Genomic DNA, 57,167 nt, shown 5'->3' on the forward strand with positions numbered 1-57,167 from the left:
AGCGCGTCGGTCAAGGAGTCGTGGGAGGGCATCCGGATCTTCGACATCAGTGACAAGAAGAATCCGAAGTACGTCAAGGCGGTGGAGACCAACTGCGGTTCCCACACCCTGACCCTCGTCCCGGGCAAGGGTCGCGACCGGCGCAACGTCTATCTCTACGCCTCCTCCTACAACCCGTCGGCGAGCTTCCCCGACTGCCAGCCGCCGCACGACAAGATCTCGATCGTCAAGGTGCCGCTGCGCGACCCGGCGGCGGCGGCGGTCGTCGCCACCCCCGTGGTCTTCCCCGACGGAGGCAACGAGACCCAGCCGGGCCTGCTGCTGCCGACCAGCGGCTGCCATGACATCACCGTCTACCCGGAGAAGGACGTCGCCGCCGGGGCCTGCATGGGCGACGGCGTGCTGTTCGACATCTCCGACCGGGCGAACCCGGTGGTCACGGCCCGCGTCACCGACCCGAACTTCGCGTTCTGGCACTCGGCGACGTTCAACAACACCGGCACCAAGGTCGTCTTCACCGACGAGCTCGGCGGCGGCGGCGGGGCCACCTGCAACGAGGCCACCGGACCGAACCGGGGCGCCGACGCCATCTTCGACATCAGGAACGGCCGGCTCGACTTCAGGAGCTACTTCAAGATCTCGCGGTACCAGGCCGACACCGAGAACTGCGTCGCGCACAACGGCTCGCTGATCCCGGTCAAGGGCAAGGACATCATGGTCCAGGCGTGGTACCAGGGCGGTGTCTCGATCCTGGACTTCACCGACTCCGCCGCCCCGCGGGAGATCGGCTTCTTCGAGCGCGGTCCCGAGCCGAACGGCGGCGGGGGCGGCATCTGGTCGGCCTACTACTACAACGGCTACATCTACGGCAGCGACTTCCACCACGGACTCGACGTCCTCAAGGTCAGCGACCGGCGTACGGACCCGGCCAGGAGCGTCCGCCTGGACCGGCTGAACGTGCAGACCCAGGCCTCCTACCGGCAGGGACACGGCCACTGATCACCGGTGGCGCACGGCCACTGATCACCGGCGGCCGCTGATCACCGGCGGAAGGGGCGGCGGGAGTCTCCCGCCGCCCCTTCCCACGTCCGTATGGTGTGCGCCCCGGGCTCAGGCGGGCGGGACGAAGCCGCCGGGGGTGGGACCGGGAGACCGGGGCGCGGGCGGCGCCATGGGGCCGGGTGCCCGCTGGGGCTGCGGCTGATGGGGAGCCTGCTGGTAGGGCTGGGGCGCGGGCGCCTGCCAGTGGGGCTGGTGCGGCCCTGGCGCCTGCGGGCCGGGCTGCGGCTGGTAGGGCCCCGGCCCCTGGGCCTGCGGCTGGTAGGGGTGGGGCCCCTGCCGCTGGGCCTGGGACGGCTGCTGGGCGGGATGCCGCCGGGCGTCCGCCTGGCGGGCCAACCGTATCTGGTCACGGCGGCGGCGCTCGGCCAGGACCGCGGTCAGGTAGGCGAACGGCGGCACGCCCGGTGGCGGGGGCGGCGAGACGAAGGCCGACATCTCGGCGGTGATGCGCGCGCCCATCTCGTGCTGGACCACCGGGGACAGGTCGTGCCAGCGCAGGAGGTACTGTCTGGCGGTGGCGGCGACCCCCTCGGGCAGCCGCGACAGCTCCAGCGTCGCCGCCCACGCGGCGAGCTGCGGCGGCATCTCCAGCAGCGGGCCGTACTGCCGGGGGCCGCGCTCGGAGATCACGATGGTGCCCGCGAAGATGTCGCCGAGCCGCTTGCCCTTCTCCGAGATCAGCGAGCTGATCAGCGCGGGCGCGCCGCTGAGCGTCCAGAACTCCAGCACTCCGGCCAGGCCCCGGAACAGGGCCTGCCGGAACCGCTCGGGGCTGCCGTCGTCGCTGACCACCCGGAGCCCGAGGGCGAGCTTGCCGAGGCTGCGGCCGCGCGAGAGCGTCTCGAAGATCACCGGATAGCCGACGAGCACGAGCACGGTGAGCGCGATGTAGATCATCGTCACCAGCGCCTCGTCGGCGGTGAAGACCAGCGCGCCGACCACGAAGGACGCGCCGAACAGCGTTACGAGCTGGACCGCCATGTCGATGAGCAGCGCCGCGGCCCTGCTCGGAATCTGGGCGGTCCGGACCTCGACGACAACGGCCTCGCCGGTTACGACATCGGACACAGTCAGCACCTTACCCGTGACGGGACGGGCCGGCCGCGGCCGGCCCGCGAACATGAAACGGCGCTCCTTTTCGGCGAGAACCGCCTTTTCATCGAGAGCCGCCACCGGGCCCGCACCGGCACCCCGCCCCGCGTCACGGCGGCCTTCCGGAACCCGGCCGTCGGAGCCCTGTGAAAAGCAGGCCACGCCAATATCCCCCGCGCCCGGCGCGAATGCCTCCACAACCGTCACGGTCCCTGATCAGCAGGCGCAGATTACCTGGTCGTGGGGTTATGTGATTGTGTGCCCCGGGTATCACCAGCGAAGGTCAGGTCACCCCCGGAATTTCCCGTAAGCGGCAGACCGTCCAAAGGATTGACCATGGAAGAGCTGATGCAGCGCCGGACCGAAGTGCTGACACGGGTGCAGGAGATCCGGAGGTCCGAGGACAGGCTGCAGGAGGAGGCGACAGACCTTGAGCGGGAACTGGCCGGCCTCCACCCGACCCTCGCGAGCAAGTGGCTGACCTGGGAGACCTACTCCAGCGGGGCGACTTTTGTCGGATATCTCTACAACATGGGCTTCAATCAGTACGTTTCGGTGGACAGCAGTGGCACATGGCTCTACGCGGCGGCTCCCACGACCGCTGAAGCGCTGCGCTGGAACTTCTGGCAGTCCTCCACCGGCGGCCTTGTGATGACCGCGACGGTGGGGCCGTCCACCCGCTTTTTCAACTGGAGGCCCGTGACGGGCGCCTGCAAACTGTATGACATCTACGACACGATGAACGCGACTCAATGGAAGCGGAGTGGAGCCTTCGACGGCGACCAGTTTCAGATCCTGAATCCGAGCAACAAGGAGAACATCGGATGCTGGTCCACCCAAAACAACGAGTTGTACAACAGAAGAAACGTCGTCCACCAGGACTTCGGATTCCTGTACTTCGATGTAAAACAATTCTCTGCGGATGACCATCTGATCTACAGCGCGTACATGAAGGAGGCCGACGGCCTCGGCCCGGCGTGATCTCTCCCGGTCGAGGCCGGCGCGGTCGCGGCGGAGGGTGCCGGACGCCGGGGTCCGTCCGCCGGCCGGCCTGCGGGCCGCGCCGGACGCGGCCGGTGATGTGTGACGCAGGTCACAGATTCTCCGGTTTACATCCATGTAATCGATTACATAATCTGATGTAATCGATTACATGGAGGGCTGATGGCACGTATCAAGGATGTGGCCGCGCATGCGGGCGTCTCCGTCGCCACGGTCTCCCGGGTTCTGAACGACAACCCGTCGGTGACGGAGGAGACCCGGACCCGGGTCTACGCCGCCATGAGGGAGCTCAACTACGTCCCCAACGCGGTGGCGCGCTCGCTGCGCACCGAGGCGACCAAGACCCTCGGCCTGATCATCGGCGACATCGTCAACCCGTTCTTCGCCGAGCTGGCCAGGGCGGTCGAGGACGCGGCGCGGGCGGCCGGCTACACCGTGATCATCGGCAACGCCGACGAGCGCGCCGAGGAGCAGGACCACTACGTGCGCACGCTCCTGGAGCAGCGGGTCGACGGCCTGCTGATCTGCCCCACCGCCGAGGTCACGCCGCTGGTGCAGGAGATCGCGCGGTCCGGAGGGCCGCTGGTCTTCCTGGACCGCACGCTTCCCGGCGTGCACGTGCCGTCGGTCCGGGTCGACGGGACCGACGCGATCAGGGCGCTGGTCGCCCACCTGCGCGAGCTCGGGCACCGGCGGATCGGCTTCATCTCCGGCCCCGCCAGGCTGTCCACCGGCCGGGAACGGACGGACGCCTTCCTGGTGGCGATGGCCGAGCACGGCCTGGAGATCCGCCCGGAATACATCGAGGCGGGGGACTTCCGCTCGGGCAGCGGCCGCGCGCTCACCGCCAGGCTGCTCGACCTCCCCGAGCCGCCCGAGGTGATCTTCGCGGGCGACAACCTGATGACCCTGGGCGCGCTGGACGAGATACGGGCGCGCGGCCTGCGCATTCCCGAGGACGTGGCGCTGGCGTCGTTCGACGACGTCTCGTGGTTCCCGCACGTCACCCCTCCGGTGACCGCGATCAGCCAGCCCGCCGCCGAACTCGGGAAGCGGGGCGTGCGGGTGATCCTCGACCGTCTCGGCGGGCGGCCGGCCGAGTCGGTGGCCCTGCCCGCCGTCCTGGTGGTCCGCCAATCATGTGGGGAAGGAAGGAACGTCTCGTGAACGACGAGATCCTCCGGGTCGAAGGTCTGCGCAAGGGGTTCCCGGGTGTGGTCGCGCTGGACGGGGTCGACTTCAGCCTCCGCTCCGGCGAGGTCCACGTCCTGCTCGGGGAGAACGGCGCGGGCAAGAGCACGCTGATCAAGATGCTCTCCGGGGCCTACCACCCCGACGGAGGGCGGATCCTCGTCGACGGGGAGCCGGTCGAGATCCGCACCGCGGGCGACGCGCAGCGGCTCGGCATCGCCACCATCTACCAGGAGTTCAACCTGGTCCCCCAGCTCACCGTCGGGGAGAACCTCGCTCTCGGGCGCCCGCCCCGCCGCTTCGGCTTCGTCGACACCAAGCGGATGCACGAGCAGGCGCGGGAGCTGCTGCAGCGGGTCGGCGTCGAGGTCGACCCGCGCACGCCGGTGGCACGGCTGGGCATCGCGCGCATGCAGATGGTCGAGATCGCCAAGGCGCTGGGCCTGAACGCCCGCGTGCTCATCATGGACGAGCCGACCGCGGTGCTCACGACCACCGAGGTCGAGCGGCTGTTCGGCATCGTCCGGCAGCTGCGCGAGCAGGGGGTGGCGATCGTGTTCATCACCCATCACCTTGAGGAGATCCCGCAGATCGGCGACCGGGTCACCGTGCTGCGTGACGGCCGCTCGGTGGCCGAGGTCCCGGCGACCACCTCGGAGGACGAGCTGGTCAGGCTCATGGTCGGCCGCCCGATCGACCAGCAGTACCCCCGGGAGCCGGCGCCGCCGGGCGGTCCCCTGCTGCAGGTGCGGGGGCTCCGCAGGGAAGGAGAGTTCGCCGACGTCTCCTTCGAGGTGCGCGCCGGGGAGGTCGTGGGCCTGGCGGGGCTGGTCGGCGCGGGCCGTACCGAGGTCGCGCGGTCGATCTTCGGCGCGGACGCCTACGACTCCGGCGAGGTCCTGGTGAACGGCCGCCCGCTGGCCCGCGGCGACGTGCACGCCGCCATGGAGGCCGGCCTCGGCCTGGTCCCGGAGGACCGCAAGGGCCAGGGACTGGTGCTCGGCGCCGACGTGGGGGAGAACCTCGGCCTGGTCACGCTGCGGCGGGCCAGCCGCGGCGGCTTCGTCGACAGGACGGGGCAGCGCAGGGCGGCCGCCGAGGTGGCCCAGCAGCTCGGCGTGCGGATGAGCGGCCTCGGCCAGGAGGTCCGCACGCTGTCGGGCGGCAACCAGCAGAAGATCGTCATCGGGAAGTGGCTGCTCGCCAAGGCGAGCGTGCTCATCCTCGACGAGCCCACGCGGGGTGTGGACGTGGGGGCCAAGGTCGAGATCTATCAACTGATCAATTCGCTCACCGCCTCCGGGCACGCGGTGCTCATGATCTCCAGCGATCTCCCCGAGATCCTGGGCATGAGCGACCGGGTGCTGGTGATGGCCCGCGGCCGGCTCGTCGGGGAGCTCGCCGCCGGTGAGGCTACACAGGACTCGGTGATGGCCCTGGCCGTCGCCGAGGTGGAGGATGCTCGTGTCCACTAACGTGCTGCAGCGCAAGCCCCCGGGCCGCAAACCGCCGGCCACCGCCTGGCTGGGCGAGAACGGCGCGCTGGTCGCACTGGTCGTGCTCGCGGTCGCGCTCTCGCTGCTGTCGGGCGACTTCCTGACCGTGACCAACCTGCTCAACGTCGGCGTGCAGGCGGCGGTCACCGCGATCCTCGCCTTCGGCGCCACCTTCGTCATCATCACCGGCGGCATCGACCTGTCGGTCGGCTCCGTCGCCGCCCTCTCGGCGATCGTGCTGGCCTGGACCGCGACCGACACGGGCCTGCCGTGGCCGCTGGCCACTGTGATCGCCCTCGCTGTCGGCCTCGGGTGCGGGCTGGTCAACGCCGCGCTGATCGCCTACGGCAAGCTGCCGCCGTTCATCGCCACGCTGGCCATGCTCGGCATCGCCCGCGGCCTGGCCCTGGTGATCTCCCAGGGCAGCCCGATCGCGATGCCGGAGGCGGTCTCCCACCTGGGCGACACCATCGGCGACTACCTGCCGGTCCCGGTCGTCGTCATGGTGGTCATGGGCGTCATCACGGCCGTGATCCTGAACCGGACCTACACCGGGCGCGCGATGTACGCCATCGGCGGCAACGAGGAGGCCGCCCGGCTGTCCGGCATCAACGTCAACCGGCGCAAGCTCATCACCTACGCCCTGTCCGGGCTCTTCGCCGCGGTCGCGGGCATCGTCCTGGCCAGCCGGCTGGCCTCGGCCCAGCCCCAGGCGGCCGCCGGCTACGAGCTGGACGCCATCGCCGCCGTCGTCATCGGCGGGGCGAGCCTGTCCGGCGGCAAGGGCCGGGCCTTCGGCACCTTCGTCGGCGCGCTCATCCTCGCGGTGCTGCGCAACGGCCTCAACCTGCTCTCCGTCTCCGCCTTCTGGCAGCAGGTCGTGATCGGAGTGGTGATCGCGCTCGCGGTCCTGCTCGACACCCTGCGTCGCCGTGGAACCAACTGAACCCATCGGGGGAACACCATGAAACGCACCATCACTCTCGTCGCGGCCGGCGCCGCGCTCGCCCTGGGGCTGACGGCCTGTGGCTCGGGCTCGTCCTCCTCCTCTTCCGGCTCCGGGGGATCCGGGGCGGCCGGAGGGGACGTCAAGCTCGGCATGTCGGTCTCCACCCTGAACAACCCCTACTTCGTCCAGCTCCGCAAGGGCGCCGAGGACGAGGCCAAGAAGCAGGGGGTCGCGCTGACCGTCACCGACGCCCAGAACGACGCCTCGCAGCAGGTCAACCAGATCCAGAACTTCGCCAGCCAGAACATGAAGGCGATCATCATCAACCCGGTCGACTCCGACGCCGCCGGGCCCGCGGTGAAGGCCGCCGAACGCTCCAAGATCCCGGTGATCGCCGTCGACCGCGTGGTCAACGGCGCCACCGTGGCCCAGACCGTGGCCTCCGACAACGTCGCCGGCGGCAAGCTGGCGGCCCAGGAGCTGGCCAAGCAGATGGGGGAGAAGGGCAAGGTCGCCGTCCTTCAGGGAGTGCCCGGCACCTCCGCCTCCCGTGACCGCGGCCAGGGCTTCACCGAGGGGATCAAGGCGTACCCGGGCATCCAGGTGGTCGCCCAGCAGCCCGCCGACTTCGACCGGACCAAGGGCCTGGACGTCATGACCAACCTGCTGCAGTCCAACCCCGGCATCACCGGGGTGTTCGCCGAGAACGACGAGATGGCCCTGGGCGCGATCAAGGCGCTGGGCGCCAAGGCGGGCGGCGAGATCAAGATCGTTGGCTTCGACGGCACCCCGGACGGCCTCAAGGCCATCGAGGCGGGCACGATGAGCGCCAGCATCGCCCAGCAGCCGCAGCTCCTCGGCCAGCAGGCCGTGCAGGGCGCGATCAAGGCGGCGAAGGGAGAGAAGGTCGAGGCCACGGTGGCCGTGCCGGTCAAGGCCGTGACCAAGGACAACGTCGCAGAGTTCGCGGGCTCGTGATGACCGCCCGCGGTGACGACGCCGGGCCGGCGCCCGAGGGCGCCGGCGGGCGGCGCGGGGAGGAGCCGGCGCCGCCGTTCGAAATGATCGTCGTGGGGTCGGTCAACGCCGACCTGGTGATCCGGGTCGATCGGCGTCCCATGCCGGGCGAGACCGTGATCGGCTCCGATCTCGCCACCTATCCCGGGGGGAAGGGCGCCAACCAGGCCGTCGCCGCGGCCCGGCTCGGCGCCCGTGTGGCCCTGCTCGGCAGGGTCGGCTCCGACGGCAACGGCGAGTTCCTGCGCAAGGCGCTCTCCGGTGACGGCGTGGACCTGGACCGTCTCACCGACACCCCGGGACCGAGCGGCGTCGCGGTGATCACCGTCGGGGCGGACGGGGACAACAGCATCATCGTGTCGCCGGGGGTCAACGCGCGGCTGAGCGAGGACGACATCGCCGCGGCGGCCGACCTGCTGGCCTCGGCGCGGGTCGTCTCCCTGCAGCTGGAGAGTCCCCTCGCCACGGTGGTGGCCGCCGCCCGGACGGCGGCCCGGGTGGTCTTCAACCTGTCGCCGCCCGCCGCCGTCCCCGACGAGCTGCTGGCGGTCTGCGACCCGCTCGTCGTCAACGAACACGAGGCCGCGCTCCTGCTCGGCGGGCCCGGCGAGCCCGAACAGCAGGCGCGGGCCCTGCTCGCGCTCGGCCCCCGCTCGGCGGTCCTCACGCTGGGGGCCGACGGCGCGGTCGTCGCGGAGCCGGGCACGGTCACCGCGGTGCCGAGCCCCCGGGTGGAGGCCGTCGACACCACGGGTGCCGGTGACGCGTTCACCGGGGCGCTGGCCTGGCGCCTGGCCCGGGGCGACGGCCTGGCCGACGCCACCGCCTTCGCGGTCCGGGTGGGCGCCGCCTCGGTGCGCGCGCCCGGCGCGCAGAGTTCCTATCCGTATCCGGAGGATCTGGAGGGCCTGTGAAACGCACGGGGATCCTCAACTCCGCCCTGTCCGGCGCGCTCGCCCGCCTCGGTCACACCGACGAACTGCTCGTCTGCGACAGCGGGATGCCGCTGCCGCCCGGTGTCGAGGTGGTCGACCTCGCCTTCCTGCCGGGCATCCCGGCCTTCGCCGACGTGCTCGACGGGATCCTCGCCGAGCTCGTCGTGGAGGGGGCCACCGCCGCCCGGGAGGTCCGTACGGCCAACGCCGGATGCGACGCCCTGCTCAGCACCCGCCTGCCGGACCTGACCTATGTCCCGCACGAGGAGCTCAAGCGGCTGGCCCGCGCCAGCCGGCTGGTCGTGCGCACCGGCGAGGCGCGGCCGTACGCCAACGTGCTGCTGCGGTGCGGGGTCGCCTTCTAGGTCCTCGGCCGCCGCGTCCCGTCCCCCGCCTCCCGCGGCGTGGGACGGGGCGGCGCCGATCCCGCGCGGAGCCGCCGGACGGCGGACCCGGCCGCCGTCCGAGGGGCGGGACCGCGGACGCGCCCGCGCGTGGAGCCGCCGGGAGGCGGGCCCGTCCGCCGTCTCGGAGGCGGGACTGTGGATACGCTTTCCGGGTGGACATCGACGCCTTTGTCAGCGCGCACCGCCCGGTCTGGGACCGCCTGGAGGATCTCATCCGGCGCCGCAGGTCGCTGAACGGCGCCGAGATCGACGAGCTGGTGGACCTCTACCAGCGGGTCGCCACGCATCTGTCCATCGTGCGCTCGGGGTCGGCCGACCCGATCCTGGTGGGCCGCCTGTCGGCGCTGGTCGCCCGGGCCCGCTCGGCGGTCACCGGAGCGCACACCCCCGCCTGGCGGGAGTTCGTCCGCTTCTTCACGGTCTCCTTCCCGGTGGTCGCCTACCGGGCCCGCTGGTGGTGGCTCGGCACGACCGCCGCGTTCGTCCTGGTCAGCGCGGTCGTCGCCGTCTGGGTGGCGGGCGATCCCAGCGTCCAGGCCGCGATCGCCACGCCCGAGGAGATCACCCGGCTCGTCGAACACGACTTCGCCGACTACTACTCCGAGCACCCCGCGGCCTCCTTCGCCGGGCAGGTCTGGGTCAACAACGCCTGGGTCTCGATACAGGTCATCATCATGGCCATCCTGCTCGGCCTGCCGATCCCCTACATCCTGTGGCAGAACGCGCTCAACGTGGCCGTCTCCGCCGGGCTGATGGCCTCGCGCGACAAGCTGGACATCTTCTTCGGCCTGATCACCCCGCACGGCCTGCTGGAGCTGACCGCGGTGTTCCTCGCCGCGGCCGTCGGCATGCGCCTGGGCTGGACCGTCGTCGACCCCGGCCCCCGCAAGCGCGGCGAGGCCCTCGCCGAGCAGGGCAGGGCCGTCATGAGCGTGGCCCTCGGCCTGGTCGTGGTGCTGCTCGTCTCCGGGCTCATCGAGGGGCTGGTCACCCCCTCCGGCCTGCCCACCTGGGCGCGCATCGGCATCGGAGTGGTCGCCGAGGCGGCCTTCCTCGCCTACGTGATCTATTTCGGCCGCCGGGCCCTGGCCGCCCAGGAGACCGGCGACCTGGAGCGGGCCCCCGACCTCGCGCCGAGCGCCGGCTGAGGCCGCGCCGCCCGGCGGTCACAGCCGGCCCGCCGCCTTCAGCGCCAGGTAGGCGTCGGCCAGGGCGGGCGCGATCTGCTCCGGCGTGGCGTCCACGACCTCCACGCCCTGGCGGCGGAGCCGGGCGGTGATCCTGCGCCGGTCGGCGTTCTGGTGCTCGGCCGCCGCCGCGTCGTAGACCAGCTCGGGCGTGCCGCGCCCGGCGGCCATGGCGGCCACCTGCGGGTCGGAGACGGCGGCCAGGAGCACCAGGTGCCGCGAGGAGAGCTGGGGGAGCATCGGCAGGAGCCCCTCCTCCAGCGACGCCGAGTTCAGGTCGGTCAGCACGACGACCAGGCAGCGCCGCTTGGCCCGGGCCAGGACGGCCGCGACCATGCCGGCCGAGTCGGCCTCGACGAGCTCGGCCTCAAGCGGTGCCATGGAGTTGACCAGCGACGACAGCAGGTCGGTACGGCCGGCGCCGGACACCCAGGCGCGCACCGCGCGGTCGTAGGCCAGGAAGTCGACCCGGTCGCCGGCGCGGGCGGCCAGCGCGGCCAGCAGCAGCGCCGCGTCCATCGACCAGTCCAGCCGGGGCCAGCCCGGCACGGTCGCCGCCGCGCCGTACCGGCCGCCGGACCCGTCCCGCGGGCCCGCCGGCGGGACGGGGGCCGTGCCCACCCGGCCGGCCGAGGTGCGCCCGGTGTCCAGGACGATCAGGACCCGCCGGTCGCGCTCGGGCCGCCAGGTGCGGACCACCACGTCGTTGCGGCGGGCGGTGGCCCGCCAGTCGATCGAGCGGACGTCGTCGCCGACCACGTACTCGCGGAGCGAGTCGAACTCGGTGCCCTGCCCCCTGACCATCGACGGGTGCTGGCCCTCCAGCTCCCTGAGCCTGGACAGCTTGGCGGGCAGGTGCTTGCGGCTGAGGAACGGCGGCAGCACCCGCACCGACCAGGGCACCCGGTGGGAGCCCTGGCGGCCCGCGATGCCCAGCGGCCCCAGCGTGCGCACCGTGACCGTGACCGCCTCGCGGTCGCCCCGGCGGGTGGGGGTGAGCGTCATGGTGAGGCGGCGGCGCTCACCGGGGGGGACGTCCAGCGGCAGGTGCCGCGGGCCGGCCCCGGCCGAGGGGGGCCAGGCGTCCCTGAGCACCCCCCGGGCCCGGCGGGGGCCGGGGTTCTCCACGACCAGCTCGACCGTGGCGGACTCGCCGAGCCGTACCAGCCGGTCGCCCGAGCGGGTGAACCGCAGCGGACGCACGCCCGCGGCCAGCAGCAGGTCGACCACGACCAGCGCCAGCAGGAGCAGCGCCACCCCGGCCACGGCCGCTCCCGGCCGGGGGGCGAACAGCACGACCAGCGTGCCCAGCAGAGCCAGCAGGGCGGCCCGTCCCGTCAGTGCCATCGGCTCAGCGGGGGACGGGGACGGAGGCGAGGATGGCGTCGATCAGGCCGTCGGCGGTCGCGCCCTCCAGCTCGGCCTCGGGACGGAGCTGGATCCGGTGCCGCATCGACGGCCTGGCGAGCGCCTTGACGTCGTCCGGGGTCACGTAGGAGCGGCCGGACAGCCAAGCCCAGGCCCGGGCCCCGGCCAGCAGCGCGGTGGCGCCACGCGGCGAGACGCCGAGCTGCAGCGACGGCGACTGGCGGGTGGCCCTGGCGATGTCGACGATGTAGCCGAGCACCTCGGGGCCGGCGTGGACCCGGCTGACCGCCACGCGGCCGGCGTCCAGGTCGGCGATGGTGGCCACGGCCTTGACGTGGGACAGGTCGCGCGGGTCGAAGCCCAGCGCGTGCCGCTCCAGCACCGCGATCTCCTGCTCGCGGGGCGGCAGCGGGACGGTCAGCTTGAGCAGGAACCGGTCGAGCTGCGCCTCGGGGAGCTGGTAGGTGCCCTCGTACTCGACGGGGTTCTGGGTGGCGGCCACGATGAACGGCTCGGGCAGCCCGCGCGGCTTGCCGTCCACGCTGACCTGCCGCTCCTCCATCGCCTCCAGCAGCGCCGCCTGCGTCTTGGGGGGCGTGCGGTTGATCTCGTCGGCGAGCAGCAGATTGGTGAAGACCGGTCCCTGCCGGAACTCGAACTCCGACGTCTTCGCGTCGTAGATCAAGGAGCCGGTGACGTCACCCGGCATCAGGTCGGGAGTGAACTGCACCCGCTTGAAGTCCAGCGAGAGCGCCGCCGCCAAGGTCCTGACCAGCAGGGTCTTGGCCACGCCCGGCACGCCTTCGAGCAGCACGTGCCCCCGGCACAGGAGCGCGATCACCAGCCCGGTGACCACGGCGTCCTGGCCGACGACGGCCTTGGAGACCTCGGCGCGCAGGCTCCCCAGCGCGTCTCGGGCGGCGTCCGCGCCGGGCGTCTCCGCCGGGCCGCCGTGCTCCGGTGGCGTGGTCACCGAGCCTCCTCTGCCGGCTCCGGCCGCACGGCGGCGCCGTGCCTGAGGGCCCGCTCGCTAAACTCGCTCACGACTCTTTGACCTGCCTCTCCAACATGTCCAGATATGCGGCCAGGGCTACCAGCCCGGCCTCGTCAGCCGGCGGCGGGCCGTACAGGGCGGCACCCACGTGGAAGCCCGCCTGCCCGGTCCGTCCGGCGATCGCCTCGACCTTCGCCTCCGGCCCGGCCGCGGAGGGCAGGCCGAGCCGGGGGGTGACCCGGTCGACGAAACTCGTGCGCAGGGCGGTGGCGGCCCTGTCGCGGGCCCGCCTGGCCCGGTAGAGCCTGGCCCGCCCCTCCACCGTCTCGGCCGCCCTGACCACGACGGGCAGCCGCTCGGCCACCACCGGGCCGAGCCGGCGGCCCCGCCAGAGTGCCAGCAGGACGACCACGACGCCCACCTGCACCACGGCCCATCTGACCCCCTCGGGGATCATGCCGTAGAAGCCCTGCTCGCCCGCGGTGCCCGCGGCGGCCTCGGGGGCCACCAGCCAGATCAGGGCGGGCCTGGCCCCGGCGAGGTTCAGGGCCAGGGCGGCGTTGCCGTCCTCGGCCAGCCGCAGGTTGGTCATGAACGCCCCGTCGCCCACGACCGTGACCGTCCTGCCCGCGCCGGCGTGGCTGACCAGGGTGGACGCGCCGCGGGCCGGGTAACAGCCGGTCGCCCCCGCCGGGACGGTGAAGGCGGTGCCGCCCATGTGGGCGCTGCCCGCCCGGGTCGCGGCCGGCAGGTCGCACCGGGGCTCGCGGGAGCGCGTCCGCACGTTCTCGGTGGGGCCCATGCCCGGGGTGAGCAGTTCCTGGTGCGGCTGCGCGCCGACCACGAGCAGGTCGGCGCGGATCGCGCCGAGCCGCTCGGCCTCTTCCTCGGTGAGGAAGGAGGTGTCGCTGAGCAGCAGCGTGTGGTCGCCGGGGCCGGCGGCCTCCACCTCGGCGACCGAGGTGACCCGGGTGACCCGCACGCCGTGGGCCCGCAGCAGCTGGGCCAGCCCCTTGCCGCCGGACAGCGAGGTGTCGGCGGGGTCGAGCGGCCGGCCCGCGCCGGAGCCGCTGAGCAGCACGCCGATGACGGCGCCGGCGACCACGATCAGCGCGACCAGCAGGAAGCCCCGGCCACTGCGCCACAGGCCCGCGGCGGTCGGGGAGGTGGACGTCGACCCGGTCCCCGGGGCGGCGGCGAGGCTCATGAGGGCACCGCCTCCGCGGCGGCGGCCACGGCGACGGTGACGGTGGCGACGGCTGCGGCGACGGAGACCGCGGCCGTGCCGGCTGCGGCGGTGGCGAGGCTCATGGGGTCACCGCCTCCGCGGCGGCGCCGAGCGTCGGCCGGGCCGTGCGCAGGCGCTCGTCGAGGTCGCGCAGGACCCCGTAGGACTCGGCCGTGCCCGGCACCTCGCCGTAGGTCACGTCGTCGAAGACCCGGGCCGCGGCGGCCAGGTCGGAGGCGAAGGCGGGCAGCGCGCGGCCCGCCTCGGCGGCCAGCTCGCCCGCGGTGCGGCCGGGTGTCGAGTCGACGATGAAGCGGTCCTCCAGATCCCGGGCGACGGCCCTGAGCCGTTCGCGGACGGCCTCGGACCACCGGCCCTCGGCGGCCAGCCGTTCGGCGTCGTCGCGGTGCTCGGCGGCGGTGCGGCGGCGGTCCCCGAAGATCCCCTCCTGGCGCGCGGCGCCGCCTCCGGCGGTCCTGCGCGCGATCACGACGACCGCCACGACGGCGGCGATCACGAGCACGACCAGGACGATCCGCGCGGCCACGCTGCCGACGGCGCCCACGGACTCCTGGTCCAGCAGGTCGCCCAGGAACTGGTCCACGGCCCGCGTGACGCGGTCGACCGGCGACTCCCTGGCGTATTCGGGCTTGAGCAGCTCCTGGACCGCCTCGCGCCGGGCCTGGTCCCGGTCGATGTCGACCGGGGACGTCAGGAGCGTCAGGTGGCTCAGGAACTGTGCCACGGGGCTCCCCGGCCGGCTCCGGCGGGCGTGACGGACGGGTCCCACAGGTCGTCGGCGGAGGCGTGCACCCAGCCCTGGCGCTGCTGCTCGATCGCCGCGGTCTGCAGCACCAGGTCGAACGCCTCGGCGCGCATCCGCCGGTCGGCGTAGAGCAGGCCGTTGACGCCGGCCTGGAACGGGTAAGTGATCATCGCGCTGACGGTGCCGCCGACGGAGATCAGGACCGCCGCGCCGATCAGCGAACCGGTGGAGCCCGCGCCGAACATGCCGACGAAGGTCCCCGCGAGGGTGAAGGGGAAGGAGAGCGCCAGGGCGACCACGCCCGCGATGATCTGGGTCAGCAGCAGGATGCCGAGCGTCCGCCAGAAGCCGCCGCTGACCAGCCGCCACGACCTGCGCAGGGACTCGACGACGCCGCGCCGCTCCAGCACCGCCACCGACGCCGCGAGCGCCAGGCGGGTGGTGATGAACAGCGAGTAGGCGACGAAGCCCAGCACCACCAGCGCGCCCACCAGGAACAGCGCCGCGAGGTCGGCGCCCGCCGCGCCGAGCCCGGTGATGATCGCGATGACCAGGGCCAGCGGGAGCAGCAGGAGCACCATGCCGACGATCACCAGCCCGAACAGCGTGGGCACCCGGCCGCGGGTCAGCTTCCAGGCCTCGCCCACCGTCATCTTGCCGCCGAAGACCGCCCGGCCCAGGATCCGGGTCAGCACGCCGGTGAGCAGGGTGACCGCGATGAACTGGACCGCGTAGGAGATCAGGGTCCCGCCGTACTGGGAGAGGAAGCCCACCTCCTGGTTCTCCAGCACGGAGGGGTTGTCGAAGGCCGCGCCCGCCTGGCCCAGCAGCAGCGCCTGGCCGATCGCCACCGGGATCGCCCCGAGCGCGGCGGCGATCGCCGACAGGCCCAGGACGGCGCCGGGGTTGGAGCGGATCAGCTTGATCGCGCCGTCGAGGATGTCACCGAGGCCGAGCGGGCGCAGCGGGATGATCCCCGGCCGCATCGCGGGGGGCGTGTGGTGGCCGTGGGGCGGCGGGCCGTACGGGCCCTGCTGGTACGGGCCCGGCTGGTACGGCGGGCCCGGCGGGCCGTAGGGGGGCTGCGGCTGCTGCGGCGCCGTCGCGCCCGGTGCCGAGCCGGGCGCGGTCCACGGCGACCCCGGGGCGTTGCCGTACGGCGGAGGTTGGTTGGACGCCCAGCCGGGTGGCGTGTCGGGAGTGGAGCCGTGACCGTCTGACATATCCCAATCCTGACATGTGGACACACCGATTGTGGTGCTCGGGAGATCTCGACGATGTTTCTCGCCCCGGAGATCGGCGGAGATGCCGGAGGGATGGCCGAGACACGGTCGTTTACCGCAGACTGGGGACGTGACCACCTCCGCTTGGCGTCCGCAGTCGCCAGGGCCGGAGGTGGCCGCACGGGGGCACCACTACGCGCTTCACGTTGTGTGCGCCTAAAATTCGGCATTTGGAAGGCTGATCGTCGCCCGGTGTCATCCAGTGGCCGGGCAAGGGTAATCTTCGACGACCGTGCCGTTTACCCCGAAAACTCCCAAACTGCGTAAAACGAATGAGGGGCCATGAAAGGACGCGTGCTGGTCGTCGACGACGACGCCGCTCTCGCCGAGATGCTCGGCATCGTGCTGCGCGGGGAGGGCTTCGAACCTTCCTTCGTCTCCGACGGTGACAAGGCGCTTGACGCGTTCCGCGACACCCGGCCGGATCTGGTCCTGCTCGACCTGATGCTGCCCGGCGCCGACGGCATCGACGTCTGCCGTCGCATCCGCGCCGAGTCCGGTGTGCCGATCGTCATGCTGACGGCCAAGAGCGACACCATCGACGTGGTGCTCGGCCTGGAGTCGGGGGCCGACGACTACATCGTCAAGCCGTTCAAGCCCAAGGAGCTGGTGGCCCGGGTCCGCGCGCGGCTGCGCCGGACCGACGAGCCGACGCCGGAGATCCTCCAGATCGGTGACATCACCATCGACGTCGCCGGCCACTCGGTCAAGCGCGACGAGGAGACCATCAACCTCACCCCGCTGGAGTTCGACCTGCTGGTCGCGCTGGCCCGCAAGCCGCGCCAGGTCTTCACCCGCGAGGTCCTGCTGGAGCAGGTCTGGGGATACCGGCACGCCGCCGACACCCGCCTGGTCAACGTGCACGTCCAGCGGCTCCGTGCCAAGATCGAGAAGGACCCCGAGCACCCCGAGATCGTGGTGACGGTCCGCGGGGTCGGTTACAAGGCCGGCCCGGCCTGACCTGCGCGGATCCCCCGGGACCCCCGACATGCCTTCCTCCCCGAAGAAGCGCCGCCGCACCCTGCGCCAGGTGGTGCGGGGCGTCCGCCGGCGGGCCCGCCGCGCCGCGGGGGGCGTGCGCCGGGTCTGGCGCCGCTCCCTGCAGCTCCGCGTCGTCACCAGCACGATGGTCATCTCCATCGCGGTGGTCGCCGTGCTGGGGGTCTTCCTCATGCAGCAGATCATCGCGACGACGCTGGAGGCCCGGGAACGGGCGGCCAAGAGCGAGGCGCAGGCCGACCGGATCGCGGTGCTCAGCTATCTGAACCAGCCGCTCGGCGACGACTCCAAGCCGTCCGCCGACTCGGGCGACCTGCTCCATCGGGGCGGTGACAGCCCGCTCGGCCAGGCGGTGGAGGCCCTCGCCGGGCGCGCCGGGTCCGCCGGGTCCGCCACCCGCTACTCGGTGATCATCCGCAACGACAACCGGCCCGGGGAGTTCTACGGCACCACGAACATCGACGCGAGCAGCGTCCCGTCCGGGCTGCGCGACGAGGTGTTCAAGAAGGAGGCCGGCCAGAACAGCATCCACTACGGGAACCTGTACTACGAGGGCACGCGCGAGCCGACGCGGGGCCTGGTGATCGGCACCCGCCTCGACACCTCCGGCACCATGCTGGACAGCGGATACGAGATCTACCATCTGATCCCGCTGGACAAGGAGGAGGAGACCCTCAACTCGGTCCTGCGGATGCTCGTCGTCGTCGGGGTCGCCCTGGTGCTGCTGCTGGCCGCCGTCGCCTCGCTGGTCACCCGCCAGGTGGTCACTCCGGTACGGCTGACGCGGCAGGCCGCCGAGCGGCTGGCCGCCGGGCGCCTGGACGAGCGGCTGAAGGTCCGCGGCGAGGACGACCTGGCCCGCCTGGCCACCTCCTTCAACGAGATGGCCGCCAACCTGGCGTTGAAGATCCACCAGTTGGAGGAGCTCTCCCACGTCCAGCGGCAGTTCGTCTCCGACGTCTCGCACGAGCTGCGCACCCCGCTGACCACCGTGCGGATGGCCGCCGACCTGCTCTACGACGCCCGTGAGGATTTCGACCCGATGGCCGCCCGCTCGGCCGAGCTGATGCAGAACCAGCTCAACCGGTTCGAGTCGATGCTCGCCGACCTGCTGGAGATCAGCCGCTACGACGCGGGCGCGGCCGAGCTGGACGTCGACCCGGTCGACGTCAGGGACGTGGTGCTGCGCGCGGTCGCCGACTCCGAGGCGCTGGCCGAGCGCCACTCCACCCGGTTCGACCTGCGCCTGCCGAGCGAGCCCTGCATGGCCGAGATGGACAGCCGCCGGGTCGAGCGCATCCTGCGCAACCTGCTGTTCAACGCCATCGAGCACGGCGAGGGCCGCGACATCATCGTCTCGGTCGGCGCCGACCGGGACGCGGTGGCGGTGGCCGTACGGGACCACGGGGTGGGGCTCAAGCCCGGCGAGGAGAACATGGTCTTCGACCGGTTCTGGCGGGCCGACCCCTCGCGCGCGCGGACGATCGGGGGCACCGGCCTGGGCCTGGCGATCTCCCGCGAGGACGCGATGCTGCACGGCGGCTGGCTGCAGGCGTGGGGGGCGCAGGGTGAGGGGTCGCAGTTCCGGCTCTCGCTGCCCCGGGTGGCCGGGGCGCCGCTGCGGGGATCGCCGCTGTCGCTGGTCCCACCCGAGGTGGAGATGCGGCGGACGTGGCGGGGACACATGACCCCGGTGCTGTCACCGGCGGTCGCCGATGGGGGAGACGATGCAGGTTAGGACAGGACGGCGAGTGGGGGCGGCCGGCCTGGTCATGATGCTGACCTGCGCGAGTACGGCCTGCTCGGTCATCCCCACCGGGGGCAGGTCCGTCGCGGTCGACAACGTGCGCAACGGCAACCCGCTGGGTGACCCGTACGCGCGGGTGATCGCCATGCCGCCGAGCGCCGACTGGTCGCCCGAGGAGGTCGTCACCGGGTTCAGGTCCGCGATGGCGAGCGTCGACGACCCGGGACGTGACGTCGCGCGCAAATACCTCACCCAGGATTTCGCCAAGGAGTGGAACCCGCAGAGCGGGGTGACGGTCTACAAGCAGGACGACAAGCAGGACGAATACGAGAAGCCGCCGCCCGCGCAGGAGGGCGACAAGGAGACCCGGGTCACGCTCAAGGGCACCGTGACGGCGATGATCGACCAGGACGGCCGTTACTGGCCGAGGAGCAGGAGCCTGAACGAGCCCTTCACCCTGGTGAAGGGGCCGGAGGGGTGGCGGATCAGCGCGGCGCCCGACGGGCTGCTGCTGTCGGAGGCCGACGTCGACCGCGCCTACCTCAGGGTCGACCTCTACTTCCTGGACTCGTCGTGGAACGGCCTGGTGGTCGACCAGGTCCGGGTCCCCATCGACCCGACCTCCAACTTCGCCAAGTCGGCGGTCGAGCGGCTGCTCAAGGGGCCCAGCAGCCTGCTGCGCAAGGCGGTGAACTCCGCCTTCCGGCCGGGCACCGAGCTCATCGGCGTCACCACGGAGGACAACCGCGTCGTCATCAACCTGACCAAGCCGGTCGACTCCGACCGGATCGGCCCGATGTCGGCCCAGCTCGCCGGGACGCTCGCCGAGCTGACCAAGGGCGGCTGGGGCTTCGAGGTCAAGGTGGACGGCAGGCCGTACTACTCCTCCGACGCCCCGCTGACGATCGACGCCCAGGAGCACTCGGACTTCGACCCCTGGACGGTCCCCCGCGACGTCCACCCCTACTACCTGGCCGGCGGCGCCCTGCGGATCCTGGGCAAGGACAACGTCGGCCAGCCGGTGCAGGGCCGGGCGGGGGAGAAGAACGACACGCGCACCAGTCCGGCGATCAGCGGGCACAAGCAGGTGGCGGCCCTGTCGGCGGACGGCAAGAAGATCTCTGTCGCGCCGCTCGTCGCGGGCGGCGAGTGGCAGGACTGGGTCACCGGCGACTCCCTCACGCCGCCCTCCTGGGACCGCTACAGCACCCTGTGGACGGTCGACCGGCCCGACGACCACACCTCGGTGGTGATGCGGCACGACGGCAGGCAGCACTACCGGGTCGCGGCACCCGATCTGGACACGGTCTACGTCAAGTCGCTCAAGGTCGCCCGGGACGGGGTGCACGTCGCGGTGGTGATCAAGAACGGCCTGGAGGAGCAGGTGTCGATCGGCACGGTCGTCGGCCGGGAGGGCAGCACCAGGATCACCGACCTGCAGCCCGTGGTGAACGGCGGCGACAGCCAGACGATCGACGACATCGCCTGGAAGGACGGCAAGACCCTCTACGTGCTGACCGGCAAGTCCGACCTGCTGGAGGCGTCGGCCACCGCGGAGCCCAAGACCCTGGCCTCCGACTCCCGGATCGAGAGCATCACCGCCCTGGACGGCTCCCTGCTGGCCGGGGCCGAGGACGACAACGGCAACCGGCAGGTCCTCTACTGGAACCGCAACTCGGCCAAGTGGGAACCCATGGTCAAGGACGAGACCGGATCCATCGCCTTCACCGAGAAGGACGGCCCCTCCTCCCCGGCCTACCCCCTGGGCTGAGCCGCCCGCCCGCGGGCCGCCGGGGCGAGCGGGTTGTCGGTCTCCCGGGGTGAGCGGGTTGTCGGTGGTTCCCTGGGTGAGCGGTCTGTCGGGGGCGGCTGAGGTGAGCGGTCTACCGGGCTCCTCAGCCTCCTCGGGACGAGCGGGTTGTCGGTCTTCCCGGGGTGAGCGGCCTGTTGGCGTCCTCGGGGCCCTCGGGTCCTCGGGACGAGCGGGTTGTCGGTGGCGGCTGGCACCGTGGGTCCGTGCCGACAGCCCTGCTGGACCTGCTCCTGCCGTCCCGCTGCGCCGGATGCGACGCGCCCGGCGCCCTCCTCTGCCCCCGCTGCGCGGCGCGGCTGCACGGGGAGCCCGCGTGCCGGATGCCCGCCCCGTCCCCGCCGGGCCTGCCCGAGTGCTGGTCGGCGACCGAATACACGGGTGCCACGCGGCGGGCGATCCTCGCCTACAAGGAACGCGGTCGCACGGCTCTGGCCCACCCCCTCGCCGGCGCCCTGGCGCTGACGGCCGCCGCCGCGGCCGGCGAGGGGCCGCTCACCCTCGTCCCGGTGCCGAGCGCCCGCCCGGCCCTCCGGCGGCGCGGGCACGATCCGGTGGCCCGGCTGGCCTCGCTGGCCGCCGGATATCTCCGCGCCGCCGGATGGCCGGCATCCGTGGCGGGGGTCCTCGCCCAGCGCCGCCGGGTGGCCGACCAGGCGGGGCTGAGCTCGCTCCAGCGGGCCGAGAATCTCGCTCTGGCATTCGTGGTTACGGGCGGCCGGAAAGGGCCCCAGCCGGGCTCCTGGGACGGTGGAGGACCGGTTGTGCTGGTGGACGACGTCGTCACCACCGGCGCGACGATCGCCGAAGCGGCCAGAGCGCTGCGTGAGGCGGGCGTGGCGGTCCCGCTCGCCGTCACGGTCGCCGCGACACGCCGGAGACGGCAGAGCAGTCTCCGTGACGGAGGGTAAAGAGCGGGCGGGTGAAGGGTCTCACCGAAGCGCCACACCTCCCTGTCTCGACAAGGATTCGCGGCTGCTCAATCGGTGCGAGAAGCACTTGTATATAGGGATATCGAGCGTCCGGGGCGGCCGCCTCACCGGCCGACCGCCCGATGGACGATCACGCAAAGTGATCACTTGGCCGATGTCCAAGCTGACATTCGGTCTGGATGCGGATAGCGTCTGAGCCATGGCACCCGCTCGGGTCCGTGGTTGCGCCGGACCGACCCCCGCAAAGGGGCCGGCTCGGTTAGCCGATGCCAGCCGCAGGCCAAACGGTCCACGTAAGACGACTCTTTGTCGATCGATCACGGTGCGGCTTAGAGGTAAGTCCTGCCTTCCCGAGGAGCCAGATGTTCCTCGCCAGAAGAGAAGGGCATGTAGTGGCAAAGAGCTGCGAAACCCTCAGCAGGCGGATGTGGGGACGAAGACCAGGTCGGCCGAGCGGGTGCCGCAGCAGTACCACCGTCGAGGTTCGAAGGGGGTCCGTGCATGGACATCATCGTCAAGGGTCGGCACACCGGAGTGAGTGACCGATTCCGCGACCACGTGACTACCAAGCTGGCCAGGATCGAGCGTCTGGACCACAAGCTCATAAGCGTCGATGTGGAGGTGACCAAGGAGAGCAATCCCCGGATCACCGGACAGCGCGAGCGGGTCGAGCTCACCATCCACTCCCGCGGTCCCGCCGTCCGGGCCGAGGCCACGGCCGACGACCGCTTCGCCGCACTCGACATAGCACTCGGGAAGCTTGAGGGAAGACTCCGGCGCCTCGCTGACCGACGCAAGATCCACCACGGCAACCACTGCCCCCCCTCCCTGGCCGAACTGGCCGCCACCGCCCTCGCGGAGACCCTGGAGGCCATACCCTCGCGGCCGAGTGAGGAGCCCGAGCCGGAGGTCGAGGCCGGCCCCGCCGCCGACCTCTCCGACGACAGGGCCATCGTCCCGATCCACATGGAGGGTGACGGGCCGCTGGTGGTCCGGGAGAAGACCCACCGGGCCGACCCGATGACCATCGACCAGGCACTGCTTGAGATGGAGCTGGTGGGGCACGACTTCTACCTGTTCCGTGACAAGGAGAGCGGCCTGCCCAGCGTCGTATACCTGCGACAGGGCTACAACTACGGCGTGCTGCGGCTCGTCGAACCCTGACGGACGCGTTCGAAGATCCTCTCCGCCCAACCCGAGGACCCCGGAACCCGTGTAATCATGGCGGTCCAACGGCTCTGGCCCCCCGAGGAGGAGGCGTGACGGAACCCGACGAGACGGCCCGCTCTACCAGGAGTGGTGACCCGATCCGTGTGCTGATCGTCGATGATCACGCGCTGATCCGGCGCAGCCTGGAAATGGCCCTGGCCGCCGAGGCGGACATCGAGGTGGTGGGCGAGGCGAGCGACGGCCAGGAGGCGGTCGAGCTCGCCGACCGCCTCACCCCGGATGTCATGCTCATGGACGTCCGGATGCCCCGCCGGAGCGGCATCGAGGCCGCTCGCGAGATCAAGGCCTCGGTGCCGAGCACGCGGATCATAATGCTGACGGTGAGCGACGAGGAGGAGGACCTCTTCGAGGCGATCAAGGCGGGTGCCACCGGCTACCTGCTGAAGAACGTGCAGCTCGACGAGGTCCCCGAGGCCGTGCGCGGCGTCCACGAGGGGCAGTCGCTGATCAATCCGGCGATGGCCGCCAAGCTCATCACCGAGTTCGCGAACATGAGCCGCAAGGAGGCCGAGCGGCCGCCCCAGCTCCCCGTCCCCCGTCTGACCGAACGGGAGATGGAGGTGCTCCGCCTGGTGGCCAAGGGCATGAACAACCGCGAGATCGCCAAGCAGCTGTTCATCTCCGAGAACACCGTCAAGAACCACGTCCGCAACATCCTGGACAAGCTCCAGCTCCATTCCCGGATGGAGGCGGTGGTCTACGCGGTCCGCGAGCGGATGCTCGAGATCACCTGACGCGCCGGATGCGGCGCCCCGGCGAGGGGCGCCGCGCCCGCGGACCCGGCGGCCGCGGAGCCAGCGTCTGCGGAGCTACGGCCCTGCGGACCGGCCGGCTCGCGGACCCGCAGGGCCGTGGCTCCGCAGGTCCACGGAGCCCTAGGGCCGTAGCCCCGCGATCTCGCGGATCAGCGGATCAGCGCGTGCTGGAGAGGCGCCGACAGGTGCGCGTCGACGCGGTCGACACGGACGTCGTCGCAGCCGACCCAGCTCGCGGCCTCCCACAGCGCCCCGGCCAGCGCCTCGGCGCCCTTGCGCTGGTTGACCCCGGGTTCGAGGCTGACCTGGCGCCCGACCAGAGTCGAGCCCTCGCGGGCGGGGTCGACCCGGCCGATCAGCCGGCCTCCGGCCAGCACGGGCATCGTGAAATAGCCATGGACGCGCTTCTCCTTGGGGACGTATGCCTCAAGGCGGTGGTTGAAGCCGAAAACGCGTGCGGTCCGGGCGCGGTCCCAGACGAGGGAGTCGAACGGCGACAGCAGGGTCGTGCGGTGGCGGCCCCGTGGCTCGGTCTCCAGTGCGGCGGGGTCGGCCCACGCGTCCGCCGAGCGGTCGGGCCAGCCGGAGACCCGGACCGGGACGAGGCCCGCGCCGCCGTCGCGCAGCGCGCCGTCCAGGAGGGCGGCCGCGGCGGGCCTGAGGCGGAGGAAGTCGACCAGGTCGGCCCGCGTGGCCACGCCGAGGGCGCGGCCGGCGATCCCGGTGAGGCGGGTGACGCACTCGGCGTCGGTGAGGTCCTCGGCCAGGAGGTGCTCGGGGACCGCGCGTTCGGCCAGGTCGTAGACACGACGCCAGCCGACGCGCCGGGTGCAGACGACCGTGCCGGTGTCGAGCAGCCACTCGATGGCGATCTTCGAGTCGGACCAGTCCCACCACGGCCCGCCGTTCTTGGCCCCGCCGATGTCGGCGGTGGTGATGGGGCCGCTCTCGCGCACCTTCTCAAGCACCTTGTCGACGCTGTCGGGCAGCTCGTGCCAGCGGTATTTCCTGTCGCGGAAATACCGGCGCCGGAAGGCGTAGAGGGGCCAGTCGTCGATCGGCAGGACACAGGCGGCGTGGCACCAGTATTCGAAGGCCTGGGCCGGGTCGTCCCAGTAGGCGCGCTCGACCTTCTGCCTGCCGACGGCGCCGAGGCGGGCATAGGCGACGAGCTCGTGGGAGCGGGCCAGGACGGAGATCGTGTCGAGCTGGACGGCTCCCAGCCGTCGCAGGGTGGCGGGGGCACCGCCACGTCGGGCGTCGGAGCCGAGGAGGTCCTGGGCGCGGAGGATGATCCGGCGTGCCTCGTCGGCGGAGAGCGTGACCGTCTCGGCTGAGGGCGTGACCGTCATGGTCGGCCCCCGGAGGAGCCGGGAAGGGGGCGGAACGTCAGCATGACGCCGAGGTTAGCGCTAAACACCGACAAAGTAGCTACGCCGGTGTTATTCGGGGGGCGCGGGCCCGCTGTTACGGAGTCGGGGGCCAGCGCTACGGAGTCGGGGGCCGGCGCGCGCGCCGCGCCCATCCGGCCGGCGGCCGCCCGCGGATCGGAGCGAGGGGCGAAGGGCGAAGGGCGAAGGGCAAAAGGGGTGGTTCCGTCGGCGGCGGAGCCCGGCGCGACCGCGGTCACGGCCGGCCGGGGCGGCGTCTTTCCAGGTCCCCCGGGTCCCCCCGGGGCGCGACGCGCCCGTAGGATGCGTCTTCGCCCTACGTATGCGCAAACGGGCATACCCTTTAGGCTGGCTACTACTCCCAATGAAAAGGGCGCGGGGAACTCCCCGGACGCGAAGAGCGTCTTTCAGGGTGGCTGTGTCTGGTGGTAGAACCGCCTACGATGGCAGCGGAGAACCGTGTCTCGTCCTCATCCGGGCCGGTCCGGCCACGGAAGACCTGCGAGGAGCTTTACCTAAAGTGCCAGCCTTTCTCGATAAGATTCTTCGCGCAGGCGAAGGCAAGCTTCTGCGTAAGCTCAAGCGGATCGCCGAACAGGTCAACTCCATTGAGGACGACTTCAAGAGCCTGACCGACGCCGAACTCCGCGCACTGACCGCTGACTACAAGCAGCGTCATGCCGACGGCGAGTCGCTCGACGACCTGCTTCCCGAAGCCTTCGCCACCGTCCGTGAGGCCTCCCGCCGTGTGCTGGGCAAGCGCCTCTTCGACGTGCAGATCATGGGCGGGGCCAACCTGCACATGGGCAACATCTCCGAGATGCGCACCGGTGAGGGCAAGACCCTCACCTGCGCGCTCCCCGCCTACCTCAACGCCATCTCCGGCAAGGGCGTCCACGTCATCACGACCAACGACTACCTCGCCAAGCGCGACGCCGAGGAGACGGGCCGCATCCACCGTTTCCTCGGTCTCGAGGTCGGCGTGATCCTGGCGAACATGCCGCCCGAGGAGCGTCGCAAGCAGTACAACGCCGACATCACCTACGGCACGAACAACGAGTTCGGCTTCGACTACCTGCGCGACAACATGGCCTGGTCGCTGGAGGAGTGCGTCCAGCGCGGCCACAACTTCGGGCTCGTCGACGAGGTCGACTCGATCCTCATCGACGAGGCCAGGACGCCGCTGATCATCTCCGGCCCCGGCGAGCAGTCCGGCAAGTGGTACGCCGAGTTCGCCAAGATCGTCCCCCGGCTCCGCAGGGGCACCGAGGGCAAGGACGGCGAGGAGAACACCGGAGACTACGCCGTCGACGAGAAGAAGCGCACCGTCGGCATCTTCGAGTCCGGCGTGGAGAAGGTCGAGGACTGGCTCGGCATCGACAACCTCTACAAGCCCGAGCACACCCACCTGGTCGGCTTCCTCAACAACGCGTTGAAGGCCAAGGAGCTCTACAAGAAGGACAAGGACTACATCGTCACCGACGGCGAGGTCCTGATCGTCGACGAGTTCACCGGTCGAGTCCTGCACGGCCGCCGCTACAACGAGGGCATGCACCAGGCCATCGAGGCGAAGGAGGGGGTGAAGATCAAGGACGAGAACCAGACTCTCGCCACGATCACCCTCCAGAACTACTTCCGCCTCTACACCACCCTCTCCGGCATGACCGGCACCGCGGCCACCGAGGCCAACGAGTTCCACCAGACCTACAAGCTCGGCGTCGTCCCGATCCCGACGAACCGGCCGATGATCCGCAAGGACCAGGCCGACGTGGTCTACAAGACCGAGGACGCCAAGTTCCTGGCCTGTGTCGAGGACATCAAGGAGCGCTACGACAGGGGCCAGCCGGTCCTGGTCGGCACCACGAGCGTGGCCAAGTCCGAGCGGCTGGCCAAGGAGCTCAAGCGCAAGGGCATCAAGCACGAGGTCCTCAACGCCAAGAACCACGCGCGTGAGGCGGCGATCATCGCCGAGGCCGGCCGCAAGCACGCCGTCACCGTCGCCACCAACATGGCCGGTCGAGGCACCGACATCATGCTCGGCGGAAACCCCGACTTCCGCGCCGACGTGGAGCTGCGCAACCGCGGCCTGGACCCGGTCGAGACTCCCGACGAGTACGACAAGGCGTGGGGCGAGGCGCTGGAGAAGGCCAAGGACGCCGTGAGGGCCGAGCACGACGAGGTCACCGAGCTCGGCGGCCTCTACGTCCTGGGCACCGAGCGGCACGAGTCGCGGCGCATCGACAACCAGCTCCGCGGCCGCTCCGGCCGTCAGGGCGACCCGGGCGAGTCGCGCTTCTACCTCTCGCTCGAGGACGACCTCATGCGCCTGTTCAACTCGGCCAGGGTCGAGATGATCATGACGCGGCTGAACATCCCGGACGACGTCCCGATCGAGTCGGGCATCGTCTCCAAGGCCATCGCCTCCGCCCAGCACCAGGTCGAGCAGCAGAACTTCGAGATCCGCAAGAACGTTCTGAAGTACGACGAGGTCATGAACCGGCAGCGCAAGGTGATCTACGCCGAGCGCCGCCGGGTGCTGGAGGGCGCGGACCTGCACGAGCAGATCCGCGGCTTCATCAACGACGTCGTCGACGAATACGTCGCCGGTGCCACCGCCGAGGGCTTCGCCGAGGAGTGGGACCTCGACAAGCTCTGGAAGGCGCTCGGCCAGCTCTACCCGACCACCCTCACCATCGACGGCCTCGTCGAGGAGGGCGGCGGGCGCGAGGAGCTCACCGCGGAGTTCCTCAACGAGAAGATCAAGGCCGACGCCATGGCCGCCTACGACCGCCGCGAGCAGGAGCTCGGCCCGGAGACCATGCGGGAGCTGGAGCGCCGGGTCATCCTGTCGGTCCTCGACCGCAAGTGGCGCGAGCACCTCTACGAGATGGACTACCTCCAGGAGGGCATCGGCCTGCGCGCGATGGCGCAGCGCGACCCCCTGATCGAATACCAGCGCGAGGGCTTCGACATGTTCTCCCAGATGCTGGAGGGCATCAAGGAGGAGTCGGTCGGCTATCTGTTCAACCTCGAGGTCGAGGTGCAGACCAACCCGATCGTCGAGGAGCACGACCACGCGCACGAGGACGAGGCGATCACGGAGACCCGCTCCATCATCGCCCGCGGTCTGCGCGGCCCGCAGCGCCCCTCCGAGCTGGAATACACCGCGCCCGGTGAGGCCGGCGAGATCGAGCACACCCGGGTCAGCACCAAGGCCGAGCGCGACGCCTACGGCAACGTCGAGCGCAACGCCCCGTGCCCCTGCGGCTCCGGCAAGAAGTACAAGCGCTGCCACGGCGACCCCAGGAACGTCGAGGTCTGAGCGCTGACCGAGCGCTGACCGGAGGGCCCGCACGCCGCGTGCGGGCCCTCCGGCTTTCCTGCCGTCCGCCGGACGCGCCGTCACCGGCCGCCGGCGCCCTGCCGGACAAGCGGTCACCAGCCAGGCGGGGATCACCAGCCGCGCGGGATCACCGCCCGCATGCGGTCACCGGCCGTGCCGGTCACCGGCCGCGTGCGGGCCACCGCCGTACGGCGTGCGGTCAGCGGTCAGGGGGTCGTCTCGACGTCGGTGCACAGCCACTGCACACCCCGACGCTCCAGCCGCAGGGCCAGCACGCGCGGCCGGTCCCCGCAGTGCACCAGGACGCACATCTCCACGACCCCGTCCTTGGGCTGGGACACGTGCGCCGTGCCGACCAGCGGCGGCCGCGCGCAATTGATGATCTTCCCGCTCCTGACCAGCTCGGCGTGGGCGCGGCCGGTCATGTGCGGGGAGACGCTCGACGGCGGCCGCCTGCCGGACAGGACCTCGGCGACGGCCTGGCCGAGGGCGCGCAGCCGCCGCTCGTCGGGGACCGCGCCCGGCGGCCCCCAGATCAACGGGCTCCGGGCGGGAGGCTCGACCGGCTCGGGCCCGTAGGCGAGGGCGAGTGCCCCCTGGACGTACGGCGGGGCGGCCGGGAGGTCTCCTGACGGCCGCTCGTCGTCGTAGGGCGGCTCGGCGGAGGGGGACGGCGCGACCCGGGGGAGGGGGACCGGCCGTGAAGTACGGGACATGGCAACTCCGGTTTTCGTCGGCTGAACTGACACATCTAGGAGTTTCCGGTCCCCTGTCCAGATACATCGGCCGCCAACTTCCCCGTGATCCCCGCTGTTTCGTCCGGGTTAGGCGGAGAAGGTGACCCCAAGCTGGAGCGGTCCCCGACCGGGGAGGGCGGGTTCCGGAATGGGCCGTGATCTCCGAGGGGCGGCCGAAACGCCGCTCAGGGGACGGGAGGCCCGGCGGCGCCAGGCGGGGCATCGGCGTCCTCCGGCTCGCGGCCGGGGGTGGCCAGGTTCAGCCTCCTGATCAGGACGGTGAACAGCAGGTAGTAGACGACGGCGTAGATCAGGCCGAAGACGATGATCAGGCCGACCCGGTGGGTGTTGGACTTGCCCGCGTTGAGAAGCATGTCGATGGCGCCCCCGGAGAAGGTGAACCCGAGCCGGGCGCCCAGCTCGGCCATCAGGGCCATCGACAGCCCGGTGAGGAGGGCGTGCACCACGAACAGCACGGGCGCCACGAAGATGAAGGCGAACTCCAGCGGCTCGGTGATGCCGGTCACGAACGAGGTGAGACCGGCCGACAGCATGATGCCGCCGACGGTCGCGCGCTTGCCGTGCGGAGCCGCCTGCCACATCGCGATGGCGGCGCCCAGCAGGCCGAACATCATCACCGGGAAGAAGCCGGTCATGAAGATCCCGGCGCCGTCCTGGCCGGCGAAGTAGCAGTTCAGGTCGCCGGAGGCGTTCCTGGTCGCGCCCTCGACCCCGGCCTGGCACTCGGGGAGGGTGAACCAGACGATCGTGTTCAGGAAGTGGTGCAGGCCGATCGGGATGAGCAGGCGGTTGGCCACGCCGTAGACGCCCGCGCCCGCGGTGCCGTGGGCGGCCAGCCAGTCGCCCACGAGGGCCAGCCAGTCGCCGACCGGCCGCCAGAGCAGACCGAAGATCACACCGAGGAGCAGCGCGGCGACGGCGGTGACGATCGGGACGGACCGCCGCCCGCCGAAGAAGGCGAGCCAGGAGGGGAGCTTGACCCGGTAGTAGCGCTGCCAGAGCAGGGCGGCGGTGATGCCGATGACGATCCCGCCCAGGACGCCGGTGGGGTTCTGCACGCCGAGGTTGAGCATGGGCAGGGGGCGCCCGTCGGGGCCCACGACGTTCAGCGCGATCTTCTTGTAGACCTCGGAGGCCGGGGCGGCGGTGAAGAACAGGGTCCTGCTGACCCGGTCGAAGACCAGATAGCCGACCACCGCGGCGAGCGCGGTGGAGCCGTCGGCCTTGCGGGCGAACCCGATCGCGACGCCGACCGCGAACAGCAGCGGCAGGTTGTCGAACAGGGCGCCGCCGGCGGCGGCGAAGACGCCGGCCACCTGGTCGAGGAAGGCGTTGTCGGTCCGGCCGAGCAGGTCCTCCTGGCCGAACCTGAGCAGCAGGCCGGCGGCGGGCAGCACCGCGATCGGCATCATCAGCGAGCGCCCGATGCGCTGAAGTATCGCGAAGACCGACGACCACATCGACGGGCCGCGTTCTACGGCTGCCGTGCCCATCCCGAACCCCCTGCGTGCCGCGTCCTGCAGGGGGATGGTTGGTATCTACCACCCGCCGTCGTGAATACACAACGGGAGCGCCGGGGCCGGTCGCCGCACCGGTCCGGAGGCCGGGCGGGGTCAGGCCCGGCCGGTGGCCGCCGCGGCGGACTCGCCGGAGTCGACGTCGGGCTCGGGCTCGCGGCCCGGGGTCATGATGTTCAGCTTCCTGATCAGGAAGCTGAACACGGCGTAGTAGATCGCCGCGTACACGAGGCCCATCACGATGAGGATCGGGACGCCCTGGGCGTTGGGGGCGGTGCCGTACAGGACGAGGTCGATCAGGCCGGAGGAGAAGCTGAAGGCGAGCTTGGCGCCCAGGGCGGAGGCGATCGCCAGGGAGATGCCGGTCAGGACGATGTGCACCACGAACAGGACCGGGGCGACGAAGATGAAGGCGAACTCGATCGGCTCGGTGATCCCGGTGAGGAACGCGGTGAGCGCGGCGGAGATCATGATCGAGCCGACCGCGGCGCGGCGGTGCTTCGGCGCGGCCCGCCAGATGGCGACGGCCGCGGCGGGCAGGCCGAACATGAGGATCGGGTAGAGGCCCGCCTCGAAGCCGCCGTAGCCCGGGGCGCCGTTGTTGAAGCAGACCAGGTCGCCGGCGAGCTGCTTGCCGTCGACCACGCACTCCGGCACCTGGGTCCAGACCACGTTGTTGACGATGTGGTGCAGGCCCAGTGGGAGCAGCGCGCGGTTGACCATGCCGTAGACCCCGGCGCCGACCGTGCTGTTCTCGGCCAGCCAGGTGCCGAAGGCGCGCAGCCAGGTGCCGATGATCGGCCAGACGGCGCCGAACAGGACGCCCAGGACCAGCCCGGCGAAGGCGGTGATGATCGGCACCAGGCGGCGTCCGCCGAAGAAGGCCAGCCAGGTGGGCAGCTTGGTGCGGTAGTAGCGCTGCCACAGCAGCGCGGAGACGAGGCCCATGACGATGCCGCCGAGCACCCGGGTGGGGTTCTGCGCGCCGAGGTTGAGCACCACCTCCGGGACGCCCGGGTTGGCGGGGTCGAACAGCCGGCTGGAGATGGAGGCTCTGAGCCTGTCGTCGAAGAGGTTGAAGAACATGGTCATGCTGACGGCGTGGAAGACCAGGTAGCCGACGAGCGCGGCCAGCGCGGTGGAGCCGTCGGCCTTGCGGGCGAACCCGATGGCGACGCCGATCGCGAACAGGATGGGCAGGTTGTCGAAGAGCGCGCCGCCCGCGGTTTCGAGGACGTGGGCGACGTCGTCGAGGAAGGGGTTGTCGGTACGGCCGACGAGGTCGTCCTTCCCGAGCCGGAGGAGCAGGCCCGCGGCCGGCAGGACCGCGATCGGCAGCATGAGGGAGCGTCCCAGCCGCTGGAGCACGCTCATCACGGCGGATCCGGCCGGGGACGGGGCGGGGAGACCCGCGTCCGCTGAGGTGGAACTCATCGGACTTTCCTCCAGGGGGTGGGGAGGGGAGGAGGGGGAGGGAGTCAGGAGCGACGGGCCGGTATCTCCAGGACCGTGCGGAGCTGGTAGCGGTCGGCGCGGTAGGTGGAGACCCCGAGTTCGGCGCAGACGCCTCCGGCGAAGGAGCGCCGCTGGAGCAGCAGGACGGCCCCGCCGCGCGGCAGCTTCAGCAGATCGGCGTCTCCGGGGTCGGCTATGCCGCCGTCGATGGTGAGCTCGCCCGCGTCGAGCACCAGGCCGTAGCGGGTCTCGAGCAGAGCGTAGAGGGAGCGGCCCGTCAGGTCGTGGGTGTCGAGGTCGGGCGCGAGGGAGACCGGGATGTGGGCCCGCTCGATGCACATGGGCTCGTCGGCGGCGGTGCGCAGCCGTTCGATGAAGTGCACCTCGTCCCCGGGCTGGATGCCGAGCTCCCGGGCGAGGTGCGCGCTGGCCCTGACCACCCTGCGGTCCAGGTCGCGGGAGCCGGGCTCCATGCCCCTGGCGCGCATCTCGTCGCTGAAGGAGGTCAGCCGGAGGGCCATCTCGATCTTGGGGCGGGCCACGAAGGTGCCCTTGCCCGCGACGCGCTGCAGCCTGCCCTCGGAGACCAGGTGGTCGACGGCCTGCCGTACGGTCATGCGCGACAGCCCGAAGCGCTGGCAGAGCTCGCGCTCGGACGGGATCGCCATGCCGATCGCCAGCTCGTTGTTCTCGATGAGGTCGAGCAGGATCTCCCGGAGCTGGAAATACTTCGGCACCGGGCTGTCGGGATCGATCTGAGCCATGAGATCCTCCCCTCTCGATCTGAGATGTAGTGATGAGTTATGGTACGTACTGGTCTAGTCCGGACTAGACCACAGGCCGGAAAAGGGTGTCAATGTACGGACCGGCGACGGATCGATAACGGCCCGATCTCGCCAGTCCGAACCGAAGGATGAGCGCTAGATGACGACCAAGATGCGCAGCGAGATCGCCGAGCAGCCTGCTGCGTTGCGAGCCACGCTGGACGCCCTCCTCCCCAGGGTCGGGGAGGTGGAGCAGCTCGCCGGGCAGACCCGTCAGCTGTTGTTCATCGCCCGTGGCACCTCCGACAATGCCGCAGTCTACGGCCGTTATCTGGCTGAAGCGCACACGGGCCGGCTGTCCACGCTCGCCGCCCCCTCCATCGCCACCACCTACAAGCGCAAGCTGGACCTCGACGGCGTCCTGGCCGTCGCGCTCTCCCAGTCGGGCCGGACCGAGGAGATCGTCGAGACCCTCGCCTGGGCCAAGGACTGCGGCGCCAAGACCGTGGCCATCACCAACGGCGGCGAGCAGAGCCCCCTCGCCCAGGCCGCCGACCTCGCGCTGTGCACGCTCGCGGGCGAGGAGAAGGCCGTCCCGGCCACCAAGACCTACACCACCCAGCTCGCCGCGCTGGCCGTGCTCGGCCTCGGCCTGGGCGCCGACGTCGACCCCGCCGACCTGCAGCGGGTGCCGGACGCGGTGGAGAAGCTGATCGCCGAGCCGGGCGACCTGGAGGCGATCGTCGAGGGCCTGGCCGACAAGCCGGGCGTCGTGGTCTCCGGCCGTGGCCTGGCCTTCTCCACCGCCCTTGAGCTGGCGCTCAAACTCAAGGAGGCGTGCTACCTGCACGCCATGGGCCTGTCCTACGCCGACCTGCTGCACGGCCCGATCGCCGTGGTCGACGAGGACACCCCGGCCATCCTGGTCGCGGCCGGCGAGGGTCCGACCCTGGCCGGGACCGTGGCGCTCGCCGAGCGGGTCACCGGCGCCGGGGCCTCGGCCTTCACCGTCGGCGGCGGCACGGCCCTCTCCTCGGTGGCCACCGCCGCGCTGAACGGTCCCGACCTCCCCGAGTGGGTCGCCCCGCTCGGCCTCATCGTCCCCGGCCAGCTCCTGACCGAGGCTCTCGCGCGCCGGCTGGGCATCGACCCCGACGCCCCCCGCGGTCTCAACAAGGTGACCCAGACCGACTGATCCTTCGGCGTCGTTTAGCCTGGTCAAAGACCGATGAGGACTGGAGGGCGACATGGCGGCCAACGCCGACGCGATCATCGCGGGGCTCGGTGGTGCGGACAACATCATCGAGATCGAACCGTGCATCACCCGGCTCCGCACCGAGGTGCGTGACGCCTCCAGAGTCGATCAGGCCGCCCTCAAGGCGGCCGGAGCGCACGGCGTGATGGCCGCGGGCAACATCGTCCAGGTGGTGGTGGGCCCGGAGGCGGACACGATCGCCAGCGACATCGAGGACATCATCGGCTGATGAGGGCCGGGCCGTCCCCGCCCTCGCGGCGGGGCCCAGTGCTCGGCCCCCGAGCGGCAAGCTCGACGGCGCCGCGCTCCCGGCCCCCGACTACGCCGCCCTCAGCTCCGGCCGTGCCCCGCGCGACGCTCGCGAGGAACTGCTGTGCGCGCTGTACGCCGAGGTGCTGGGTCTGGGGTCGGTCTCCGTCGACGACGACTTCTTCGCCCTCGGCGGCGACAGCATCATCGCCATCCAACTGCTCATCCGCGCCCGCAGGGCCGGGGTGCAGCTCACCTCCCGGGACGTCTTCCGGCACCGCACGGTCGCCGCGCTGGCCCGGGTCGCGGTGGACCGCGCCGACCCCCGGGACGCCGGGGACGCCCCCCGGGACGCCGCGGACGGCCTCCCGCTCGTCCGGCTCACGGCGGACGAGCTCGCCGAGGTCCAGGGCGAACACCCGGTCGCCGTCGAGGACCTGCTGCCGCTCAGCCCGCTCCAGGAGGGCTTCTTCTTCCACTCCCTCGTGGACGGCTCGGACGGCGACGCCTACGTCGTCCAGCAGGTCGTCGAGCTGGCCGGCCCGGTCGACGGCGAGGCCCTGCGCCGCGCCGCCCAGCGGCTGCTGGACCGGCACGCCCCGCTGCGCGCCTGCTTCCGCCGGCGCCCGGACGGCCGGCCGGTGCAGATCGTCGCCGGGCGGCTGGAACTGCCCTGGCGCGAGGTGGACCTGTCCGGGCGGGACGGCGAGGCGCAGCGCCCGCTCGTCGACGCCGTCACGGCCGACGAGCGCGCCCGCCGCTTCGACCTGGCCCGGCCGCCGCTCGTGCGCTGCGCGCTGGTACGGCTCGGGCACGACCGCGGCCTCCTGGTGCTGACGTTCCACCACATCGTGGCGGACGGCTGGTCGCTGCCGGTGCTGCACCGCGAGCTGATGGCCTCCTATGGGACCGTCCCCGCCGCGCTGCCCGAGCCGGCCCCCTACCGCGAGTACCTGCGCCGCCTGTCGGCGGCCGACCGCGACGCCGCCCGCGCGGCCTGGCGGACCGCGCTCGCCGGGCTCGACGGGCCGACCCGCCTGGTCGACGTCCCAGCGGGCGGCGCACCGCTGCGGACCGGGCAGATCCGCGTCGAGCTGCCCGAGCGGGTCACCGCCCGGCTCGCGGCCCGCGCGAGGGAGTACGGGGTGACCCTCGGCACGATCGTCCAGAGCGCCTGGGGCCTGCTCCTCGGGCGGCTGACCGGCCGCCAGGACGTGGTCTTCGGCACCACGGTCTCAGGCCGTGACGCCGAGGTCGACGGCATCGAGTCCATGGTCGGCCTGTTCATCAACACCCTGCCGACCCGTTTCCGGTGGCAGCCCGCCGACACCCTCGCCGAGCTGGTGGACCGGCTCCAGCACGAGCAGGCCGGTCTCCTGGACCACCAGCACCTCGGTCTCGCCGAACTCCAGCGCATCGCCGGGCTCGCCGGGGGCGGCGAGCTGTTCGACACCCTCGTCGTCTTCGAGAACTACCCGGCCGGCACCGGCCTGGCCGACCCCTCGGGCACGGTACGGATCACCGGCCACGAGTTCCACGACGCCGTCCACTACCCGCTCGCCCTGATCGTCAAGCCGGGCCGCCGGCTCGACCTGCGCCTGAAGCACCACACCCAGCGGCTGGACGGCGAGCGCGTCCAGCGGATCGCCGACCGGCTGGTCCGGATCCTCCGGGCCCTGGCCGCCGACCCCGGGCAGCGCGCCGCCCGCGTCGACCTGCTGTCCGGCGAGGAGCTGGGGCGGGCGCAGCAGGAGGGGGAGGATCGGGACGTCCCCGCGACCACCCTGGCCGCCGCCTTCGAGGCCCGGGCGGCGCGCGCCCCGCGGGCCACGGCGGTCGTCCATGAGGGGGAGAGCCTCACCTACGAGGAGCTGGACACCCGCGCCGAGGCGCTGGCCCGCCGCCTGCGGGCCCGCGGCGCGGGCCCGGAACGGATCGTCGCGGTCGCCGTGCCGCGCTCGGCGGAGCTGATGGTCGCCCTGCTCGGCGTGCTGAAGTCCGGCGCCGCCTACCTGCCGCTCGACCTGGACTACCCGGCCGACCGCGTGGCGTACATGCTCGCCGACTCCGGCGCGAGGACGGTCGTGACGACCGCCGCCGCGGCCTCGCGGCTGCCCCGGACCGGCGGGCCGGCCCTGCTCGTCCTCGACACCCCGGACACCCCAGACGTGCCGGACACCCCGAACACGCTCGACACCCTGCTCGTCCTTGACACCCCGGACGCCCCGGACACCCCGGAGGGCGGCGGCCGGCGCGCGGACCCCGCCCCGGCGGCCGCGGGGCCGGACGATCCGGCCTACCTGATCTACACCTCCGGGTCCACCGGACGCCCCAAGGGGGTCGTCGTCACTCACCGCGCCATCGTCAACCGGCTGGCGTGGATGCAGGGCGAGTACGGGCTGCGCGCCGACGACCGGGTGCTGCAGAAGACGCCCGCCGGCTTCGACGTGAGCGTCTGGGAGTTCTTCTGGGCGCTGTGCGAGGGCGCCGCCGTGGTGCTCGCCAGGCCCGACGGCCACCGCGACCCGTCGTACCTGGCCGGGCTCATCGGCCGGGAGCGCGTCACGACGATGCATTTCGTGCCGTCGATGCTGGAGGCATTCCTGCGGGCCGACGAGGTCACCGCCGACCCGTCCTGGGCCGTCTCGCTGCGCCGCGTCTTCAGCAGCGGCGAGGCGCTGCCCGGCGCCGCCGCCGCACGCTGGCGGGCGCTCACCGCGGTGCCGCTGCACAACCTGTACGGGCCCACCGAGGCCGCCGTCGACGTCACCCACCACGCCTGCGACGGCTCCGCGGACACCACCGTGCCCATCGGCCGCCCGGTGTGGAACACCGGGCTGCGGGTGCTGGACTCCTGCCTGCGCCCGGTGCCGGCCGGCGTGCCCGGCGAGCTGTACCTGACCGGCGTACAGCTTGCCCGGGGCTACCACGCCAGGCCCGGACTGACCGCCGAGCGGTTCGTGGCCGACCCGTACGGCCCGGCGGGCGGCCGCATGTACCGCACCGGCGACCTGGTGCGCCGCCGCGAGGACGGCACCGTCGAATACCTGGGCCGCACCGACCGGCAGGTCAAGCTGCGCGGCAACCGCATCGAACCCGGCGAGATCGAGGCCGCCCTGACCGGCCTGCCCGCCGTCGCCCAGGCGGCGGTGGCCGTCCACGGGACGGCGCTCGTCGCCTACGTCGTCCCCGCCGGCGACGGGCGGCGCCCCCTCGACCCGGCCGCGCTGCGGGCCGCTCTCGCCGCGGCGCTGCCCGCGCCCATGGTCCCCGACGCGTACGTGGAGCTCGACGCCCTGCCGCTGACCCCCAGCGGCAAGCTCGACCGTGACGCGCTCCCCGCCCCCCGGACGGCGCGGGCCGAGGCCCGCGCCCCGCGCGACGGGCGCGAGCGCGCCCTCACCGAGATCTTCGCCGCGGTGCTCAGGCTCGACGCGATCGGAGTCGACGACGACTTCTTCATGCTCGGCGGCGACAGCATCACCTCGATCGGCGTCTCCAGCCGCGCCCGCCGGGCGGGCCTGGACCTGAGCCCCCGCGACGTCTTCGAGCACCGCACCCCCGCCGGGCTGGCCGCCGCGGCGGCGGCCGCCACGCCGGTCGCCGCCGCGGCCCGTGACCTGAGCTCCGCCTTCGAGCTGACCGAGGAGGAGACCGAGCGCGTCCGCCGCCTCGGCGGCGGCGCCGTGGAGGACATCTGGCCGCTGGCACCCCTCCAGGAGGGCCTGTTCTTCCACTCCACCTACGACGACGGCGCCTTGGACGTCTACACCGTCCACGAGTCCTTCGACTTCGCCGCCCGTGTCGACGCCGACCGCCTGCGCGCCGCGGCCAGGGCGCTGCTGGCCCGCAACCCCAGCCTGCGCGCCGGTTTCACCAGCGACGGCCTGCGCCGGCCGGTGCAGTTCATCGTCGCCGACCCCGAGATACCGCTCGAAGAGGTCGACCTGTCCGGGCTGCCCGCCGCCGGGCAGGACGCGCGGCTGCGCGAGCTGATGGAGGCCGAGCGGACCCGCAGGTTCGACCTGGCCCGGCCGCTGCTCTTCCGGATGCTGCTGATCCGTCTCGGCGCGGACCGCGGCGACCGGCTCGTCGTCGGCCGGCACCTGCTGCTGTGGGACGGCTGGTCCGCCTGGCTCTTCCTCGACCAGCTCTTCGCACTGTACGAGAGCGGCGGCGACGCGCGCGGGCTGCCGCGTCCCGGCTCCTACCGCGACTACCTGACCTGGCTGGAGGCACAGGACACCGGGATCGCGACCCGCGCCTGGCGCGCCGCCCTCGACGGGCTGGAGGAGCCCACCCTGCTCGCCGCCGCGGACCAGGGCCGGCAACCGGTCATCCCGGAGAGCCTGGAGACCGTCCTCCCCGCCGAGCTGGGGCAGCGGCTGCGCGAGAGCGCCCGCCGGCACGCCCTGACCCTCAACACGGTGCTCAACACCGCCTGGGGCCTGGTGCTGGCCGGCGCCACCGGCCGCACCGACGTCGTCTTCGGCACGACGGTCGCGGGCCGGCCGAGCGAGGTGCCGGACGTCGAGAACGTCATCGGCATGTTCCTCAACACCGTCCCCGCCCGCATCGCCTTCGACCCGGCCGAGCCGGTGCTGGACCTGCTGCGGCGGGTCCAGGGCGAGCGCCTGGCCCTGATGCCGTACGAGTATCTCGGCCTGGGCGTCCTGCAGGCCGAGACCGGCCACCGGCAGCTGTTCGACACCCTCTTCGTGCTGCGCAACAGCGACACCGAGGAGCGGCTGGCGGAGCTGTCGGAGCGGCACGGCGCCACCGCCGTGGCCAACGTCGACGCCACCCACTACCCGGTCAACCTCATCGTCACGCCGGGGGAGCGGATCCGGATCACCCTCGCCCACCGGCCCGACGTCATCGACCGCCCGCGGGCCCAGGCCCTGCTGGAGCGCTTCGCCCTGCTGCTGGAACGGCTGACGCGCGACCTGGCGGCGCCCGTCGGCGGCATCGACCCGCTGCTGCCCGCCGAGCGCGCCGCCCTGGAACGGGAGTGGGCCGCCGGCCGGGTGCCCGCCCCGCGGGAGACCATCGCCGACCTGCTCGCCGCCCAGGCCGCCCGCACCCCCGGCGCGACCGCGCTCGTCTTCGGCGACCGCAGCCTCACCTACGCCGAGCTGGACGCCCGCATCAACCGCATGGCGCGGCTGCTGCTCGCGCGGGGCGCGGCGCCGGAGCAGGTCGTCGCGCTCGGCCTGCCGCGCTCCATCGACATGGTCGTCGCGCTCTTCGCCGTGCTGCGCACCGGCGCCGCCTACCTGCCGCTGGAACTGGACCACCCCGACGACCGGCTCGCGATGATGCTCGCCGACGCCCGGCCGGTGGCGCTGCTGTCCACCGCCGCCGTCGCCGCCCGGCTGGCGGGCGGCGTCCCGGACGTCCCGCGCGTCGTGCTCGACGACCCGGCGGTGGCCGGGGAGCTGGCCGGGCTCCCCGGCGGTCCGGTCACCGAGGCCGACCGCCCCCGCTTCAGCCTGGAGCACCCGGCGTACGTCATCTACACCTCCGGATCCACCGGACGGCCCAAGGGGGTCGTCACGCCGTACCGCGGCCTGACCAACATGCAGCTCAACCACCAGAAGGAGATCTTCGCGCCGGCCGTCGCCTCGGCCGGCGGGCGCCGGCTGCGCATCGCGCACACGGTCTCCTTCGCCTTCGACATGTCGTGGGAGGAGCTGCTCTGGCTGGTCGAGGGGCATGAGGTGCACATCTGCGACGAGGAGCTGCGGCGCGACGCCGTGGCCCTGGTCGCCTACTGCGAGGGCCACCGCATCGACGTCGTCAACGTCACCCCCACCTACGCCCACCTGCTGATCGAGGAAGGGCTGCTGGAGGGCCACCGCCCGCCGCTGGTGCTGCTCGGCGGCGAAGCGGTGTCGGAGGCGGTCTGGAACCGGCTCCGCGACACCGAGGGCACCTACGGCTACAACCTCTACGGCCCCACCGAGTACACCATCAACACCCTCGGCGGCGGCACGGACGACAGCCCCACCCCCACCGTCGGCCGCCCCATCCGCGGCACCCGGGCCCACATCCTGGACGCCTGGCTGCGCCCCGTCCCCGACGGCGTCCCCGGCGAGCTGTACATCGCCGGCGTCGGCCTGGCCCGCGGCTACCTCGGCCGGCCGGGCCTGACCGCCGAACGGTTCGTCGCCGACCCGTACGGCGGGCCGGGCGAGTGCATGTACCGCACCGGCGACCTGGTGCGCCGCCGCGCCGACGGCAACATGGACTTCCTGGGCCGCACCGACGACCAGGTCAAGATCCGCGGCTACCGGGTGGAGCTGGGCGAGATCGAGACCGCCCTGGCCCAGCACCCCCGGGTCGCCCAGGCCGCCGTCATCGCCCGCGACGACCCCGCCGCCCCCGGCACCCAGCGCCTCATCGGCTACCTCGTCCCCGCCGGGCCCACCGGGCAGGAGCGGGAGTCGGCCGAGCGGGAGCGGATCGGCGAGTGGCGGGAGATCTACACCGACGAGTACGAGCAGATCGGCACCGCCGTCTTCACCGAGGACTTCGCCGGATGGGACAGCAGCTACGACGGGCGGCCCATCCCGGTCGAGCACATGCGCGAGTGGCGCGAGCAGACCGTCGCCCGCATCCGGGAGCTGCGCCCGCGCCGGATCCTGGAGATCGGCGTCGGCTCCGGTCTGCTGCTGTCACGCCTGGCCCCCGAGGCGGAGGCGTACTGGGCGACGGACTTCGCCGCCCCCGTGATCCGCAAGCTCGGCGAGGACCTGCGGCGCGACCCCGGGCTGGCCGCCAGGGTCGAGCTGCGCTGCCAGCCCGCCCACGTGACCGAAGGACTGCCCACCGGCTACTTCGACACGATCGTCGTCAACTCCGTCGTCCAGTACTTCCCGAGCGTCGACCACCTGACGGAGGTCATCCGGGGCGCCATACGGCTGCTGACGCCGGACGGCGCCCTGTTCGTCGGCGACGTGCGGAACCTGAGAACGGCCCGCGCCTTCCACACCGCCGTCCAGCTCACCCGCGCCGGGCGGGACGCCGACCCCGAGCAGGTCCGCCGGGCCGTCGAGCGCGGCCTCGCGCTGGAGAAGGAACTCCTCGTCGACCCCGACTACTTCACCACCCTGGGTCTCGGCGTCGACCTGCGCACCAAGCGCGGCACCCACCACAACGAGCTGTCCCGTCACCGCTACGACGTCGTCCTCCACCAGGGCGAGGCCGACCTCCGGCTCGGCGACGAGCCGGTGCTGGAGTGGACCGGCGACCTCGCCCGCCACCTGCGCGAGCGGCGGCCGGAGCGGCTGCGGGTGACCGGGATCCCCGACGCCCGCGCCGCCAGCGAGCCCGGCGCCGCGGTGACCGGGGGAGTGGAGCCCGAGTCGCTGCACGCGCTCGGGGCCGAGGAGGGCTACCGGCTCCTCACCACCTGGTCGCGCGAGCCGGGCCGCTACGAGGCCGTCTTCGTGCGGGAGGAGTTCCGGATCACCGCGGGCCTGTACCGGCCGGGCGGCGGCACGCCCCCGTACGCCGGCACCCCGACGGCGGCACGCGAGGCCGACGGCCTGGTGCGCCTGCTACGCGAGGACCTGCGGCGGAGGCTGCCCGACTACATGGTGCCGGCCGCCTTCGTCACCCTCGACCGGCTGCCCATGAACGACAACGGCAAGCTCGACGTACGGGCGCTGCCCGACGCCGGAGCGGCGGTGGCGCCGACCGGCGGACGCGGTCCGCGGACCCCCCGGGAGGAGGTGCTCTGCAGGCTCTTCGCCGAGGTCCTCGGCCTGCCCCAGGCCGGCGCCGAGGACGACTTCTTCGACCTCGGCGGCCACTCGCTGCTCGCCACCCGGCTCATCAGCCGGGCCCGCACGGAGCTGGGCGCCGAACTGGCCATCCGCGACCTGTTCGAAGCCCCGACGCCCGCGCTGCTGGCCGGGCGCGCGGACGCCGGCCGCCCGGCCCGCCCGGCCGTCGGACCGGCGGACCGGCGCCCCGAGCGCGTCCCGCTCTCCCCGGCGCAGCGGCGGCTGTGGCTGGCCGAGCGGCTCAGCGGCGGCGACGCCTACCACTTCCCGCTGGTCTTCCGGCTGCGCGGCGCGCTGGAGACCGGCCCGCTCCACCAGGCGCTGCGCGACGTGGCGGGCCGTCACGAGGCGCTGCGCACCGTCCTGGCCGAGCACGAGGGCGAGCCGTACCAGATGGTCCTGCCCGCCGCCGAGGCCGAGCCGCGCCTCACCGTCGAGGACTGCCCGCGGGAGGAGCTGGACACGCGGATCGGCGCCGCGGTCGCCCGGCCGTTCGACCTGGGCGCCGAGCTCCCGCTCCGGGCCGAGGTGTTCCGGGTGGCCCCGGACGACCACGTGGTGGCGATCGTGCTGCACCACGTCACCACCGACGAGTGGTCCGACCGGCCGTTCCTCGCCGACCTCGGCACCGCCTACCGGGCCCGCCGCGAGGGCCGGGCGCCGCAATGGGCGCCGCTGCCGGTGCAGTACGCCGACTACACCCTCTGGCAGCGGCGGCTCCTCGGCGAGCCCGCCGACCCCGGCAGTGAGGGCGCGCGGCAGCTCGCCTTCTGGACCGGGACGCTGTCCGGCCTGCCGGAGGAGATCCCGCTGCCGCTCGACCGGCCCCGTCCCGCCGAGCCGACCGGCCGCGGCGGCACGGTGCACGCGGAGCTGCCCGCCGGCACCGTCCGCGCGCTGCGCGCCATGTGCGCCGAGACGGGCACCAGCATGTTCATGCTGCTGCAGGCCGGGGTCGCCGCCCTGCTGCACCGGATGGGGGCGGGCACCGACATCCCGCTGGGCGCGCCGATCGCCGGGCGCACCGACAGCGCCCTGGACGACCTGGTCGGCTTCTTCGTCAACACCCTGGTGCTCCGCGCCGACCTGTCCGGCGACCCGACGTTCACCGAGCTGCTGACCCGGGTCAAGAACGCCGATCTGGCCGCCTTCGAGCACCAGGACCTGCCCTTCGAGCGGGTGGTGGAGGCGCTCAACCCGCCGCGCGTGCCGGGCCGCAACCCGCTGTTCCAGGTCATGCTGGGCTACCACTACCGCCCCGACGGCGATCCGCAGGTGCTCGGCCTGCCCACCGAGTGGTGGCCGACCCGGATCCGGACCGCGAAGTTCGACCTGGACTTCACCTTCGTCGACCACGCCGGCGAGGACCGCGTCCTGCTGCTGCTGGAGTACGCCGCCGACCTCGCCGACCCGGGGACGACCCGGGCGCTGGCCGAGCGGACCGTGGCCCTGCTGGACCGGCTGGCCGCCGAGCCGGACCGGCCGATCAGCCGGATGCCCGTCCTGACCGAGGAGGAGCGCCGGGCGTCCCGCGGCGCCTGGAACGACACCGCGCGACCGGTGGAGCGGCGCACGGTCCCCGAGCTGTTCGCCGAGGCCGTCCGGGCCCGGGGCGACCAGGTCGCGCTGGTCACCGGCGACGGCCGGCTGACCTTCACCGAGCTGTCGGCCAGGGTCGACCGCGTCGCCCGGCTGCTGCTGCGCCGCGGGGTGGGCGCCGAGAGCGTGGTCGGCCTGGCCCTTCCCCGGGCCGAGATGGTGCCGGCGATCCTCGGGGTGCTCGCCGCCGGCGCCGCCTACCTCCCGCTCGACCCCGGCTACCCGGCCGGACGGCTGGAGTACATGCTCGGCGACGCGGCACCGGTCTGCGTGCTCACCACCGCGGCCATCGCCCCGGCGCTCCCCGCCGGGGGAGTGGAGACGCTGCTGCTCGACGCCCCGCCGGCCACCGGGGAGCCGGAGCGCCCCTCCGGTGACCGCCCGCCCCTCCCCGGAGCCCGCCCGCTGCCGTCGGCCGCCGCCTACGTCATCTACACCTCCGGATCCACCGGCAGGCCCAAGGGCGTGCTCGGCACCCACCGCGGGCTGAGCAACCTGTTCGGCTCCCACCACGAGGACCTCATCGGCCCGGCCGGCCGGGCCGCCGGCCGCGAGGTGCTGCGCGCGGTGCACGCCGCGTCCTTCAGCTTCGACGGCTCCTGGGAACCGTTGCTCTGGCTGCTGGCCGGACACCAGTTGCACGTCGTCGGCGAGACCACCATGACCGACCCGGCGGCGCTGCTGGCCTACCTGGCGGACGAACGCATCGACTTCGTCGACCTCACCCCCACCTACCTGCAGGAACTGGTCCACCACGGCTTCCTCGACCCCGGCCGGTACCGCCCGGGGGTCATCGCGGTGGGCGGCGAGGCCACCCCCGCCCCGCTCTGGGAGCGGCTGTGCGCGCTGCCCGGCACGGTGGTCCACGACCTGTACGGGCCGACCGAGTGCGCCGTCGACGCCTACGGCTGGCACAGCGGCGGCCCGGAGCGGCCGCGGCCCTGGGCGGCCCCGCTGGCCAACACCCGCGCCCACGTGCTGGACGGCGCGCTGTGCCCGGTCCCCGTCGGGGTGCCCGGCGAGCTCTACCTGGCCGGGGAGGGACTGGCCCGCGGATACCTGGGCCGCCCCGGGCTGACCGCCGGACGGTTCGTCGCCGACCCGTACGGCGCGCCCGGCGGTCGCATGTACCGGACCGGTGACCTGGTGCGCCGCCGCGCCGACGGCGCCCTCGAATTCCTCGGCCGGGCCGACGACCAGGTGAAGCTGCGCGGCTTCCGCATCGAGCTCGGCGAGATCGAAGCGGTGCTGCGCGCCCACCCCGGCGTGACGCAGGCCGCCGTGGCGGTCCGCGAGGACAGCCCCGGCGCGCGGCGGCTGGTGGCCTACACGGTCCCGCCGTCCGGCCGGAGCGCCGCCCCCGCCGAGCTGCGCGCGCACGTCGCCGCCGCGCTGCCCGAGCACATGGTGCCGGCGGCCTTCGTGGAACTCCCCGCCCTGCCGAGGTCGATCAGCGGCAAGCTGGACCGCCGCGCGCTGCCCGCCCCGGACCCGGCGGCCCCCACCTCCGGGCGGCGCCCCCGCGACGCCCGCGAGGAGATCCTGTGCGAGCTGTTCGCCGCCGTGCTGGGGGCCGCGCAGGTGGGCGTCGACGACGACTTCTTCGCCCTCGGCGGCCACTCCCTGCTGGCGATGCGGCTGGTCAGCCGGATCCGCTCGGCGCTGGGCGCCGAGGTCGGCCTCCGCGCGGTCTTCGAGGCCCCCACCGTCGCCCGGCTCGCCGGGCGGCTGCGGGAGGGGCGGGGCGGCGTGCCCGCTCCCGCCCCCGCCGTCCGGCCGGAGCCGCTGCCGCTGTCGTCCGCCCAGCAGCGGCTGTGGGTCCTGTACCGGCTGGAGGGCCCGAGCGCCACCTACAACATCCCGACGGCCTGGCGGCTGTCGGGCCCGCTGGACCCGGACGCCCTGGCGGCGGCCGTACAGGACGTGGCGGTCCGGCACGAGAGCCTGCGCACGGTCTTCCCCGAGCGGGACGGGCGCGCCCGTCAGGTCGTCCTGGACCCGCACCGGGTCCGCATCGACATCCGCGCCGAGCAGGTCGCGGAGGCGGACCTCCCCGGACGGCTGGCCGAGGCGGCCGGGCAGGGCTTCGAGCTCGACCGCGAACCGCCGCTGCGGGCCCGGGTGTTCCAGGTGGCGCCGCAGGAGCACGTGCTGCTGCTGGTGGTCCACCACATAGCCGGTGACGAATGGTCGGACGGTCCGCTGCTGCGCGACCTGTCCACCGCCTACCGGGCCCGTCACGAGGGTCACGCGCCGCGGTGGGCGCCGCTGCCGCTCCAGTACGCCGACTACACCCTCTGGCACCGCGACCTGCTCGGCGACGGCACCGACCCGCACAGCCCGCAGGCCCGCCAGCTCGCCTTCTGGCGGCAGACCCTGGCCGGCCTGCCCGAGGAGCTGGCGCTCCCGGCGGACCGGCCGCGTCCCCAGCAGAGCAGCCACCGCGGCGGGGCGGTCGGCCTGTCGCTCGGCCCCGAGCTGGAGCGCGGTATGCGCCGGCTCGCCCGCGCCCACGGTGTCAGCATGTTCATGGTGGCCCAGGCGGCCGTGGCCACGCTGCTGCACCGGCTGGGCGCGGGGGAGGACATCCCGCTCGGCGCGCCGATCTCCGGACGCGCCGACGAGAGCCTGGAGGACCTGGTCGGCTTCTTCGTCAACTCCCTGGTGCTGCGCACCGACCTGTCCGGCGAGCCGACCTTCGCCGAACTGCTGGCGCGGGTGCGCGAGACGGACCTGGCCGCCTACGAGCACCAGGACCTGCCGTTCGAGCGGCTGGTGGAGGCGGTCAACCCGGCCCGTTCGCTGGCCAGGCACCCGCTGTTCCAGGTGATGGTCGTCTACCTGACCGGCCCGGGCGGCACGCCCGACCTGCCGGGGCTGACCGCGCGCCCCGAGCCGCTCGGCCAGGAGAGCGCGAAGTTCGACCTGAGCTTCGACTTCGTCGAGCGGGGGGAGGGTGACGGCATCCAGGGCTGGATCGAGTACAGCGCCGACCTGTTCGACCACGGCACGGTCGAACAGCTCGGCGGGCGGCTGCTGCGGCTGCTGGAGCAGGTGGTCGCCGACCCCGACCTGCCGGTCCGCCGGCTGGAGGTGCTGGAGGAGCGCGAGCGCCGGCTGGTCGTCGGAGAGTGGAACGACACCGCGCGGGCGGTGGCGCCGACCACCCTGCCGGAGCTGTTCGCCGCCCAGGCGGCGCGGACGCCGGAGGCGCTCGCCCTGGTCGCCGGCGACCGGCGGCTGACCTACGCGGAGCTGGACGCCGAGGTCGAGCGGGTGGCGCGGACGCTGGCCGGGATGGGGGCCGGCCCCGAGCGCACGGTGGCGGTGGCGCTGCCGCGCTCGGTGGAACTGGTGGTCGCGCTGCTGGCGGTGCACCGGACGGGCGCGGCCTACCTGCCGCTGGACGCCGGCTACCCGCGCGAGCGCGTCGCGTTCATGCTGGAGGACGCACACCCGGTCTGCGTGCTGCGGGACGGGCTGCCCGACGGCCCGCCGGGAGAGCTGCCCGGCTCCTACGATCCCCGGCACCCGGCGTACGTGATCTACACCTCCGGCTCCACCGGCCGCCCGAAGGGCGTGGTGGTGCCGCACGAGGGCATCGTCAACCGGCTGCTGTGGATGCAGGACGCCTACGGCCTGACCGCCGAGGACCGCGTGCTGCAGAAGACGCCCTCCAGCTTCGACGTGTCGGTGTGGGAGTTCTTCTGGCCGCTGATCACCGGGGCGACGCTGGTGGTGGCCCGGCCGGAGGGCCACAAGGACCCGGCGTACCTGGCCGGGCTGATCCGGGACGAGCGGGTCACCACCGTGCACTTCGTGCCGTCGATGCTGCGGGCGTTCCTGGCGGAGCCGGGCGCCGGGCGCTGCCCGGGGCTGCGCCGGGTGATGTGCAGCGGCGAGGCGCTCCCCGCCGACCTCGCCTCCCGCTTCCACTCCGTGCTCTCCGCCGAGCTGCACAACCTGTACGGGCCGACCGAGGCGTCCGTCGACGTGACCGCCGCCCGGGTCCTGCCCGGGACCGGCCCGGTCCCGATCGGCCGGCCGGTGTGGAACACCCGGGCGTACGTGCTGGACGCCGCGCTGCGCCCGGTGCCGCCGGGAGTGGCCGGGGAGCTGTACCTGGCGGGAGTCCAGCTCGCCCGGGGATATCTGGGCCGCCCCGGGCTGACCGGCGAGCGGTTCGTCGCCGACCCGTACGGCGGGCCCGGCACGCGCATGTACCGCACGGGTGACCTGGCGCGGTGGGACCGGGAGGGGACACTGGAGTTCCTCGGCCGGGCCGACGACCAGGTCAAGATCCGGGGCTTCCGGATCGAGCCCGGGGAGATCGAGGCGGTGCTGTCCCGCCACGAGGCGGTGGCGCACGCCGCGGTGGCCGTCCGCGAGCAGCGGCTGATCGCCTACGTCGTCCCGGCCCCCGGCCGGGCGGCCCCCGGCGGCGCGGCCCTGCGCGAGCACGCCGGCGCCGCGCTGCCCGAGCACATGGTCCCGGCCGCCTTCGTCGCCCTGGAGGCCCTCCCGCTCACCCCGAACGGCAAGCTCGACCGCGGGGCCCTGCCGGCCTTCGACTTCGCGGCCGAGGTGAGCGACACCCTCCCGCGCACCCCGCGCGAGGAGCTGCTGTGCGAGCTGTTCGCCGCCGTCCTGGGCCTCGGACGGGTCGGCGCCGAGGACGACTTCTTCGCCCTCGGCGGTGACAGCATCGTCGCCATGCAGCTGGTCAGCCGGGCCCGGGCGGCCGGACTGGTGATCAGCCCCCGGGACGTCTTCCGGCACAGGACGGCCGCCGCGCTGGCCGCGGTCGCCGGCGCGCCGGAGGCCACCGGCGGCGCGGCCGCGCCCGCCGCGCTGGTCACGCTCACCGACGACGAGCGCGCCGGGCTGCCGGAGGCCGCCGAGATCCTGCCGCTGACGCCGCTCCAGGCCGGCCTGCTGTTCCACGCCTCCTTCGACTCCGGCGACGGCGGGCCGGACGTCTACACGGTGCAGGTGTCCTACGAGATCGACGGCCCGCTGGACGCGGCCCGGCTGCGCGAGGCCGGCCAGGCGCTGCTCGACCGGCACGAAAACCTCCGCGCGGGCTTCCGGTACCTGCCCTCCGGCCGCCCGGTGGCCGTCGTCCCGCGTACGGTCACCCTGCCCTGGCGCCAGGTGGACCTCTCGGAGCTGGACGAGGCGGCCCGGGAGGCCCGGTGGGCCGGCTGTCTCGCCCAGGAGCGGCGCCGCTTCACCCCGGCCGAGCCGCCGCTGCTGCGGCTGATGCTGGTCCGCCTGGGGCCCGGCCGGCACCGCCTGGCACTGTCGCACCAGCACCTGCTGCTGGACGGCTGGTCGCTGCCGCGGCTGATGGGCGAGCTGTCGGAGCTGTACGCCCGCCGGGCCGGCACCGCCGGCCCGCCGGTCCCCTACCGGGACTATCTCGCCTGGCTCGCCCGGCAGGACGCCGACGCCTCCGCCGCCGCGTGGGCCGAGGCCCTGGACGGCCTCGAGGCGCCCACCCACCTGGCGCCCGCCGACCCGAACCGGGCCCCGGCCGTGCCCGAGACGCACACCACGCACCTGACCCGGGAGCTGACCGAGGCCCTGACGGTCCTGGCCCGCTCCCGCGGCCTGACCCTCAACACCCTCGTCCAGGGGGCCTGGAGCATCCTGCTGTCCCGGCTCACCGGCCGCGACGACGTGGTCTTCGGCGCGACCGTCTCCGGACGGCCCCCCGAGCTGGACGGCGTCGAGTCGATGATCGGCCTGTTCATCAACACGGTCCCGGTCCGCGTCCGCGTCCGCGACGACGAACCCCTGTCGGCGTTCCTCGGCCGCCTCCAGGACGAGCAGTCCCGGCTCATCGCCCACCAGCACCTCGGCCTGGCCGACATCCAGCGCCGGGCCGGGCTGGGCGAGCTGTTCGACACGCTCGTGGTCTTCGAGTCCTATCCCGACGCCGGGGGCGACGCCTTCGGCGACGGGCTGCGCGCCGCCGTACACGACCACCAGGACTCGACCCACTACCCGTTCACCTGGGCGGTCGAGCCCGCCGAACGCCTCGTGCTGACCGCCGAGTACCGGCCCGACCTGTTCGACCGCGCGACGGCCGAGCGGATGGCCGCCTCGATGGTGCGCCTGTTCGAGGCGATGACGGCCGACGCCGGGCAGCCCGCCGGCCGGGTCGACATCCTCGGCGCCGCCGACCGCCACACCATCCTGCGGACCTGGAACGACACCGCCCGGCCGGCCGCGCCCGGCGCGCCCGCCACCGTCCCGGCGCTCTTCGAGGCCCAGGCGGCCGCCACCCCGCACGCCGTCGCGGTCGTCTCGGGCCCGGTCAGCTGGACCTTCGCCGAGCTCAACGAGCGCGCCAACCGGCTCGCGCGCCTGCTCGTGGAGCACGGCGCCGGACCGGAGCGGATCATCGCCCTGTCGCTGCCGCGCTCGGCGGACTTCATCCTGGCGATCCTCGCCGTGCTGAAGTCGGGCGCCGCCTACCTGCCCGTCGACGCGGACCTGCCCGCCGGGCGGGTGCTCGACATGCTGGAGGACGCCCGGCCCCTGCTGATCCTGACCGCCGGGGAGCCGGCCGCCGCCCTGCCCGGCGGGGTGCCCCGGCTGCGGCTCGACACGGCCCGGACCGCCGGGCGGCTCGCCGCGCAGCCCGGGGACGACCTCACCACCGCCCCGGACCCGCGGCACCCGGCGTACGTCATCTACACCTCCGGCTCCACGGGCCGCCCCAAGGGCGTGGTGGTCTGCCACCGCAGCGTCGTCAACCTCTTCCACAGCCACCGCCGGATGCTCCACGCCCCGGCCAGGCGCGCCACCGGCCGCCGCCACCTGCGCGTCGGCCACGCCTGGTCGTTCTCCTTCGACGCCTCGTGGCAGCCGCAGCTGTGGCTGCTGGACGGGCACGCGCTGCACATCCTGGACGACGAGACGCGCCGCGACCCCGAGCTGACGGCCGCGGCCGTCAGCGCGCGGGGACTGGACTTCATCGAGGTCACGCCCTCGTTCTTCGCGCAGATGGCCGACCTCGGCCTGATCGAGGACGGCCGGTGCCCGCTCGCCGTGATCGGCGTCGGCGGCGAGGCGGTGCCGGACTCGCTCTGGAACGACCTGGCCGCCCTGCGCTCCACCGAGGCGTTCAACCTCTACGGCCCCACCGAGGCCACCGTGGACGCCCTGGCCGCCCGGGTCCGGGACAGCGAGCGCCCGCTGATCGGCCGCCCGGTCGGCAACACCCGCGTCTACGTGCTCGACGCCGCCCTGCGGCCCGTCCCGCCGGGCGTCACCGGGGAGCTGTACCTCGCCGGCGAGGGCCTGGCCCGCGGCTACCTGGGCCGCCCGGCCCTGACCGCCGAGCGGTTCGTCGCCGACCCCTACGGGCACCTGTTCGGTGCGGCCGGCGGCCGCATGTACCGCACCGGCGACCTGGCCCGCTGGAACGCCGACGGCCAGGTGGAGTACGGCGGGCGCGCCGACGACCAGGTGAAGATCCGTGGTTTCCGCGTCGAACCGGCCGAGATCGAGGCCGTGCTGGACCGGCACGGGTCCGTCGCCCAGGTCGTGGTGGTCGCCCGCGAGGACCGGCCCCGGGTCAAGCAACTGGTCGCCTACGTGGTCCCGGCCGAGGACGCCGCGGCCCCGGACCCGGCCGCCCTGCGCGCCTACGCCGGGACCGCCCTGCCGGACTACATGGTCCCGGCGGCGGTGGTGATCCTGGACAGGCTGCCGCTGCTGTCCAACGGCAAGCTCGACCGCAGGGCGCTCCCGGCGCCGGACTTCACGGCCACCGACGGCGGCCGTGAGCCCGCCGACGACGCCGAGCGTACCCTGTCCGCGATCTTCGCCGAGGTGCTCGGCCTGGCCCGGATCGGCGTCGACGACGACTTCTTCGCCCTCGGCGGTGACAGCATCGTCGCGATGCGGCTGGTGAGCCGGGTCCGCGCGGCGGGCCGGAAGATCACTCCACGTCAGGTCTTCCAGCACCGCACCGCCGCCGCCCTGGCCGCCGTCGCCGGCGCGCCGGTCCCCGACACGGAGGAGCGGGCACCCGGCGACGGCACGGGCACGGTCCCACTGACCCCGATCATGCACGCCCTGCGCGAGCGGGGCGGCCCGATCCGGGGCTACCACCAGGCGGCGCTGCTGCAGATCCCCGCGGCGGTGGACGAGACCGGGCTCCGGTCCGTGCTCCAGGCCGTCATGGATCGGCACGACATGCTCCGCGCCCGCCTGGAGAGGACCCCCGCCGCACCCCGCCCCGCCGGGGACGGCGCCGAGCGGTGGTCGCTGCGGGTGCCCGCCCCGGGCACGGTGGAGGCGGCCTCCCGGCTCGTCCGGGTCGACACGGCCGCGGCCGGCGAGGCGGAGCTGCGCGCGGCGGTCGCCGAGCACGCCCGCGCGGCCCGCTCCCGCCTCGACCCGGACGCCGGCGACATGCTGCAGGCGGTCTGGTTCGACGCGGGACGGGAGCGCCCCGGACGGCTGCTGCTGATGATCCATCACCTGGCGGTGGACGGCGTGTCCTGGCGGATCCTGCTGCCCGACCTCGCCGCCGCCTGGCAGGACGTCGAGGCCGGCAGGCCCGTGACGCCGGAGCCGGTCGGCCTGCCGTTCCGCCGCTGGGCGGAACTGCTCGGCGAGCGTGCCACGGACCCGGCCCGCGAGGACGAGCTGCCGCTGTGGACCTCGATCCTGGAAGGCGGGGACCCGCCGCTGACGGCGCGGGCCCTCGACCCGGCGCGGGACGTGGCCGCCACCTCGCGGCAGCTGTCCCTCACCCTGCCCGCCGACCGTACGGCGCCGCTGCTGGGCCGGGTGCCCGCCGCCTTCGGGGCGGGTGTCAACGACGTGCTGCTGACCGCCCTGGCACTGGCGGTGGCCGACCGGCGCCGCCGGACGGCCGGGCCGGGGCACGGCGGCTCGGTGCTGGTGGACCTGGAGGGGCACGGCCGCGAGGCGGAGCTGGCGGGCGAGGCCGACCTGTCGCGCACGGTCGGCTGGTTCACCAGCGTCGTCCCGGTCCGGCTGGACCCGGGCGCGGTGGACCTGGCCGACGCGCTCGCCGGCGGGCCCGCGCTCGACGGGGCCGTGTCCCGGATCAGGGAGCAGCTGGCCGCCCTGCCTGCGGCGGGCGTCGGCCACGGCCTGCTGCGGTATCTGAACCCGGTGACCGGGCCCGAGCTGGCCCGGCAGCCGGGGCCGCAGATCCAGTTCAACTACCTCGGCCGCTTCGGCGTCCCCGAGGCGACGGACTGGTCGTGGGCGGCCGAGGGCGAGGCGGCGGAGCTGGGCGACGATCCGCGGATGCCGATGTCCCACGCCCTGACCGTCAACGCGCTGACCGAGGACCGGCCCGCGGGGCCGGAACTCGTCGCCTCCTGGTCCTACGCCTCGGAGGCGCTGGCCGAGGAGGCCGTCCGGGATCTCGCCGAGACCTGGTTCCGGATGCTGGAAGCCCTGGTGGACCGCGCCCGGGCGCTGACCGCCGACCCCCTGCACACGACAGAGCCGACCGCCGACCCCCTGCACACGACAGAGCCGACCGCCGACCCCCTGCACACAACAGAGGAGAACCCCGCATGAGCAACCCGTTCGACGACCCCGAGGGCGTCTACTCCGTCCTGGTCAACGACGAGGGACAGCACAGCCTGTGGCCCGGCTTCGCCGAGGTCCCGGCCGGCTGGACCGTCGTCCACGGCCCCGGCGCCCGCCAGGAGTGCCTGGACCACATCGAGGCCAACTGGACCGACATGCGCCCCAAGAGCCTGATCGAGTCGTAGCCGCACACCGCGCACGTGAAAGGGGGCCGGGCCGCGGAATCCGCGGCCCGGCCCCCCTCTCACGCCGTGCCCCCGCTCAGGAGGCCGGCTGCTCCACCTGCGTCGCGGTGTCGCCGTCGACGGCCGCCGCGAGCTGCGGGACGAGCCGGTCCAGGACGTACGGCAGGCTCAGCACCGTGACGAAGGAGAAGGCCTTGCCGTAGTCGGTGCTCTCACCGATGAAGACCTCGCGGCTCTGCCTGGCCACCTTCAGATCCTTGTAGACGTTGTCCTTGTGGAGCGCGGCCGGGTCCTTGGCGACGTCGGGCACGGTCCACACGATCGCGTCCTGGTCGAGCAGGTCGCTGCGCTCCTTGCTGATGCCGGCGCCGAACTTGTCGCCGATGACCTTGTCGAGATCGGCCGGCAGCGTGAAGCCGAGCGAGGTGAGGGTGCGCGAGCGCGAGTCCTGGCTGCCGAAGACGAAGAACCCCTCGTACGGCGTGGCCACCACGACGCCGGCCCCCGCGAACTCCGGATGTTCCTTCTTCGCGGCCGCGAACCGGGCCTCGACGTCCTCGACGAGCTTGCCGCTCTCGGCCTCCTTGCCCAGCGCCCTGCCGATGGTCCGGGTCTGCTCCTGCCAGGGCACGCCGTAGTCGTTGTACGCCTTCGGCTGGGCCACGACCGGGGCGAACTTCGACAGGGTCTCATACTGCTCCTTGGTGAGACCCGAGTACAGGGCGATGATCAGGTCCGGCGCGAGCGCGGCGATCTTCTCCACCTGCGGGCCGGTACCGGTGTCGGTCAGCATGGTCGGCGCGGCGGCGCCGCCCAGCCTGCCGGTGGCCCAGGGGCCGATGGCGCCGGCGTAGCCGCCGAGCCAGTCGGTGGTGCCGACCGGGACCTTGCCGAGGGCCAGCACGGCGTCCTGGTCGGTCAGGCCGACCGTGACGATCCGCTTGGGCTCCGAGGCGACGGTGGTGCTGCCGAACTTGTGCTCGATCGTCACCGGGAAGGCGCCGCCCTCCGGCGCGGTGGCCGCGGGATCGGCGGCGGCGGAGCTCGGGCCGGGGGCGGGGCCGGAGCCGCACGCGGCGACGGCGCCGAGCAGCAGCAGTGCGGAGGCGAGCGCCGCGGCGAGCCGGGCGCCCCTCAGGGAGTGAGACATCAGCGGTCCTTCATGTCCGTCGGTTCATCTCTGTCAGGGGTGGATCCGTCGTGCGCGGCGGGGCGGTGACCGGCGGTGGCACGGATGTCCGACCACGCCTCCCAGAGCGCGGCGTACCGTCCGCCGGCGGCGCGCAGCTCGTCGTGCCCGCCGCTCTCCACGATCCGGCCGCCGTCCATGACGACGACGCGGTCGGCGGTCGCGGCCTGGGTGAGGCGGTGGGCGACGACCAGGGCGGTGCGGCCCTCGACGGCCCGCTCCGTGGCCCTCTCCAGGGTCCGGGCACCGGCGCTGCCGGCCTCGGCCGTCGCCTCGTCGAGCACGGCGATCGGCAGGTCCGCCAGGACCAGCCGGGCGAGGGCGAGCTGCTGGACCTGCGCGGCGGTGAGGCGGTGGCCGCCTTCCCCCACGACCGTCCGCAGGCCCTCGGGCAGCGCCTCGGCCCAGGCCAGCGCGTCCACGCGGACGAGTGCCGCGCGCAGGTCGTCGTCGGTGGCGCCGGGCCGGGCCAGCCGCAGGTCGTCGGCGAGCGGCCCGGCGAAGACGTGCACCTCCTGGGTGACCAGTGCCACCGCGGGGCCGCCGCCGGGCCGCCCGGCGGCCAGCCGTACGGAGCCGGCGGTCGGGCGGTGGATGCCGGCGATGAGCTTGGCGAGCGTGGTCTTGCCGGCGCCGCTGGCGCCGACCAGGGCGACGCGCTCGCCGGGCCGGAGGGTGAGGTCCACATCGTGCAGCACGGGCCGCCCGGTTCCGTACGCGTGCCCCAGGCCGCGCACCGCCACCGCCCAGCCCGGCGGGGCGCCGCGCTCCTCCCGGGACCGCCCGCTCGGCGTCCCCAGCTCCTCCCGCTCCTCCCGGGGGTGTCCGCCGGGTGTCCCCGGCTCCTCCCGCTCCGGCCGGTCGGCGACCCCGACCAGCCTGGCCAGGCTCGCGCCGGCGGACTGGGCGTCGTCGAGCAGCACGAGAGCGGAGTTGACCGGTCCGAACAGGCTGTGGAAGTAGAGTGCCGCCGCCGTCGCGGTGCCGATGGAGGCGGAACCGCCGCGCACCATGAGGAACCCGACCACCAGGACCGCCGCCAGCCCGGTGTACTCGGCCAGGTGCAGGCGGCTGTAGAACCGCAGCACCAGCCGTACTCCGCGCATCGTCAGCTCCACCGCCGACCAGGACCGCCGGGTGACCCGCTCGGTGTGCTCGGCCTCCAGCCGGAACGCCCGTACGGTGGCGGCGCCGCCGATGGTGTCCAGCAACTGCTGCTGCCGGGCTCCGGTGGCGATGCGCTGCCGGGCGTAGAGCGGCACGGCGTTGCGCACGTACCAGCGCGCGGTGTGCGCCTGGACCGGCACCGCGAGCAGGGCCGCGAGCAGGAACCGCCAGTCGAGCACGGCCAGCGCCCCCAGGGTCAGCACGATGGCCAGCAGCGAACGGGCCAGCTCGGGCAGGGCGGTCCGGATCGCCTCCGACACCTGCGAGACGTCACCGGTGACCCGGGCGGTGAGGTCGCCCGAGCCGGCCCGCTCCACCTGCTCCAGGGGCAGCCGCAGCGCCCGGTCGACGAACCGCTCGCGGAGTTCCGCGAGCGCGGTCTCTCCCAGCCGCGAGATGAGCGACAGCCCGAGCGCGGTGGCGGCTCCCTGCGTGAGCGCGACGAGCACCAGGAGCGCCGCCGGCCACGTGAGCGTCCCGGCCGGCCGCCGGTCGGCGACCAGATCCACGATGTGGCCCAGCAGCGGCTGGGTGAGCAGCCCGACGGCGGTCGCCGCGACCATCACGGCGAACCCGCCGAGCGCCAGCCCGCGGTGCGGACGCAGGAGCCCGCGGACGGCGGCGCGGGTCCGGGCCGGGGACGCGGTGGGCAGCAGTTCCCGGCCCCCCTCCGGCCCCCGCTGCGGGCCCATCTGCCCCGGGTCCGCCTGCTGTGGGTCCGCCTGTTCTGGGTCCGTGTGCTGTAGGTCCGTATGCCCCAGGTCCGTGCGCCGGTCGGGCGCCGGCCGCGGGTCGGGCGCCGTCTGTGGTGTGCCGGTCCCGGCCGGCTCCGGCATCCGGTGCTCCTCCGCCGCGGTCATCGTCCCTGCCTTCCTGTGCCGGGTCCGCCGGTCATGCCAGCACCGCCGTCCGGTAGGCGGCGTGGCGCCGCACCAGGTCGGCGTGCGGGGCCGTGTCGACGACCCGGCCGCCGTCGAGCAGCGCCACCCGGTCGGCGACCGCGAGCAGTGCGGGGCTGGTGGTGACCAGGATCGTCGTGCGGCCCCGGCGGATCTCGCGGATGCCGGTGGCGACACGGCTCTCGGTGACCGCGTCGACCGCGGTGGTCGGGTCGTGGACGACCAGCACGGGCCGGTCGGCGGCCAGGGCGCGGGCGAGGGCGACGCGCTGGCGCTGCCCGCCGGACAGCGAGCGCCCGCGCTCGCTCACCGCCGTGTCGAGGCCCTCCGGCAGCGTCCGGGCGACCTCGTCGGCCCCGGCGGCCGCCATCGCCCGCTCCGGATCGGCCGATCCGGGCGCGGCGGTGACGTTCCCGCGCAGGGTGCCCTCGAACAGGTCCGCGTCATGCTCGGCGACCAGCACCGCCATGCGGATGTCGGCCCTCGGTTCAGCGGCGCCCTCAACACCTCCGAGACCGCCGCCCGCGAACTGCTCGGCATCGTCGCCGAACGGCCGCGCGACGTC

The 57,167-nt window shown here is 73.3% G+C and carries 33 protein-coding genes and 1 pseudogene; 20 read left to right on the forward strand and 14 right to left on the reverse strand.

Features of this window, described 5'->3' with window-relative positions:
* A partial coding sequence (locus ACWDS7_RS07905) for an LVIVD repeat-containing protein (protein WP_451928625.1) occupies positions 1-999 on the forward strand: 999 nt, incomplete at its 5' end.
* 111 nt (positions 1,000-1,110) lie between these two features.
* Here the strand turns inward: ACWDS7_RS07905 and ACWDS7_RS07910 are convergent.
* Positions 1,111-2,130 (reverse strand): RDD family protein, encoded by a 1,020-nt coding sequence (locus ACWDS7_RS07910; RefSeq protein ID WP_451928626.1) that lies wholly within the window; start codon positions 2,128-2,130, stop codon positions 1,111-1,113.
* Positions 2,131-2,490: 360 nt separating this feature from the next.
* Here ACWDS7_RS07910 and ACWDS7_RS07915 point away from each other — a divergent pair, with 360 nt between their 5' ends.
* From ACWDS7_RS07915 to ACWDS7_RS07950, 8 genes are all read left to right on the forward strand, one after another.
* Positions 2,491-3,135 (forward strand): hypothetical protein, encoded by a 645-nt coding sequence (locus ACWDS7_RS07915; protein ID WP_451928627.1) that lies wholly within the window; start codon positions 2,491-2,493, stop codon positions 3,133-3,135.
* A gap of 183 nt (positions 3,136-3,318) precedes the next feature.
* Complete coding sequence (locus tag ACWDS7_RS07920; RefSeq protein ID WP_306859044.1) at positions 3,319-4,323, forward strand: LacI family DNA-binding transcriptional regulator; 1,005 nt, start codon at positions 3,319-3,321, stop codon at positions 4,321-4,323.
* Positions 4,296-5,822: a sugar ABC transporter ATP-binding protein gene (locus ACWDS7_RS07925; protein WP_451928628.1), complete on the forward strand. Its 1,527-nt coding sequence runs from the start codon at positions 4,296-4,298 to the stop codon at positions 5,820-5,822. Before ACWDS7_RS07920 ends, ACWDS7_RS07925 begins: the two co-directional genes overlap by 28 nt.
* Positions 5,806-6,789 (forward strand): ABC transporter permease, encoded by a 984-nt coding sequence (locus ACWDS7_RS07930; protein WP_306859039.1) that lies wholly within the window; start codon positions 5,806-5,808, stop codon positions 6,787-6,789. The genes ACWDS7_RS07925 and ACWDS7_RS07930 overlap by 17 nt, the downstream gene beginning before the upstream one ends.
* A gap of 18 nt (positions 6,790-6,807) precedes the next feature.
* Positions 6,808-7,770 carry a D-ribose ABC transporter substrate-binding protein gene (locus tag ACWDS7_RS07935; protein ID WP_306859037.1) on the forward strand — a complete coding sequence of 321 codons (963 nt, stop codon included), beginning with the start codon at positions 6,808-6,810 and terminating at the stop codon, positions 7,768-7,770.
* Positions 7,770-8,723: a ribokinase gene (locus ACWDS7_RS07940; RefSeq protein WP_306875282.1), complete on the forward strand. Its 954-nt coding sequence runs from the start codon at positions 7,770-7,772 to the stop codon at positions 8,721-8,723. The genes ACWDS7_RS07935 and ACWDS7_RS07940 overlap by 1 nt, the downstream gene beginning before the upstream one ends.
* Positions 8,720-9,109, forward strand: a complete 390-nt coding sequence (gene rbsD, locus ACWDS7_RS07945; protein ID WP_306859035.1) for a D-ribose pyranase — start codon at positions 8,720-8,722, stop codon at positions 9,107-9,109. The genes ACWDS7_RS07940 and rbsD overlap by 4 nt, the downstream gene beginning before the upstream one ends.
* Before the next feature lie 194 nt (positions 9,110-9,303).
* Entirely contained in the window at positions 9,304-10,299 is a 996-nt protein-coding gene (locus ACWDS7_RS07950; protein ID WP_451928629.1) for a stage II sporulation protein M, read from the forward strand.
* Positions 10,300-10,317: 18 nt separating this feature from the next.
* Here ACWDS7_RS07950 and ACWDS7_RS07955 read toward each other — a convergent pair whose 3' ends face one another.
* The 5 genes from ACWDS7_RS07955 to ACWDS7_RS07975 all read right to left on the reverse strand — a co-directional run bounded on the left by ACWDS7_RS07955 (position 10,318) and on the right by ACWDS7_RS07975 (position 15,917).
* The gene (locus tag ACWDS7_RS07955) at positions 10,318-11,685 is read right to left on the reverse strand and encodes a DUF58 domain-containing protein (RefSeq protein ID WP_451928630.1); all 1,368 of its coding nucleotides are present in this window, start codon (positions 11,683-11,685) and stop codon (positions 10,318-10,320) included.
* Positions 11,686-11,689: 4 nt separating this feature from the next.
* Positions 11,690-12,679, reverse strand: a complete 990-nt coding sequence (locus tag ACWDS7_RS07960) for an AAA family ATPase (protein WP_451928631.1) — start codon at positions 12,677-12,679, stop codon at positions 11,690-11,692.
* A gap of 67 nt (positions 12,680-12,746) precedes the next feature.
* Complete coding sequence (locus tag ACWDS7_RS07965) at positions 12,747-13,907, reverse strand: DUF4350 domain-containing protein (RefSeq protein ID WP_451928632.1); 1,161 nt, start codon at positions 13,905-13,907, stop codon at positions 12,747-12,749.
* A 100-nt stretch (positions 13,908-14,007) separates the two neighbouring features.
* Complete coding sequence (locus ACWDS7_RS07970; RefSeq protein WP_451928633.1) at positions 14,008-14,673, reverse strand: DUF4129 domain-containing protein; 666 nt, start codon at positions 14,671-14,673, stop codon at positions 14,008-14,010.
* Entirely contained in the window at positions 14,658-15,917 is a 1,260-nt protein-coding gene (locus ACWDS7_RS07975) for a glycerophosphoryl diester phosphodiesterase membrane domain-containing protein (protein ID WP_451928634.1), read from the reverse strand. Before ACWDS7_RS07975 ends, ACWDS7_RS07970 begins: the two co-directional genes overlap by 16 nt.
* A gap of 342 nt (positions 15,918-16,259) precedes the next feature.
* Between ACWDS7_RS07975 and mtrA the strand changes: the two genes are divergently transcribed.
* The 6 genes from mtrA to ACWDS7_RS08005 all read left to right on the forward strand — a co-directional run bounded on the left by mtrA (position 16,260) and on the right by ACWDS7_RS08005 (position 23,429).
* Positions 16,260-16,937: an MtrAB system response regulator MtrA gene (mtrA, locus tag ACWDS7_RS07980; RefSeq protein WP_012888151.1), complete on the forward strand. Its 678-nt coding sequence runs from the start codon at positions 16,260-16,262 to the stop codon at positions 16,935-16,937.
* A 28-nt stretch (positions 16,938-16,965) separates the two neighbouring features.
* Positions 16,966-18,714, forward strand: coding sequence for an MtrAB system histidine kinase MtrB (gene mtrB, locus ACWDS7_RS07985; protein ID WP_306859017.1), 1,749 nt, complete (start codon positions 16,966-16,968; stop codon positions 18,712-18,714).
* Positions 18,704-20,494 (forward strand): LpqB family beta-propeller domain-containing protein, encoded by a 1,791-nt coding sequence (locus tag ACWDS7_RS07990; RefSeq protein WP_451928635.1) that lies wholly within the window; start codon positions 18,704-18,706, stop codon positions 20,492-20,494. The genes mtrB and ACWDS7_RS07990 overlap by 11 nt, the downstream gene beginning before the upstream one ends.
* A gap of 245 nt (positions 20,495-20,739) precedes the next feature.
* The gene (locus ACWDS7_RS07995; RefSeq protein WP_451928636.1) at positions 20,740-21,444 is read left to right on the forward strand and encodes a ComF family protein; all 705 of its coding nucleotides are present in this window, start codon (positions 20,740-20,742) and stop codon (positions 21,442-21,444) included.
* A gap of 522 nt (positions 21,445-21,966) precedes the next feature.
* On the forward strand, positions 21,967-22,629 hold the full coding sequence (gene hpf / locus ACWDS7_RS08000) for a ribosome hibernation-promoting factor, HPF/YfiA family (protein ID WP_306859011.1): 663 nt from the start codon (positions 21,967-21,969) through the stop codon (positions 22,627-22,629).
* A gap of 95 nt (positions 22,630-22,724) precedes the next feature.
* A complete protein-coding gene (locus ACWDS7_RS08005; RefSeq protein ID WP_306859009.1) occupies positions 22,725-23,429 on the forward strand; it encodes a response regulator in 705 nt (234 codons plus the stop codon).
* Positions 23,430-23,599: 170 nt separating this feature from the next.
* On the opposite strand, the gene ACWDS7_RS08010 is transcribed toward ACWDS7_RS08005, so the two are convergent.
* Positions 23,600-24,802 carry a winged helix-turn-helix domain-containing protein gene (locus tag ACWDS7_RS08010; RefSeq protein ID WP_451928637.1) on the reverse strand — a complete coding sequence of 401 codons (1,203 nt, stop codon included), beginning with the start codon at positions 24,800-24,802 and terminating at the stop codon, positions 23,600-23,602.
* Between the two features lie 559 nt (positions 24,803-25,361).
* On the opposite strand from ACWDS7_RS08010, the gene secA reads away from it, so the two are divergent.
* A complete protein-coding gene (secA, locus tag ACWDS7_RS08015; protein WP_451928638.1) occupies positions 25,362-28,163 on the forward strand; it encodes a preprotein translocase subunit SecA in 2,802 nt (933 codons plus the stop codon).
* A gap of 227 nt (positions 28,164-28,390) precedes the next feature.
* Here the strand turns inward: secA and ACWDS7_RS08020 are convergent, their stop codons facing one another.
* The 4 genes from ACWDS7_RS08020 to ACWDS7_RS08035 form a co-directional block, all read right to left on the reverse strand.
* Positions 28,391-28,900, reverse strand: a complete 510-nt coding sequence (locus ACWDS7_RS08020; protein ID WP_451928639.1) for an Rv3235 family protein — start codon at positions 28,898-28,900, stop codon at positions 28,391-28,393.
* Between the two features lie 206 nt (positions 28,901-29,106).
* Positions 29,107-30,435 (reverse strand): PTS transporter subunit EIIC, encoded by a 1,329-nt coding sequence (locus tag ACWDS7_RS08025; protein WP_451928640.1) that lies wholly within the window; start codon positions 30,433-30,435, stop codon positions 29,107-29,109.
* 120 nt (positions 30,436-30,555) lie between these two features.
* Complete coding sequence (locus ACWDS7_RS08030; RefSeq protein ID WP_451928641.1) at positions 30,556-31,893, reverse strand: PTS transporter subunit EIIC; 1,338 nt, start codon at positions 31,891-31,893, stop codon at positions 30,556-30,558.
* Positions 31,894-31,937: 44 nt separating this feature from the next.
* The gene (locus tag ACWDS7_RS08035) at positions 31,938-32,678 is read right to left on the reverse strand and encodes a GntR family transcriptional regulator (protein WP_306858999.1); all 741 of its coding nucleotides are present in this window, start codon (positions 32,676-32,678) and stop codon (positions 31,938-31,940) included.
* Between the two features lie 160 nt (positions 32,679-32,838).
* Here ACWDS7_RS08035 and ACWDS7_RS08040 point away from each other — a divergent pair, with 160 nt between their 5' ends.
* The 4 genes and pseudogenes from ACWDS7_RS08040 to ACWDS7_RS08055 all read left to right on the forward strand — a co-directional run bounded on the left by ACWDS7_RS08040 (position 32,839) and on the right by ACWDS7_RS08055 (position 53,347).
* Positions 32,839-33,873: an SIS domain-containing protein gene (locus ACWDS7_RS08040; protein WP_306858997.1), complete on the forward strand. Its 1,035-nt coding sequence runs from the start codon at positions 32,839-32,841 to the stop codon at positions 33,871-33,873.
* Between the two features lie 52 nt (positions 33,874-33,925).
* The gene (locus ACWDS7_RS08045; RefSeq protein ID WP_306858995.1) at positions 33,926-34,162 is read left to right on the forward strand and encodes a PTS glucose/sucrose transporter subunit IIB; all 237 of its coding nucleotides are present in this window, start codon (positions 33,926-33,928) and stop codon (positions 34,160-34,162) included.
* 49 nt (positions 34,163-34,211) lie between these two features.
* A pseudogene (locus ACWDS7_RS08050) lies at positions 34,212-53,150 on the forward strand (amino acid adenylation domain-containing protein); the annotation flags it as partial.
* Entirely contained in the window at positions 53,147-53,347 is a 201-nt protein-coding gene (locus ACWDS7_RS08055; protein ID WP_451928642.1) for an MbtH family protein, read from the forward strand. The pseudogene ACWDS7_RS08050 and the gene ACWDS7_RS08055, both read left to right, overlap by 4 nt.
* Before the next feature lie 76 nt (positions 53,348-53,423).
* On the opposite strand, the gene ACWDS7_RS08060 is transcribed toward ACWDS7_RS08055, so the two are convergent.
* The 3 genes from ACWDS7_RS08060 to ACWDS7_RS08070 form a co-directional block, all read right to left on the reverse strand.
* Entirely contained in the window at positions 53,424-54,497 is a 1,074-nt protein-coding gene (locus tag ACWDS7_RS08060; RefSeq protein WP_451928643.1) for an iron-siderophore ABC transporter substrate-binding protein, read from the reverse strand.
* Entirely contained in the window at positions 54,497-56,395 is a 1,899-nt protein-coding gene (locus ACWDS7_RS08065; protein WP_451928644.1) for an ABC transporter ATP-binding protein, read from the reverse strand. Before ACWDS7_RS08065 ends, ACWDS7_RS08060 begins: the two co-directional genes overlap by 1 nt.
* A gap of 199 nt (positions 56,396-56,594) precedes the next feature.
* Positions 56,595-57,167 (reverse strand): ATP-binding cassette domain-containing protein (locus tag ACWDS7_RS08070; protein ID WP_451928645.1); only part of this gene is annotated, 573 nt, incomplete at its 5' end.

The organism is Streptosporangium sp. NPDC003464 (assembly GCF_053588315.1).

Excerpts from the sequence above, each read along its gene's own strand:
- ACWDS7_RS07915 (WP_451928627.1), top strand. The coding sequence starts at position 2,491 with ATGGAAGAGCTGATGCAGCGCCGGACCGAAGTGCTGACACGGGTGCAG.
- ACWDS7_RS07920 (WP_306859044.1), top strand. The coding sequence starts at position 3,319 with ATGGCACGTATCAAGGATGTGGCCGCGCATGCGGGCGTCTCCGTCGCC.
- ACWDS7_RS07925 (WP_451928628.1), top strand. The coding sequence starts at position 4,296 with ATGTGGGGAAGGAAGGAACGTCTCGTGAACGACGAGATCCTCCGGGTC.
- ACWDS7_RS07930 (WP_306859039.1), top strand. The coding sequence starts at position 5,806 with ATGCTCGTGTCCACTAACGTGCTGCAGCGCAAGCCCCCGGGCCGCAAA.
- ACWDS7_RS07935 (WP_306859037.1), top strand. The coding sequence starts at position 6,808 with ATGAAACGCACCATCACTCTCGTCGCGGCCGGCGCCGCGCTCGCCCTG.
- ACWDS7_RS07940 (WP_306875282.1), top strand. The coding sequence starts at position 7,770 with ATGACCGCCCGCGGTGACGACGCCGGGCCGGCGCCCGAGGGCGCCGGC.
- ACWDS7_RS07955 (WP_451928630.1), bottom strand. The coding sequence starts at position 11,685 with ATGGCACTGACGGGACGGGCCGCCCTGCTGGCTCTGCTGGGCACGCTG.
- ACWDS7_RS07965 (WP_451928632.1), bottom strand. The coding sequence starts at position 13,907 with ATGAGCCTCGCCGCCGCCCCGGGGACCGGGTCGACGTCCACCTCCCCG.
- ACWDS7_RS07975 (WP_451928634.1), bottom strand. The coding sequence starts at position 15,917 with ATGTCAGACGGTCACGGCTCCACTCCCGACACGCCACCCGGCTGGGCG.
- mtrA (WP_012888151.1), top strand. The coding sequence starts at position 16,260 with ATGAAAGGACGCGTGCTGGTCGTCGACGACGACGCCGCTCTCGCCGAG.
- mtrB (WP_306859017.1), top strand. The coding sequence starts at position 16,966 with ATGCCTTCCTCCCCGAAGAAGCGCCGCCGCACCCTGCGCCAGGTGGTG.
- ACWDS7_RS07990 (WP_451928635.1), top strand. The coding sequence starts at position 18,704 with ATGCAGGTTAGGACAGGACGGCGAGTGGGGGCGGCCGGCCTGGTCATG.
- hpf (WP_306859011.1), top strand. The coding sequence starts at position 21,967 with ATGGACATCATCGTCAAGGGTCGGCACACCGGAGTGAGTGACCGATTC.
- ACWDS7_RS08010 (WP_451928637.1), bottom strand. The coding sequence starts at position 24,802 with ATGACGGTCACGCCCTCAGCCGAGACGGTCACGCTCTCCGCCGACGAG.
- ACWDS7_RS08020 (WP_451928639.1), bottom strand. The coding sequence starts at position 28,900 with ATGTCCCGTACTTCACGGCCGGTCCCCCTCCCCCGGGTCGCGCCGTCC.
- ACWDS7_RS08025 (WP_451928640.1), bottom strand. The coding sequence starts at position 30,435 with ATGGGCACGGCAGCCGTAGAACGCGGCCCGTCGATGTGGTCGTCGGTC.
- ACWDS7_RS08030 (WP_451928641.1), bottom strand. The coding sequence starts at position 31,893 with ATGAGTTCCACCTCAGCGGACGCGGGTCTCCCCGCCCCGTCCCCGGCC.
- ACWDS7_RS08035 (WP_306858999.1), bottom strand. The coding sequence starts at position 32,678 with ATGGCTCAGATCGATCCCGACAGCCCGGTGCCGAAGTATTTCCAGCTC.
- ACWDS7_RS08040 (WP_306858997.1), top strand. The coding sequence starts at position 32,839 with ATGACGACCAAGATGCGCAGCGAGATCGCCGAGCAGCCTGCTGCGTTG.
- ACWDS7_RS08045 (WP_306858995.1), top strand. The coding sequence starts at position 33,926 with ATGGCGGCCAACGCCGACGCGATCATCGCGGGGCTCGGTGGTGCGGAC.
- ACWDS7_RS08055 (WP_451928642.1), top strand. The coding sequence starts at position 53,147 with ATGAGCAACCCGTTCGACGACCCCGAGGGCGTCTACTCCGTCCTGGTC.
- ACWDS7_RS08060 (WP_451928643.1), bottom strand. The coding sequence starts at position 54,497 with ATGTCTCACTCCCTGAGGGGCGCCCGGCTCGCCGCGGCGCTCGCCTCC.
- ACWDS7_RS08065 (WP_451928644.1), bottom strand. The coding sequence starts at position 56,395 with ATGGGCCCGCAGCGGGGGCCGGAGGGGGGCCGGGAACTGCTGCCCACC.